We start from the raw sequence: 57,671 nt of genomic DNA, 5'->3' as shown, positions 1-57,671 counted from the left end.
TCCCGAGCTCTCCAAGAACGCTCCGTACGTCGGTCAGAGCAGCCGCAAGCTCCTGCTCCTCGGCGAGCGTCTCCAGCTCCAGAAACGTCCCGTGTACCTCGGGGACCCGAACCAGAGTGGCGAGCATCCGTCGGCCCCGGGCCTCGAAGTCGTAGTTCCTGCACCGCTTCTCGAAGGCAATCACCGGGATGTAGCCGAGGCCGCGAAGCATTGCGTGGACAGCCTCGGCGTCCTCGACGCGGGTCTCGTGCTCAGGCTTCGATCCGGAGTCCTCGTCCACCCGGGCGCCCTTGTACGTGAGGACCGTGCGGGTCTCCACCGCTCCGTGAACCGTGCGCACCCTCAGCTCTTCATCTCGGGCCTCCAGAGCGCCGTCGGGGGTGTCGTAGTAGGTGTCCTGATACACCTCGGCCCGGCCGGCGGCCCGCTCGTCCAGTCGCTTCAGGGTGTCCTCCGGCGCCTGTACGCGCGCCTTCAGCTCCGCCTCGATCATCCCGCCCCATCCCCCTTCACACCGTGCGCTCCGCGCTGCTGAGAACCGCCTCAAACATCCGCCGAAAGCCGCGGTACAGCGGCCCGTGCGGCGTCTCCATCACCTTGTAGGTAGCCGACTCGTGCCCTTCCCACCCCGCGTCGAACGTGCCGACGAACATGGTGGAGTCGGTCCGGATCAGCCGCCACGTGGGCAGCATGCCGTACCGGTACACCTCGATGTCGCAGACCTCGGAAAGCTCCCGGAGCCGCGCCTCGGCCAGCCGGACACCGGAGGCCAGCGATTCGGCTGACTCCCCGATCTCGGCGGCACGCTGCGCCAGAGCCGGCGCGTCCGGGTCCAGCAGGAGCACGCGGGCACACAGGCGCGTCTCACGGCGGCCGAGGTACGCGCGGAGCATGGAGTCGTTCAGGCCGATCAGGCCGAGGCCCCGCACCGCGAGGATGTCCAGCGTGGCGGCCGTGCGGGCCTGCTGCTGGATCTCGTCACGCGCAGAGGCCTGTGCGGAGTAGACGCGGACGACCTCGGGGAACGTGGCCAGATCGAAGGCGGCCCCGCCGGACCGCTTCTCTCGACTGGCCGCGAGGCCGAGCAGGTGCCGCGCATCGTCCGGCATGGTGAGGCCGTCGGCGATGCGCTCGTAGACGTCCAGCCGGGAGACCTCCCGCCGCCCGTTGATGATCTCGTTCACGCGTGCCTGGGTCATGCCGACCGCAGCCGCAATCTTGGCCTGGCTGGCACCGCTGTACTGCTGCACGTGCTTGAACACCGCGCCCATGTTGCGTGCGCGGAGGGCCTGGCGAACCTCGGCACGTTCCCACGCCCAGTCCGGAAGGCCGGTCGGTACGAGAGGGGTTGTCACGGTTGGCTCCCGTCATCCGCGAATGGGATGGGAAGTCATCCCATGGTGAGATTACCGTCCGGGTATCGAGCCGACACGCAGAGTCGCAGGATCCTGGCGGCATGACACAACGCGCCGTCGAAGGCCCCGTCCAGTGGTGTCACTGGCACGTCGGAACCTCCGAGACAGCCCGGCCGATCCGGTTCGCCGACCGTAGCTGCGGGGCCCCTGTCCTTCTGTACGCGTGCGCGCCGTGCCGCGAACAGCGTGGTCTGCAGATCTGGTGCGGGAATCCAGCTGGCCAGGAGTGGCGCGAGCAGCCCGCGGGGGCATCCCGGTGAGCGGGTGGCGGAGCCTGACCCAGATGGAGGGCGAGGCCGCGAACTTGCTCGTGACCGGTCTCGGCCTCGAGGTTCGGCCCTCGGTGGCCCATCCGGGGGGTGTGTGCCGTAGGACGACGTTGCCGTGCCCGGCCTGCCATCGGCAGGTGCCCATGGTTCGGCGCTTCGGGAGCACCTTGTCCCACTGCCCGGATTGCCGGTCCGGGTCGGGCTACAAGCACGACCCGGAGCGGTGCTGGGAACGGATCCGGTGAGCGCAGGCCGACTCTGCGCCCGCTGTGACCAGCCCATCCGCGGGGCCGCCGTCCAACTGGTCCGCGATTCAGCGTCCGCGGCCCGGCCGGACGACTGGGCTCATCCGTGGCCGTGCCCGCTGCCGGAGGGCAAGCAGCCTCCGGCCCCAATCCCGGTCCGGGCCCGGCGGAGGTACTGGTGACCGGGCAGTGGGAGCACGAGCTCGCGCAGCAGGTCGAGACGATCCTCACCACCGTGGACCCGCCGGCCGAGACCGTCGTGGCCGATCTGCTGTGGGCCATGGAGTACCACGGCGGCCGTGTCGCCTTCTACGTTCTGTGCTCGTTCGACGAGCAAGGACGCCGGACCGAACAGGCAGAGAACGCGCTCGCGAACTGGGAGGCCGTGAACTCCCTGCGCCTGGCCGAGCTGGCCGCCGGCCCCTGGGGCAAGGCGGTGTCCCTCGCCAGGGTGCTCCGCGACTTGCTACGGACTGAGCAGGCTCATGTGGACCGGCTGGACGCTGAGACACGGTCCACCCCTTGACTTCCCGCCCCTTGTGGGGGCGGGCCGAGCACGACACGACGACCGTCCCACCAGCAGACAGGAGATGTCATGACCGACAACGGCAAGCACGGCGGACCGCCCGAGGACAAGCCGTGGACGCCGCCGCCCGCCCCGCCGAGCCCCGACGGCAGTCGGCCGAGCAAGTCGACTTCGTGAACCGGGACACCTGTCGTACCGTCCTGGCCACCATGGGTCTGCTGCAATCCCCCTGGCTGACTCGAGCATTCGACACGGTGGACCGCGAGGCGTTCGTGCCCAGCGCGGTGTGGCTGCCTGTGCGGGATGCCGAGGGAATGTGGCGATTCATCGACCGGGACACCGATCCCGAGGCATGGGTGCGCGCCGTCTGGGACCCCCACCGGTCGGTGGTCACGCAGCTGGACGACGGAGCCACCCGACCCGAGGGCCCGGCTTCCGGTGATTTCACGTCCTCGGTCTCCGCCCTGGACGTGGTGATGCGCAAGCTCCAACACCTGGACCTCCACGAGGACCATCAGGTGTTGGAGATCGGGTACGCGTCCGGGTACCACACCGCCCTGCTGTGCGAGCGGGCCGGCAGCCGGCGGGTCACCGCGGTCGAGGTCGACGAGGGCCTCGCCGCGGCCGGGGCGAACCACCTCAAGGCATCCGGATACGCCCCATATCTGGTCTGCGGGGACGGGCTCCAGGGGGTAGCCGCGCGGGCGCCATTCGACCGGATCATCAGCACGGCCGCACTGCGCCACGTCCCGTTTGCGTGGATCGAGCAGGCAGCCCCGGACGCCGTGATCCTCACCCCGTTCGGGACCGCGTACAGCAACGCGGGCCTGCTCCGACTGGAGGTCGACGGCGCCCAGGCGCGGGGCCGGTTCGTCGGCGAGTCCGCTTACATGTGGATCCGAAGCGAGCGGCCGGCTCCAGTGCTGAAACTGCCGGAGGAGTGCGCCAGCAGGCCGTCACCGATCGACCCGGGACAGATCCTGGGGAGTACCCACCTCCAGGACTTCGCGATCGGTCTCCAGGTGGCGGACGTCTCGTACTCGCACCGCGGCGAGGGCAGGGAACGGCGGGTCCAGTTCGTGGACACCGCGGGCACCTCGGCCACGATCGTCCGGTACGGCGACTGGTGGGCAGGTGACGCGGTCCGATCCTGGGGGCCGCGTGATCTATGGGCGGAGGTGACGACCGCGTACACCTGGTACGAGACGCACGGCCGACCGGACATCACCCGTTTCGGGGTCACCGTGGCCCCTGACGGACAGCGCGTGTGGCTGGACGATCCGCGCCATGCCGTGGGTGCCTGATCGTCCGTTCGGACGCAGAAGGGGCGGGCTCAGGGGTGCCGCGGCATCCATTCGCGCAGGCGAGGCCCCAGGCCCGCCAGTGGCGGGGTCAGCGGGGAGGGCGTTGGGGGCGGGCTGCGCGGGCTACTGCGACGACTGCCTTTTCGAGGGCGTACTCGGGGTCGTCGCCCCCGCCCTTCACCCCCGCATCGGCCGCGGCGATTGCCCGGAGCGCCGCCGCTACGCCGTCCGCCGACCAGCCCCGCATCTGCTGCCGGACCCGGTCGATCTTCCACGGCGGCATGCCCAGGTCCCGCGCCAGGTCGCCCGGGCGGGCGCCGCGCGGGGCGGAGGCGAGTTTGCCGATCGCGCGGACCGCCTGGGCCAGCGCGCTGGTCACGAGCACCGGGGCCACCCCGGTGGACAGGGACCAGCGCAGCGCCTCCAGCGCCTCCGCGGCCCGGCCTTCGACCGCCCGGTCGGCGACCTCGAAGCTGGACGCTTCGGCGCGGCCGGTGTAGTAGCGGCCGACCACCGCCTCGTCGATGGTGCCCTCGACGTCCGCGCACAGCTGGGTCACCGCGCTGGCCAGCTCCCGCAGGTCACTGCCGATCGCGTCCACCAGGGTCTGGGAGGCCTCCGGTGTGGCCGAGCGGCCGAGGGCGCGGAACTCGCCGCGGACGAAGGCCAGGCGGTCGCCCGCCTTGGTCATCTTCGGGCAGGCGACCTCCCGGGCGCCCGCCTTCCTGGCCGCGTCCAGCAGCCCCTTGCCCTTCGCGCCGCCCGCGTGCAGCAGGACGAGGGTGATCTCCTCGACCGGTGCGTCGAGGTACGCCTTGACGTCCTTGATCGTGTCCGCGGACAGGTCCTGCGCATTGCGGACGACCACGACCTTGCGCTCGGCAAAGAGCGACGGACTGGTCAGTTCGGCGAGCGTGCCGGGCTGCAGCTGGTCGGGCATGAGGTCGCGGACGTCGGTGTCGGCGTCGGCGGCCCGGGCGGCCGTCACAACCTCCCGCACCGCGCGGTCGAGCAGCAGGTCCTCCTGCCCCACCGCGAGGGTGAGCGGGGCGAGCGGATCGTCGGTGGAATTCTTCCTGGTGGCCATCGGCTCCAGCATCCCATGGCGGACTGACACTCCCCCGCGTGCCCGAGAATGGTGCGGTGAATCTGCGACATGTACTGGTCCTGCCCGATCGCGACGCCGCCGAGGAGGTGGCCGAGGAGCTCGCCGCCCGCTTCGCCCTCACCGAGGAGCCGCAGTTGGTACGGGATGCACTCGCCGGGGAGGACGACGCCGAGGACGCCCAGTGGCTGGTGGTCGTCGAGGACCCGGACGGCCGCTACGACCCCCGGGCGCTGGACACCCTCGCCGACGAGCACGAGGGCTGGCTGGAGGCGCCCTAGGGGGTGTCCCCGGCCGGACCCTCTGGAGTCAGGCCTTGTGGACGATCTGGACGTCCAGTTCGACCTCGACGCTCGAGCCGATCGCCGCGATCCCGTGGGCCAGCACGGACTGCCAGTTCAGGGCGAAGTCCTCGCGGTTCAGTTCGGCGGTGGCCCGGCAGGCCGCGCGCGGCTCGCCCTCCAGTCCCGAGCCGAGGCCCAGGTACTGGGCGTCGAGGGTGACCGAGCGGCTGACACCGTGCAAGGTCAGGGCCCCCGCCACCGCCCAGCGGCTGCCGCTGCGGTGGATGAACCGCTCGCTGTAGAACTCCACGGTCGGATGCCGCGCCGCATCCAGGAAGTCCGAAGAGCGCAGGTGGTCGTCGCGGAACTTCAGACCGGTGTCGATGCTGGCGGCGTCGATGATCACGTGCATGGAGGAGTCCTCCATGCGGTCGGCGATCCGGACCGCCCCGGCGAAGGTGTTGAACCTGCCCCGGATCCGGGCCAGTCCGATGTGACGGGCCGTGAATCCGATGGCGGAATGCCCCGGGTCGAGCTCCCAGTGGCCCGGCTGTGGCAGCAGCGGCGGTTCGACCGTCTCCAGGACGATCTCCCCGGTGCCGGGCTGGGCGCCCTCGCCGACCAGGGTCGCACCGTGGAACGGCGCATACCCCTCGGCCGTCACGGACATCCGGTACTCGCCCTCCGGGACCGCCGCGGTGATTCCGCCGTACGGATCGGTCTCCCCGCTGACGATCCGCCGCCCGATCGGGTCGGTGACCTCGAACCGGGCCTGGCGGACCGGCTGGTGGACCGTGTCGAGGACACGACAGGAGAGCAGACCCGCCGTGGGTGGCAGGGTGAGTGTCGCGGATGTGGAGTGACCGGTGTCTCCGGCCGTCTCCAACCCCCGCCGGCGCCCGAACATGGTTGATGCACCCCCGTGCTGATTGAACGTAAGCCCCTCTGGCGAAGAGGCATTCGATCATGATGCAGGGTTCGGGGCAAACAGGATGTCCGCGGCGCGCCGGGGCTCGGCCGTGTCGGCGGCGGCCGGCCGGCACCGCCCGGAGCGCAGGCCCGGCCCCGGTGACGGCGACGGACCCGTCGGTATCGGTGCGCAGGACGGCCGCACCGCCCGCCCGCAGCCCGGCGACGGTGCCGGGGGACGGGTGCCCGTACCGGTTCTCCGCGCCGACCGGGACGATCGCGAGCCGGGGCCGGAGCCGGCCGTGCAGAGCGGGGTCCTGGTGGGCGGAGCCGTGGTGGGCGACCTTGAGGACATCGACCGGGCCCAGTTCCGGATGGTGTCTCAGCAGCTCCTGCTGGGCCGGGGGTTCGAGGTCCCCGAGGAGCAGCAGGCTCAGTCCTGCGGACCGGACCGACAGGACCACGCTCGCATCGTTGGGCCCCTCGGGCAGCGGACCGTCCGCGGGAGGCCACAGCACCTGCCAGGCCAGCGGTCCGGCGGTCCGCCGCTCCCCGGCGCGGGCGGGCAGTACAGGGATCCGCGCGGCCTCGGCCGTACGCCGGACCCATCGGGCCCGGGCCGGCGGCTCCTCCCGGGGCGTGGTCTGGATCAGGCCCACGGACCGGCCGCGCAGCACCCCGGGCAGGCCGCCCACATGGTCGGCGTGGAAGTGCGTCAGGAGCAGGAGCGGAATGCGGACCACGCCGAGCCGGCGCAGGCAGTGGTCCGCCGGCTCCGGGTCCGGGCCGGCGTCCACCACGACCGCCGTGCCCGGGCCGACGGCCAGCACCCCGGTGTCCCCCTGGCCCACCGCGCACTGGACGTAGCGCCAGCCGGGCGGCGGCCAGCCGGTGAGGACCCGGGTGAGCTGCGGGGGCCGCAGTACGGCGAGGAGCAGCAGGAGGGCGACCCCGGCGCAGGCCCAGCGGCGGCGGACGATCCGTGCCGCGAACAGGGCGAGGAGCAGGGTGATGGCGGCGAGGAGCAGCCCGCCCCGCCACCCGCCCGGCCAGGAAAGCTCTGCCCCGGGCAGCGCGGCTCCGGTCCGGGCCACCCAGGCGATCCAGCCGGCGGGCACCGCGGCACAGCGGGCGAGCAGTTCGGCGGCCGGCATCCACACCGGGGCCGCGCCGAGCGCCGCGAACCCGAGCACGGTGGCCGGGCCGGCCGCGAGCTCGGCCAGCAGGTTGCAGGGCACGGCGACCAGGCTCACCCGGGCGGCGAGGACGGCCACCACCGGCCCGCACACCGCCTGCGCGGCGGCGGCAGCCGCGAGCGCCTCCGCGAGCCGGGGCCGCAGCCCGCGCCGCTGCAGGGCCTCGCTCCACCTTGGAGCGAGGGTCAGCAGGGCTCCGGTGGCCAATACGGACAACAGGAAGCCATAGCTGCGGGACAGCCACGGGTCGTACAGCACCAGCAGCAGGACCGCCGCGGCGAGGGCCGGGATCAGGGATCTGCGGCGGCCGGTGGCGATGGCCAGCAAGGTGACCATCCCGCAGGCCGCGGCCCGCAGCACGCTCGGATCGGGGCGGCACACCACGACGAAGGCGAAGGTCAGGGCGGCACCGCAGAGGGCAGTGGACCGGAGGGACAGCCCGAGCCGGGGAGCCAGACCCCCGCGTTCGGTTTGCTGGGCCCTGGCCGGCGGGCCGATCAGCAGGAACAGCACCACGGTGAGGTTGGCGCCGGACACGGCCAGCAAATGCACCAGGTCGGTGGCGCGGAAGGCCTCCTCGAGGTCCGGCGGGACCCGGGAGGTGTCCCCCACCACCAGCCCGGGCAGGAGCGCCCGCGCGTCCGGAGGAAGGCCATCGGTGGCCTCCCGCAGCCCGGCCCGCAGCGCACCCGCCAGCCGTTGTGCCGGGTCCGGACCGCCGGCCCGCTCCGGCGGGCTCGCCCCGGGCACCCGCAGCACGGCCACCGGCCGCCCGCCGCCCCGGGCCGGGGCGAGCCGCGCGGACACCGTGATCCGGGTCGAGGGCAGCAGCCGGGTCCATTCCGGATGCCGGGCCAGGACGAGGACGGGGGTGGCCACCCGGGTGCTGCGCCCGTCCGGCCCGGTGACCTGGGTCAGTACGGCGTCCAGCAGCACCCCGGGTGGCCCGGTCCTGGTCCGCCGGGGGTCTGCGGTGACGGTCAGCTCCGCCTCGACCCGGGCGTGCGCGGCGGCCAGCCCGGGCACCGGGCCCGCCCGCGCCTCGGCCCGCGCCAGGCCGGCCACCCCGGCCCCGGCCGCGGCGCACAGCAGGGCGGCGGCAGCAGCGGTACCGACGGTCCAGCGCGGGCCAGGCCTGCGCCGGCCGGCCAGCACCAGTGCCCCCGCCCCGGCCGCGGCCAGTCCCACACAGGCGCCGGTCCAGCGGCCCGGCACTCCGAGCGCGAGTGCAGCCGCCGCCCAGGCGGCCCCGGCCGGCCCGACGAGCCGCAGATCCACCGGGTGGGCGCCGTCGGGGCGGTTCACGGCCGCACCAGGGGACGCAGGTCGGCGAACCGGCGCTCCCCGATCCCGTTGACCTTGCGGAGGTCCTCGACCGAGCGGAAACCGCCCCGGGCGGTGCGGAAGTCGACGATGTGGCGGGCGAGCACCGGACCAACGCCGGGCAGCGCGTCGAGCTGCTCGACGGTGGCGGTTCCGAGGCTGAGCGGAACACTGGCGGGGGCGGGCCCGCCAGGCGGCCCGGGCGGCGGGGCAGGGGCTCCGACCAGCACCTGCTCGCCGTCGGTGAGGACCCGGGCCTGGTTCAGCCCGGTGGTGTCCGTGCCCGGCCGCACTCCCCCGGCGGCGGCAAGCGCGTCCGCGACCCGGGACCCGGCGGGCAGCCGACGGACGCCGGGGTCGCGGACCTTCCCGCTGATGTCGACCACGATGCGGGGGCCGGCGGAGCCGGCGGGGCTGGCGGGCCCCGCCGGGCTGGAGGCGGGTGCGGGTGCGGTCACGGCGACCGGGGCGGTGACCTGAGCCGGTCGGGCGGACCAGTACTGCTGCGCGGCAAAACCGACGGCTGCCACCAGCACAACGGCCACGGCGGCCAGTGGACGCGGCTCCAGCCCGCATCGGGTCTGCAGCCAGACGGGCAACCGCTCCCGCACGGCGAGCCGCCGTAAGCCGGCCGGCGCCACCTCGGGTACCGGCGCCATGTCCCGGTCCGGGACCGGTGCCCGGTCCGGAACCGGCGCCCGGGCGGGAGCCAGCGCCTGGGCGGGAGCCGGTGCCCGTGTCCGGACCCGGGCCGGGGCCGGGGCCGGGGCCGGGGCTGTGCCTACCGCCGGGGCAGGGGCCGGGGCCGTGCTCACCGCCCGGGCCGGGGCTTCGTCCTGGGTGGGGGCCGGTGCTGGAGCCGGTACGCGTGCCCGGGCAGGGACGGCCGGGGCCAAGGCCGTGCTCACATCCCGGGCCGGGGCTTCGGCCTGGGTGGGGAGCAGGGATGCTGCGCGGCGGCGCACTGTTGCCGGGTCCACCGGGTGCCGCCCCCGGCGGCGACGGCGGTTGCGGATGCCGCGGTACCGGAAGCGGCTGTCGGAGGCTGCGGGGCGGCCGGGGCCGCTGCCGGAGCCTGTGGGGCGGGCCCCGGGTGCGGTCGTCGTGGGCGAGGGCGTGGGGGTCGGATGCGTCTGGGCTGTCATGGCACACGACGGTAGGAAAGAAGCCCGCTCGCCGTTCGGAGTGAGCGATTCCTGTGGATGGCCGGGCCGTTGTGTGCATCGCGGCCACCCGGGAGGGTGATCAGCGCGGTGAGACCACCGCGGCCAGCAGGCCCGGCCCGGTGTGTGCGCCGATCACCGCGCCGACCTCGCTGACGTGCAGCTCGGCCAGGCCGGGAACCCGTTCGCGCAGCCGCTCCGCCAGCTTCTCGGCGCGTTCCGGGGCGGCGAGATGGTGTACGGCGATGTCCACGGCGGCCGTGCCGGCCCGCTCGACGGCGAGCTCCTCCAGGCGCGCGATGGCCTTGGAGGCCGTACGCACCTTCTCCAGCATCTCGATCCGGCCGCCGTCCAGCTGGAGCAGGGGCTTCACCGCCAGCGCAGAGCCGAGGAGCGCCTGGGCGGCGCCGATCCGGCCGCCGCGGCGCAGGTAGTCGAGCGTGTCGACGTAGAAGAAGGCGGACATGCCGGCGGCGCGCTTCTCGGCCGCGGCCACGGCCTCGTCGGCCGAGCCGCCCACCTCGGTGGTCTCGGCGGCGGCGAGCGCGCAGAAGCCGAGGGCCATCGCGACCATGCCGGTGTCGACGACCCGGACCGGGACCGGCGAGGTCTGCGCGGCGACCACGGCAGCGTCATAGGTGCCGGAGAACTCGGCGGACAGGTGCAGGCTGACGATGCCGGTGGCGCCGGCGTCTGCGGCGGCCTGGTAGGCCCGGACGAACTCCTGCGGGCTGGGGCGCGAGGTGGTGACCGATCGGCGCTTCTGGAGGGCGACGGCCAGGCTGCGGGCGGAGATCTCGGTGCCCTCTTCCAGGGCCTCGTCACCGATGACCACGGTCAGGGGGACGGAGGTGATCCCGTGCCGCGCCAATGCCTGTTGCGGCAGGTAGGCCGTGGAATCGGTGATGATCGCGACATGGCGGGACATGAGGCGGAGGTTACCGCCAGCGGGGGTGCGGTGGCAGCTTGGGGCGGCGGAGCCGCCGCTCGCGGCCAGGCTTCTGCGCAGCCGCCGCCCGGATGGCGCCGCTCGCCGTCCTCGGCGGGCCGCTGGTTGCCGTGCTCCGGCGGGCCGCTGCGCCGACTGCTACCGGCGCGCGCGGGCCGCGGCGCGGCGGATCAGGTCGTCGTCTCCGGGCGCGGGCGGGGGGCCGGGGTGGCGGTCTTGTCCCACGGGTACGGCGCCGGCCGGGAGGACGGGTCCAGGGCGCGGCGCGGGTCCTTCGGCGCGGCGGCCGGAGCGGTCGGATCCGCGGCCTCGCTCGCAGCCGGGGCCTGAGCCTGGGAGGGGCCCGTGCCCGCAGCCTGGGCTGACCGGTTCGAGAAGTCCGACAGGTCCGCCAGCAGGTCGTCCATCGAGGGGCGGGACCAGTCCCGCAGCGCGTCCGACTCGAGCTTGATCTCGTCCGACAGGGCGCTCACCTCGTCCGCCGCGAACCGGCGCGCGCGGTCGCGCGCGGCCCAGCGCAGCGAGTTCGCCGCTTCGGTGATGCGGCCCGTACGCTCGCGCAGCTCGGGGAGGCGCTCCGACAGGCGGGCCTTGTCCGGCTCCGTCTCCAGGCGCTTCAGTTCCTCGTCCAGCTCCCGGCCGTGCACGCTCAGGCGCTCGAACAGAGCCAGTGATTCCTGAAGCGAGGCGTCGGTCCGGGCACCGTCCTGTAGCGCCTGCTGGGTCGCCCGCATGGAGGTGCGCAGGTCCAGGCGGAGCTGGGCCAGCGCGCCGGCCACGCCGATCTGGCCGAAGCTCTTCGCCTTCAGGGTGGTGTCCTCCACGGCCCGCCTGGCCTGGCTCACCGTCCGGTCCACGCCGCGCGCCGCCGCCCGCACCACCTTGACTGTGGCCCATGCGCCCAGCCCCAGGACGGTGAACAGCAGCAGCAGCGCAATCATGATCAACGCGCCCGCGTCCATGGCGAACCCTCTCCCCTGGTGGCTCCGGGCCTGCCGCCCGGTCCTTGCTTCCCCTCCCACCGTAAACGCCACGGGCAGGCCAGGGGTTCCAATCGAACCCCCAACCTGCCCGTACGGGATCCCCCTGAGGGGACTTTGTCATCTTCAGATGACGATGTTCACCAGCTTCGGCGCGCGCACGATCACCTTGCGGATCTCGGCACCGCCCAGAGCCGCGACCACGCCCTCGTCCGTGACCGCCAGCTGTTCCAGGTCCGCCTCCGAGATGGCCGGCGGCACCTCCAGGCGGGCCTTGACCTTGCCCTTGACCTGGACCACGCAGGTGACGGTCTCATCGACCACGTACGCCGGGTCCGCGACCGGGAAGTCCTGGTGCACCACCGAGTCGGTGTGGCCCAGCCGGTGCCACAGCTCCTCCGCGATGTGCGGGGCCAGCGGGGCCACCAGCTTGACCAGCTGCTCCGCGACCTCGCGGGACAGCGGCTCCCCGGCCTTGGTCAGGAAGTTGTTCAGTTCGGTGATCTTGGCGATGGCGGTGTTGAAGCGCAGGCCGGCCAGGTCCGCGCCGGCCCCGTCGATGGCCTTGTGCAGGGCGCGCAGGGTCGGCTCCGAGGGCTCGGTGCCGACGACCGTGACCTCGCCCGTCTCCTCGTCGACCACGTTCCGCCACAGCCGCTGCAGCAGGCGGTACTGGCCCACCACGGCCCGGGTGTCCCACGGACGCGAGACGTCCAGCGGACCCATCGCCATCTCGTACAGGCGCAGCGTGTCGGCGCCGTACTCCTCGCAGATCGTCTCCGGGGTGACGGCGTTCTTCAGGGACTTGCCCATCTTGCCCAGCTCGCGCTTGACCGGCTCGCCCTCGAAGAAGAACTTTCCGTCCCGCTCCTCGACCTCCGTCGCCGTCACCGGGAAGCCGCGCTCGTCGCGGTAGACGTACGCCTGGATCATGCCCTGGTTGAACAGCTTGTGGAACGGCTCCGCCGAGGAGACGTGGCCCAGGTCGAACAGCACCTTCGACCAGAAGCGGGCATACAGCAGGTGCAGCACCGCGTGCTCGGCGCCGCCCACGTACAGGTCGACTCCGCCGTGCGGGGCGCTGTCCCGCGGGCCCATCCAGTACTGCTCGATCTCCGGGTCGACCAGCGCGTCCGCGTTGTTCGGGTCCAGGTAGCGCATCTCGTACCAGCAGGAACCGGCCCAGTTGGGCATGGTGTTGGTCTCGCGCCGGTAGGAGCGGACGCCCCGGCCGTCGCCCAGGTCCAGCTCGACGTTGACCCAGTCGGACTTTCGCGACAGCGGGGTCTCCGGCTGGGAGTCGGCGTCGTCCGGCTCGAAGGTGCGCGGCGAGTAGTCCTCGACCTCGGGCAGTTCCAGCGGCAGCATCGACTCGGGCAGGGAGTGTGCGACGCCGTCCTCGTCGTAGACGATCGGGAAGGGCTCGCCCCAGTAGCGCTGGCGGCTGAACAGCCAGTCGCGCAGGCGGAAGTTGACGGTGCCCTCGCCGATGCCGCGCCCGGTCAGCCAGTCGGTGATGGCGGCCTTGGCCTCCACCACGCCCAGCCCGTCCAGGGAGATGCCCTCGCCGGCCGAGTTGATCAGCGTGGCGTCGTACGAGACGAAGGCCTCGTCCCACTCGGCCGGGTCGGTGCCGCGGCCGTCCGTGGGCTCGACCACGCAGCGGATCGGCAGCTCGAAGGCGCGGGCGAACTCGAAGTCGCGGCTGTCGTGCGCCGGGACGGCCATGATCGCGCCGGTGCCGTAGCCCATCAGCACGTAGTCGGCGATGAAGACCGGGACCTTCTCGCCGCTGACCGGGTTGATCGCGTACTCGCCGGTGAAGACGCCGGTCTTGTCCTTGGCCTCGGCCTGCCGCTCCACGTCCGACTTGGACGCGGCCTGCTTGCGGTACGCGGCCACCGCCTCGGCGGGGGTGGCGTAGCCGCCGGTCCACACATCGTGGGTGCCCTCGGGCCAGGCGGCCGGGATGAACTTCTCGACCAGCGGGTGCTCGGGCGCCAGCACCATGTAGGTGGCGCCGAACAGGGTGTCCGGGCGGGTGGTGAAGACGGTGATGGCCTCGTCGCCCAGCGCGAAGTCCACGCGGGCGCCCTCGGAGCGGCCGATCCAGTTCCGCTGCTGCAGCTTGATGGCCTCGGGCCAGTCCAGCGCGTCCAGGTCGTCGATCAGGCGGTCCGCGTAGGCGGTGATCCGCATGTTCCACTGGCTCAGCCGGGACTTGAAGACGGGGAAGTTGCCGCGCTCGGACCGGCCGTCGGCGGTGACCTCCTCGTTGGCCAGTACGGTGCCCAGCCCGGGGCACCAGTTCACCGGCGCGTCGGAAGAGTACGCCAGCCGGTACTCGTTCAGTACGTCGGCCCGCTCGCCGGCGGTCAGCTCCGCCCACGCCCGGCCGCCGGGAACCTCACGGGTGCCGTCCTCGAAGGCGGCGATCAGCTCGGCGATCGGGCGGGCCTTGGCCGCGTCGGCGTCGTACCAGGAGTTGTAGATCTGCAGGAAGATCCACTGGGTCCACTTGTAGTAGTCCGGGTCGATCGTGGCGAAGGACCGGCGCTTGTCGTGGCCCAGGCCCAGCCGGCGCAGCTGGACCTTCATGTTCTCGATGTTCGCCTCGGTGGACACGCGCGGGTGCGTGCCGGTCTGCACGGCGTACTGCTCGGCCGGCAGGCCGAAGGCGTCGAAGCCCAGGGTGTGCAGGACGTTGTGGCCGGTCATCCGCTGGTGGCGGGCGTACACATCGGTGGCGATGTAGCCGAGCGGGTGGCCCACGTGCAGTCCGGCACCGGACGGGTACGGGAACATGTCCATGATGAACTTCTTGGGCCGCGCGACCACGGCCGGGTCGCCCGCCAGGTCACCGGTCGGGTTGGGCGCCTCGTAGGTGCCCTCCGCGTCCCATACGTCCTGCCAGCGTGCCTCGATGTCGGCGGCCATGGCAGCCGTGTAACGGTGCCCCTCGGCCGCCTCGGGGGCCGGGGTGTTCGTCTCGCTCATGATTTCTGAAGCTCCATCGATCGTCTCTGCCGTCTCTGCCTGCCCAAACGAAAAAACCCCTCGCACAGGAGGGGACGCCGCGCCGATGCCGACCTGACTCTCCGCAGGTCGGGACTGATCAGCGCGGCTCGGTAAGCAGAAGGCGTACGGCACGCATGGCGTCAGGGTACCGCAGGGCTCGCGGCGCCTGCTCGGACGACCGCACAACGAGAAGCGGGCCACCCGATCCGGGTGACCCGCTTCTCTTCTGTGGAGCTAAGGAGAATTGAACTCCTGACCTCCTGCATGCCATGCAGGCGCTCTACCAACTGAGCTATAGCCCCTTGCTTCTCTGCCGCCGGGCCCCTGCTCGGTTTCCCTTGCCGGTTCCCCCTGGCGACATCGAGAACATTACACGGTCATGGCCCAGGTCCAAAAATCGGTTTCGGTCGTGTCTGATTTGGGCAAACCTGGGCGGACTGTCACGCTCTCGCGAACTGGTAGAAGCGCTTCAGCGTGCAGTGTTCATCGAGCAGCCGGCCGTAGATCGGCTCCCCCTCCAGCTCGCGGTACCTCTCGATGGGGTCGCCTTTGATGATCAGCGCCCGCGCGCATTCCTCGCACCAGTACTGGTAGTCGGGGTTGACCGGTTCCATGTCCCGCACGATCGGCGTGCCGTTGTTGCACCAGTCGCACCGCCGCCGGTGTGATCCCATCCGTCAGCGACTCCCTCCCGTTCAGAGCCGTCCGGGCCGTCGTCTCCCCCTCCGGCCGTCCGATTCTGCCATGCCGGTACGCGGTACGCGGCAGGTCAGCAGGGACAAACGCAAGGATCCCGCCCCCTTGTTGGGGACGGGATCCTGATTGTGGAGCTAAGGAGAATTGAACTCCTGACCTCCTGCATGCCATGCAGGCGCTCTACCAACTGAGCTATAGCCCCGCTCTCCGCTGCGCTTCCCGCTGTTTCCTGCGGTCTTCGCTGCGAACAAGAAGAACTCTAGCCGGTGACCAGCCGGAAAGTGAAATCGGCTCAGTCGCCGTCTCAGTCGCCGTCTCAGTCGTCGTCGCCGAGCACCGGTTCCGGCAGGGTTCCGGCGTTGTGCTCCAGCAGCCGCCAGCCGCGCGCGCCCTCGCCCAGCACGGACCAGCAGCAGTTGGAGAGGCCGCCGAGGCCCTCCCAGTAGGACGAGTCCAGGCCCAGCAGCCGGCCGATGGTGGTGCGGATGGTGCCGCCGTGGCTGACCACGACCAGGGTGCCGTTCTCGCCGAGGCGGTCGGCGTGCCCGAGCACCACCGGGGCCGCTCGGTCGGCGACCTCGGTCTCCAGTTCGCCGCCACCGCGGCGCACCGGCTCGCCGCGCTTCCACGCCGCGTACTGCTCGCCGTACTTGGCGAGGATCTCGTCGTGCGTCAGGCCCTGCCACTCGCCCGCATAGGTTTCACGCAGTGCCTCGTCGTGCTCGACGGACAGCCCGGTGACGGCGGCCAGCTCGGCGGCCGTGGCCGCCGCCCGCTTCAGATCGGAGGCCACGATGGCGTCCGGCTTCAGCGAGGCGAGCAGCCGGGCGGCGCGGCGCGCCTGCGCCACACCGGTCTCGGTCAGCTCGATGTCCGTGGAACCCTGGAATCGGCGCTCCAGGTTCCAGGAGGTCTGGCCGTGGCGCCACAGGACGATCCTGCGGCCGGGCTTGATGCTCGTTGTAGGGGCCGGGCCGGCCGTTCCGGTCGTGCTCAGAACAGATCACCGTCCAGGTCCTCGTCGCCCTGCGCCGCGCGCAGCTTGGCGTGCTCCTCGGCCTTGCCCTTGGTCAGCTTGGCGTCCTCGGGCAGCTCGATCTCGGGGCAGTCCTTCCACAGACGCTCCAGCGCGTAGAAGACGCGCTCCTCGCTGTGCTGCACGTGGACGACGATGTCGACGTAGTCGAGCAGGATCCAGCGGGCGTCGCGGTCGCCCTCCCGGCGCACCGGCTTGGCGCCGAGCTCCTTGAGCAGGCGCTCCTCGATCTCGTCGACGATCGACTTGACCTGGCGGTCGTTGGGCGCCGAAGCGAGCAGGAAGGCGTCGGTGATCGACAGCACGTCGCTGACGTCGTACGCGATGATGTCGTGCGCGAGCCGGTCGGCCGCCGCCTGGGCGGCGGCGGTGATGAGCTCGATGGAGCGGTCCGTGGCGGTCACTGGCCATGCTTTCGGGTCGAGGGCAGATCCTTACAAGGGTCTCATGGGCTGCGGACGCCGCCCACGCCATTGCCGTCGGCGCACGTCAGGACAGGTCAGGGAGCCTTGTAGTCCTTGCCCAGGGTCACCACGACGTCCGCGTTGACGGCGCCGCCCTCCGCGCCGGCCTTCTTGACCAGCGTCTCCGGCAGGCCCAGCGTCTTGGCGACCTCGACGGCCTTGGGGCGCTGTGCCTCGTCCGCGTAGGTGATCTGGGTGGCGGTCTGGGTCTGGCCGGCCTTGCCGCCGTCGACGAACGTGTAGCCGCCGTTGACGAGCGCCGCCTTGGCGGCGAGCGGGGCCTTGTCGTTGCCGGTGGCGTTGCGCAGGCCGACCCGCGGGGCCGCGGTCGCGCCCTGGGAGGCGGTCAGGGTGCCGCCGAGGACCTCCTTGACGACGGCCTGGCCGGCCTCGTCGGAGAGGGTGCCGTCGGGCTTCACCTGGAGGACGTCGGTGCGGTACGCGCCGGTCTTGGCGTGCTCGGCAAGTTTGGCCAGCGAACCGCCCAGGGCCTGCTCGGTGAGCGAGGGGTCGAGGATCTGGCCGAGGGACTCGACGGTGAGGACGGCGGCCTTCCCGTCGCCCGGCATCTTGCGCAGGGTGGCCAGGAGGACCTTGCCGAACCGCTCCAGCTGCTTGGTCTCCGGCTCGCCCTGGGCGCGGTGGGTGGCGTACGCGACCGCCATCGCGCCGTTCAGGCTCTGCTTCTGGCCCTGGGCCACGGCGGGGGTCTTGGCGTTGCCGTCGGCGGGGACGGCGGTGTCGGTGTCGACCTCGATGCCGCCGACAGCCTGGACGAGGTTCTCCAGGTACGGGGTGTCCAGCCGCCAGGTGCCGCCGATCTTGGTGCCCAGCATGGCGTCGAGGGCCTCGCGGGTGCCGCCCAGGCCGTCTTCCGCGACGGAGGTGCCGAGGTTGACCGAGGTGCCGTCGTCCTTGGGAACGTTCAGCGCGTTCGGGAGCAGGACGGTGGCGCCCTTCTTGGCGGTGACGTTGTCCACCAGCAGGGCGGTGGCGGTGCCGCCCTTCTTGGTGTTGTGCAGGTGGACGACGATCACGTCGCGCTTCTGCGGGCCGCTCTGGGCGGCGGCTTCCTTGCCGGCCTCCGGGCCGCCCAGGAAGGGCAGCCGGTCCGTGTACCAGAGGTAGCCGAGGCCGGCGGCGACGAACAGGGCGAGGACGACGATCAGGGCCACGATCCGGTTGCGGCCTCGTCGGCGGGCCTCTTCACGGCGCTCGGTGCGGCTCTCGGTGAACTTGAGCCAGTCGATGACGTCCTCGGAGTCCTCGTCGGGCTGGTCGAGGAAGGAGAACTGCTCGGTGCGGTAGTCGGGGGTCCGGCGCTGTTCCGGCACCGATGCGGCTTCCGGGACGGGGTCGGCGGCGGGCTCCGGGGCGGCCTCCGGCGCGGGGGCCGGGGCCTGCTGCGGGATCCACTGCTGCTGGGTCTGCTGGGTCTCGTACCCGTAGTACTGCTGCTGGGGCTGCCCGTACGCGTCATAGCCGTACGCCTGCTGCTGTTGCTGCTGTTGCTGCTGCTCGTAGGCGTGCGGGTACTGACCGTACGGCTGCGCGGGTGGCGCGGGCCGGTCGGCGGGCACCTGGGCGTACACCGGCTGCCCGTACTGGTCGTAGCCGATGAACTGCGGTTGCTGTCGATCGTTCACCGCGGTGCCCCTCTCATGCGGAACCTCAGGCTCCGCGGTACAGCTCTCGCTTGTCGATGTACCGCACCACACCGTCCGGCACCAGGTACCAGACCGGATCCCCCTGGGCCACGCGCACGCGGCAGTCGGTGGAGGAGATCGCCAGCGCCGGAACCTCCACCAGGGACACCCCGCCCTCGGGCAGGCCGTCGTCGGTGAGCAGGTGTCCGGGCCGGGTGACGCCGATGAAGTGGGCGAGCGCGAACAGCTCCTCGGCATTGCGCCAGGTGAGGATCTGCGCCAGGGCGTCGGCCCCCGTGATGAAGAACAGGTCCGCATCGTCGTTGAGACGCCGCAGATCACGCAAGGTGTCGATGGTGTACGTGGGGCCGCCGCGGTCGATGTCGATGCGGCTCACCGAGAACTGCGGGTTGGAGGCCGTCGCGATGACCGTCATCAGGTAGCGGTCCTCGGCGGGGGAAACCGCCCGCTGGGACTTCTGCCACGGCTGACCCGTCGGTACGAAGATCACCTCGTCGAGGTGGAAAAGGGCGGCGACCTCGCTGGCGGCCACCAGGTGTCCGTGGTGGATCGGGTCGAATGTCCCGCCCATCACGCCGAGCCGGCGCTTGACCGGGCCGGTAGGCATCTCCTGCTCTCCCATGAGCGCAGACCATACCGGCCCGGGACCGCCCTGCTGCTGCCGCGGTACGACTAGCGGTCGCGGTTGAGACGCGTGGTCACCCAGAGCATCAGCATCAGCACGACGAAGGCGCCGCCGCCGGTGAGGTAGGGGTTCAGGCTGTCATGGTTGCCGCCGTGCTTCTCGGCCTCCTCCGAGGCGAGGAGAACCAGGCTCTGGGCGGTGGTGGAGAGGCTCATCAGGCAGGTACCTATCGGGTCGGGGAGCGGGCGGAGACTTCGCTCACATCGTATGCGGGTGCCTGGGGCACGCTCACGCCGACTCAGGCGTTGGAGAGGATAGACGCATGGCAAGGCAGTCCGATCAAGGGGGAGGGCGCGATGACTGACACGCGATTCGAGAAGGTGCCGGCGCGAGACCGCAGGAGGTTCCCGGACATCTCCTCGCGGGCATATGAGCATCCGGCGGACCGGTCGGCGCTGGTGGCGCTGCGCAAGCTGAGCGGCTTCGACACCGTGTTCAAGGCCCTGAGCGGGCTGCTGCCGGAGCGCAGCCTGCGGCTGCTGTTCCTGTCCGACACGGTGCGGGTGGGCGACACCCAGTTCCCCCATCTGAACGCGATGCTGCGGGACGCCTGTTACATCCTGGACCTGGAGAAGGTCCCGCAGATGTATGTGCAGCAGGACCCGAAGCCGAATGCCATGTGCATCGGCCTGGACGAGCCGATCATCGTGGTGACCACCGGTCTCGTCGAGCTGCTCGACGAGGAGGAGATGCGGGCGGTCGTGGGCCACGAGGTGGGTCACGCGCTGTCGGGTCACTCGGTGTACCGGACGATCCTGCTCTTTCTGACGAACCTGGCGATGAAGGTCGCGTGGATTCCGCTGGGCAATGTGGCGGTCATGGCGATCGTCACCGGGCTGCGCGAGTGGTTCCGCAAGTCCGAGCTGTCGGCGGACCGGGCCGGGCTGCTGGTGGGCCAGGATCTGCAGGCCTCGATGCGCGGCTTGATGAAGATCGCCGGCGGCAACCACCTGCACGAGATGAATGTGGACGCGTTCCTCGCGCAGGCCGAGGAGTACGAGGCCGGCGGCGACCTGCGCGACTCGGTGCTCAAGATCCTCAACATGCTGCCGCGGACGCACCCCTTCACCACGGTCCGGGCGGCCGAGCTGAAGAAGTGGGCGGAGAGCCGCGACTACCAGCGGATCATGGACGGCCACTACCCGCGCCGCGAGGAGGACAAGGACACCTCGGTGACGGACTCCTTCCGGCAGTCCGCCACGCACTACGCGGACTCGGTGCGCACCAGCAAGGATCCGCTGATGAAGCTGGTCGGCGACCTGGCCGGCGGGGCGGGCGACCTGGCCGGTTCGCTGCGCGACCGGTTCACGGGCGGCGGCTCGGGCGGTACGTCTGGCTCGGGCGCCGGCGGCAAGGACGTGTAGGTGCCGTAGGTGCAGTGGCGGACCGGGTCGCGCCGCCGACGGCGGCCGGTCCGGTCCGGTCCGGTCCGGTCCGGTCCGGACGGGTGCTCAGAATTTGAAGAGCACTCCGCGCCAGGTCCAGCCCGCCGCGAGGACCGTGTTCCGCAGCGGATCCTTCATGTCCCGGGTGTCGAAGCGGAAGGTTTCGACCTTGCGCCGGCTGCCGTCGGCCCCGCGCTCGATCTTCCAGGTCCGGTACACCGAGCTCGCCGGACCGCGGGAGTACTGCGTGCCGGAGTGGTCGCTGTGGGAGGAACCGACCTCCCACCGCTCGTCGACGGTGCGCACCTCGCGGTCCGCGGCGACGAGGCGCATCCGGGTCTTGAGGGTCACGCCCAGCTGCGGGATCCGGCACTCCGCCACCAGGTCGGCCTTTTCCTTGGGCGTGCCGTTGCGCACCACGAACGGCAGTCCCGGCCCGTTGAGCGCGAGCAGGGCGGCCCTGACCTCCAGGGTGGGCAGCGGTGCAACGGCACGGTCGGGGTAGCGGGTGCCGATGTACCTGTCCCAGCGACGGCCCATGGCCGGCCCCCTCCCCCGTCTTCGGGCGCACCCCGCGCCCGAAACCCCGGGAAGTCTGCCAGAGCCTAGGATCCGGGGGTGTTCGGGGTTGCCGGGGCGGGGGCGGTCGCGGGCGGGGACGGGTCGCCGGCTGTGGCCAGTACGCCGCACAGCCCGGCCGCGCGGCGCGCATCACTGCCGGCGTGGGGGTCGGTGGCCGCCGGGCCGACCGTGGTGGCCTTGGCCCCGGCGAGCAGCGGTGTGAAGCTCCTGGCCGGGTCGGCCGCGCAGTCCTGCGGTCCGGCCATCACATAGGCCGACAGCAGTTCGGCCCGCCGGGCCACCAGGTCGTCGCGGTCGAAGCGCAGTCGCAGCTCGCGCCGGACGGTGAACAGGGAGGCCTGGTCAGCGTCGGCTCGCGGGCCGGCGGCGGCCGGCCGGACGGCGTACACGAAGACGTGGTCGGAGATGACCTCCAGCACGTCCGGGGCCACCTCCGCGAAGTCCAGGGTGCCGTGCACCCGGATCCGGGAGTCGGCCACCAGGGCGGTGGCCGGGTCGAAGCGGACCAGCCAGCCGGTGGCGGCGTGCCGGCCGTCGCTGCGCGGGGAGCTCATGCTGCGGTCGAACTGGTCCAGCTGGTCGGGGTCGAGCAGCAGGCGCACCTGCCGGAAGGCGGTGCCGTCCAGCACGTCGGGCTCCAGCGAGGACCGCACCAGGTAGTCCTTGGCCACCGACAGCGCGGTGACCACCTGGGTGTCCGTGAAGTGCGCGGTGCGGTGCACCGCCGGGAGGGTGATCCCCGCCGCGCCGACCCGGTACTGGTCGGCCGGGCTCTTCGCGTACAGGTCGGCGGGCCGGCCGCCGGGCACCGTGTCGGCGGGGGCGAGAGGCACCACCGTGCTCGCCATCGGTTCGATGGTCCGGCCGGACGGGGTCACATACGGATTCCGCATGCCCATGTAGACGGCCGCGGCAAAGGCCAGGGCGACGAGCAGCACCAGGAGCATGCCCTGGCGGGCGCCGCGGCCGGGGGTGCCGGTGCCGCGGCCCGCGCCGGAGGACCACAGGGAGCGGCTGCGCACGGCGCGGGCGTGCTCGCCCATGCGTTCGTCGGCGGAGAATTCCTGGAGCCGGGCAGCCCGGATGAAGTCCTCGTCGAACACCACCGATCGGTATTCGTCCGACCGGTACTCTTCCTCGCCACCGCCGATTCCGTCGGGGGTGCCGTCAGGTGGATCTCCTGGCACGGCCATGCGCATCTCCCTGCTCCGGGAGGGGGTCGTACCTTCAGGGTTGGCGGCCGGCAGGGTACGTAAACGCGCCATCGCCACTGACTTCCGTCAGCGGGGTCCTGGCAGGGGGCGGAGCCTGGCCGGAGTCGCCCGAGGCGCCGCGGTAGACGGCGATGAAGGCGAGGGCGACCATGCCGATGCCCATCACCACGGCGAGCACCCAGGCGACCGGCCGCAGCCAGCGGGACCGGCCCCGGTAGGGGCGCAGGGCGCCGCCGTACGCACCGTACGGGCCGTAGCCATAGCCGTACCCGTATCCGTGTCCGGAGGTGCCGTCGTAGCCCTCGTCCGGGAGGTCGTCGGGTCCGTCGGGCCAGCCGTACGGGTACCCCTCGAAGGGGTCCTCGTCGGTCGGGCGGCCACCCGCGACGGCGCGGGCCGCTTCGGCCTCGCGCAGCCGCTCCGCGGCGCTCGGTTCATGGATCTCGGCGCTCCGGACGAAGGCCTCGTCGAACACCACGGAGGCGAAGTCATAATCCGCGCCTCCGCGGTCGTCGTCGGGCTCCCCGTGATCCGGGAACGGCTTGCCCCCCACGTCGTCCGGCACGGAGCCAGCGTAGACCTGGGCGGCTGTTTTGGGCAGGGGATGGGCCGGAATTTCGGCCACGCGGAGTCGGGCGGGCGACTACCGTACGTGACCGTCGCCGGTGACGATGTACTTGGTCGAGGTGAGCTCGGGAAGGCCCATCGGGCCCCGGGCGTGCAGCTTCTGGGTGGAGATGCCGATCTCCGCGCCGAAGCCGAACTGGCCACCGTCGGTGAACCGGGTGGAGGCATTCACGGCGACCGTGGTCGAGTCGACCAGCTGGGTGAAACGGCGGGCGGCGGCCTGGGAGGTGGTGACGATCGCCTCGGTGTGGCCGGAGGTCCAGCGGCGGATGTGGGCGACGGCCTCGTCGAGGGAGCCGACCACGGCGGCGGCGATGTCGTAGGACAGGTACTCGGCGGCCCAGTCCTCGTCGGTCGCGGGCAGCGCCGTGACCTTGGTGTCCTCGGCGGCGGCGAGGACGGCGGCGTCGCCGTGGACGGTCACCCCGGCGTCGGCGAGGGCGTCCAGGGCGAGCGGCAGGAAGGCGGCGGCGATGTCGCGGTGCACCAGGAGGGTCTCGGCGGCGTTGCAGACGGAGGGGCGCTGGGCCTTGGAGTTGACGAGGATCTGCACGGCCATGTCGAGGTCGGCCTGGGCGTCGACGTACACGTGGCAGTTTCCGGTGCCGGTCTCGATGACCGGGACCGTGGACTCCTCGACCACGGTCTTGATGAGGGAGGCGCCGCCGCGCGGGATGAGCACGTCGACGAGGCCCCGGGCGCGCATCAGCTCGCGGACGGAGTCGCGGGACTCGCCGGGGACGAGCTGGATGGCATCGGCGGGGATGCCGGTGCTCTGCACGGCGTCGCGCAGGATGGCGACGAGGGCGGTGTTCGAGGCGTACGCGGAGGAGCTGCCGCGGAGGAGGACGGCGTTGCCGGACTTCAGGCAGAGGGCGGCGGCGTCGACGGTGACATTGGGGCGGGCCTCGTAGATGATGCCGACGACGCCGAGCGGGACGCGGATCTGGCGGAGGTCGATGCCGTTGGGGAGGGTGGACCCGCGGACGACCTCGCCGACCGGGTCGGGCAGGGCGGCGACGTCCCGGACGTCGGCGGCGATGGCGCTCACCCGGTCGGGGGTGAGGGTGAGCCGGTCGATGACGGTCTCGCTGGTGCCGGCGGCGCGGGCCTTCGCGATGTCCTGGGCGTTGGCCTCGACGATCTCGGCGGTACGGGCCTCCAGCGCGTCCGCGATGGCCAGCAGGGCGGTGTCCTTGGCGGACCGCGGGAGCGGGGCGATGGCCGCGGCGGCGGTGCGGGCGGCTTGCGCGGTGGCGATCACGGGGGAGGCGTCGTTGAGCGAGGTCATGCCATCCAGGGTAGTGCCGGGTGGGCAGCGGCTTGGCGGGGTTCCGACCCGCGAGACGGCCCCCACCGCCGTGTGGGCAATCGTGCCGCAGGGCGGCACGGGTGGGCACACGGCACACCGGCCCGCACCGGCCGCGCAGCGTGCACCCCGGCTGTACCCGGCCCGGCGGAGCCCCGGCTCCGCTTCGGGTGCACGCTGCGCGACACGGCGCGGGCCGTCGTTCCGGTGTGCCCACCCGTTCCGCCCTGCGGAACGCCTGCCCACCCCGGCGGGGGGTCAGTAGGGGTGGACGCCTACCGGGTGGGCTGGGGGTGGGCCGTAGCCTTCTGCTACGCGTTGGTGGTAGGTCGCGCGGTCGATGACCTCCAGGCCGACGATCTCCCAGGGCGGCAGCTTCGCCGAGGAGCGGTGTTCGCCCCAGAGCCGGAGGGCGACGGCCGCCGCATCGTGGAGGTCGCGGGCCTCCTCCCAGTAGCGGATCTCCGCGTGGTCGTCGGCGTACCGGCTGGTGAGGAGGAAGGGGTGGTCGTGGGCCAACTGCTCCAGCCCGCGCCGGACCTCGGCCAGCGGCACCGGCTTGCCGGAGACGCTGAGGGTGACGTGCCACAGGCGGGACGCGTCCGGGTCGTGTTCCTCACCGCCGCCGCCCGCGACGCTGGTCAGCGCTCGTCTCACCAGTCGCCCTCCTCTGCCCTGCGTGTCTGCCCGCCTCCCACAGTTGACCAGTCCCCGGCCCCCTGCGCGGCGGTTTTGCCGAACCTCAGCCCTGCAGCAGAACCAGATCGTCCCGGTGGACGACCTCCCGTTCGTACTCGGGTCCGAGCTCCCGTGCGAGCTCGCGGGTGGAGCGTCCCAGCAGCTGCGGGAGCTCCTTCGCATCGAAGTTGACCAGGCCGCGGGCGATCGGCCGGCCGTCGGCGGAGCGGAGTTCCACCGGGTCGCCGGCCGTGAAGTCGCCCTCGACGGCGGCGATGCCCGCGGGCAGCAGGGAGCTGCCGCGTTCGGTGACCGCGCGGACCGCGCCCTCGTCGAGGACCAGGTGGCCCTGCGGGGTGGAGGCGTGCTGGAGCCACAGGAGGCGGTCGGCGGAGCGGCGGCCGGTGGCGTGGAAGAGGGTGCCCGTCTCGCGTCCGGCCAGGGCGTCGGCGGCCTGGCTGGCGGAGGTCAGGACGACCGGGACGCCCGCGGCGGCGGCGATCCTGGCGGCCTCGACCTTGGTGACCATGCCGCCGGTTCCGACGCCGGCCTTGCCGGCGCTGCCGATGGAGACGTGCGCGATGTCCTCGGGGCCCCGCACCTCGTCGATGCGGGTGGTGCCGGGCTGGGCGGGGTCGCCGTCGTAGAGGCCGTCCACGTCCGAGAGGAGGACGAGGAGGTCGGCGCGGACGAGGTGGGCGACCAGGGCGGCGAGGCGGTCGTTGTCGCCGAAGCGGATCTCGTCCGTGGCGACGGTGTCGTTCTCGTTGACGACCGGGAGGGCGCCCATCGCCAGGAGCTGGTCCAGGGTGCGGTACGCGTTGCGGTAGTGGGCGCGGCGGCTGGTGTCGTCCGTGGTGAGCAGGACCTGGCCGACGCGGATCCCGTACCGGGCGAAGGAGGCCGTGTAGCGGGCGACCAGCAGGCCCTGGCCGACGCTCGCGGCGGCCTGCTGGCGGGCCAGGTCCTTGGGGCGGCGGCGCAGGCCGAGCGGGGCGAGTCCGGCGGCGATGGCGCCGCTGGAGACCAGCACGATCTCCTTCTCGCCGCCGCTGCGCGCCTTGGCCAGGACGTCCACCAGCGCGTCGACGCGGTCGGCGTCGAGACCGCCGGCCGCGGTGGTGAGGGAGGAGGATCCGACCTTGACCACGATCCTGCGGGCATCCACCACGTGCTGCCTTGCCCCTGACACGTCCATCCCCTTGCCCAGTCGTCCCGCTTCGCGTTGTCCGGTGCTCAATCTACGGGGTGGGGCCGGAAGGCTGCCCGCCGGTTTCAGACCGTGGACGTGCTGCGGTTCTGCTCCTCCGTCTCCGGGGCGCCCGCGCGGGCTCCGGGGACCAGGATCTTGCGGGAGAGCAGGAAGGTGAACGGGATCGCGACCACCGCGGCGACCAGCGGGGCGATCTTGGTGTTCATGTCGGCCCAGGTCACCAGGGCGTACAGGCCCACCGACTGGATGACGTAGTTGGTGACATTGGTCAGCGGGAAGAGCAGGAACTTCTTCCAGGTGGGCCGGGTGCGGTAGGTGAAGTAGGTGTTCATGAAGAACGACCCGATCATCGACAGCACGAAGGCGAGGGTGTAGGCGGCGAAGTACGGCATCCACGGGTGCAGGAGCAGGTAGATGCCGAAGAAGGTGCCCGTGTTGACGCCGCCGACCAAGCCGAAGCGGATGATCTGCCCCAGCTGGTCCTTCACCTGGCTCACTTCTCGTCCAGGTCGACGCCGTGCGATTCCTTCACCAGGAAGTGCGGGCGGCGCTTGGTCTCGTAGTAGATACGGCCGATGTACTCGCCGATCAGGCCGAGCATGCTCATCTGGACGCCGCCCAGGCCGACGATGATCGCGACCAGGGTGACGTAACCGGGGGTGGTGACTCCGGTGGTGAGCGCCTGGATGATGATCCACAGGGTGTAGAGGGCGCCCACGGCGGTCAGCGCGGCGCCCATCCAGATGGCCAGCCGCAGCGGACGGTTGTTGAAGGAGATCAGCCCGTCCATGGCGTAATTCAGCAGGGCGCCGAACCTCCACTTGGTCTCGCCGGCCTCGCGCTGCGCGTTCTGGTAGTCGAACGTGATCGTGTCGAAACCGATCCAGGAGAACAGGCCCTTGGAGAACCGGTTGTACTCCTGGAGCGAGAGCAGGGCGTCGACCGCCGGGCGGGAGAGCAGCCGGAAGTCGCCGACGCCGTCGGTGAGCTCGACATCGACCCACCGGTTGACCGCGCGGTAGTACAGGCTGCTCAGGGCTGAGCGGACCTTCTTGTCGCCCTCGCGGTTGCGGCGGGCGATGATCTGGTCGTGGCCGAGCGCGTAGAGGTCCAGCATCTTGCCGATCAGCTCCGGCGGGTGCTGGAGGTCGGCATCCATGATCACCACGGCGTCGCCGGTGGCCTCGCGCAGGCCGGCGAGCATGCCGGCCTCCTTGCCGAAGTTGCGGCTGAAGGAGACGTACCGGGTCTGCTCCGGATTCACCTCGGCGAGCTTGCGGAGCTTCGAGAGGGTGCCGTCGCGGCTGCCGTCGTCGACGTAACAGACCTCGTACTCGACGGGGAGGGAGTCCAGAACCTTGCGGATCTCGAGGTCGAAGCTGTCGATGACCGCTTCTTCGTTGTAGCAAGGAACGACTACGGACAGCTTCGTCATGAACACTTCCTGCTGGGCCGGATCGGCATGCCCTAGAAGTATGCACGCCCGCAGGTCGGCTGCCGGAGTCGAGGGGAACTCAGGGTAGTTTTGACGGGTTGAGCGGAACGGAACAAATAGGGATCGAGGTGCACGTGCCTGACGTCTCCGTGGTCGTCATCGTCTACAACGACGCAGAGCGTCTGCCGACAGCCGTCCAGTCGGTGCTCGACCAGACCCTGCACGGGGTCGAGGTCGTCATCGTCGACGACTGCAGCAAGGACCGGTCGTTCGAGGTGGCACAGGCCCTCGAAGCGGCGCATCCGGGGCGGGTGCGCGCCTTCCGGCTGCCCGAGAACAGCGGTGGCTGCGGAGCGCCCCGCAATCACGGCATCCAGCAGGCCACCGGCACCTATGTCATGTTCCTGGACAGTGACGACGTGCTGGAGCGCAACGCCTGCCGGAACATGCTGGAGGCCGCCGAGCGGACCGGTTCCGACCTCGTCTCGGGCATGTGCGTGCGCGTCCACCTCGACAACCGGTGGCGCAAGACCACCGAGTGGTACCCGTGGATCTACGCCCGCACCCGGACCCTGGAATCCATCACCGAGTACCCCGACCTGCTGGTCTACGACACCCTCTCCACGAACAAGTGCTACCGGCGCGCGTTCCTGCTGGAGCAGGGCCTGGAGTTCCCGGTCGGCATCCACTACGAGGACCTGCTGTTCTCGGCGCAGGCGTACGTCGCGGCCCGCCGGATCACCCTGATCCCGAACCACGTCTACTTCTGGAACGTGATCGAGAAGGCCGCCGCCAAGTCGATCAGCAACCGGCGCCACGAGATCGCGAACTTCGTGCACCGGATGGAGATCCACCGCCGGGTCGACGAGCTGCTCGCCGCCCACGGGCACGACGAGATCAAGTCGGCCAAGGACGCCAAGTTCCTCAAGCACGACCTGGTGCTGCACCTGCGTGACCTGCACCTGGTGGACGACGACTACCGGCAGGAGTTCGCCCGGCTGGCCAACGGCTACCTGGCGGGCATCGACCCGGCCGCGTACGACCACGTCAACCACCTCCAGGCGATCTGCGCCTACCTGCTCGGCAAGGAGGACTGGGAGAACCTGATCCCGGCCGCCGAGTCGATGACCAACAAGGGACGGCTCACCTCCCCGCTCGCGAAGCGCGACGGGCGCATCTACTGGTGCGACCGGCACGTCGACGACCCGGCGGACTCCGAGGCCCGCCGGATACTGGACGTCACCGGGCAGGGCTTCCACACCGCCCCGCTCGGCTCGCTCGCCCTGGGCAACCGGCTGACCTCGTACCAGGACGACGGACGCGGCACGGTCACGATGTCCGGCGCGGTGGTGAACCCGCTGCGGCGGATCGCGGCGGACGCGCCGCTCAAGGCGGAGCTGGAGTTCCGGGCCCGCCGTCAGATCGGCGTGAAGTCGTTCAGCTTCCCGGTGGAAACGATCAAGCACGCCGGTGACACGATCGAGTGGACCGTACGGGCCGACATCGGCAAGACCGTCCGGCCGCTCGGCATCATCGACGCCGTGTGGGACGTCCGCCTGAAGCTGACGGCCGGCGGCGACCGGATCTCCACCCGGGTCGCGGTCGGCGGGGTCGACCTGGAGCAGGCAGCGGCCCTGCGGGTCCGCCCGCGGCTGACCCGGCTGGTCTCCGACCGCTTCGAGCCGGAGATCACCAAGAAGGGCAACCTCTCCTACGTGCTCACCGCCGAGGGCGCGGCAGCCGTCCGCACCTCGGCGCTGATCAACAACGCGATGCACGGCAAGGCCGCCGGCCTGGTCAAGCGGAGCCTGAAGAAGGCCCTGAAGACCAAGCGGAACATCGGCTCGGGCGAGCAGAAGGTGCAGGCCTACCACGAGGTCTTCTCGAAGCTGCCGATCAAAAAGGGCCTGGTCGTCTTCGAGAGCCACATGGGCAAGCAGTTCAGCGACAGCCCCAAGGCGATCTACGAGGAAATGGTCCGCCAGGGCGTCGACTTCGAAGCCGTCTGGTCCTACGCGGGCGCCAAGCCCACCGGCTTCCCCAAGGAGGCCACCCTGGTCAGGCGGTGGAGCTGGCAGTACCTGCGGGCGCTGGCCCAGGCCGAGTTCTGGATCGACAACCAGGGCTTCCCGCTGGCGCTGGCCAAGCGCCCGGGGACCACGTACATCCAGACCTGGCACGGCTCGGCGCTCAAGCGGATGGGCTTCCACGAGCCGCGCACCAAGGCGCTCGGCCAGGACGCGCAGGCCAAGTTCCAGAAGGCCGTCGACCGCTTCGACCACTTCCTGATCCGGTCCGAGCACGACCGGCGCACCCTCGCCAAGGGCTTCCGGCTCCGCGAGGAGGTGCTGCTGCCCACCGGGTATCCGCGCAACGACGCCCTGGTGGCGGCCTACCGCGAGGAGGCGGACAGCGGCGAGCGGGTCCGCGGGCCGCTCGCGGCCGAGCTGGGCATCGCCCCGGAGAAGAAGGTGCTGCTGTACGCGCCGACCTTCCGGGCGGCGGCGGACGGTTCGGTGGAGGGCTTCGAGTTCCCCTTCGACGTGAAGGAGTTCGCCGACAAGCTGGGTGACCGTTTCACCCTGCTGGTGCGCACCCACTACCTCAACAGCGTCTCGCTGCCGCCGTCGGTGGCGGGCCGGGTGATCGACGTGTCCAAGCACCACGACATCACCCCGCTGCTGGCCCTGGCGGACGGTCTGATCACCGACTACTCGTCCGTGATGTTCGACTACGCGGTCCTGGACCGGCCGATGCTGTTCTTCGCGTACGACTACGAGGCGTACTCCAGCGACATCCGCGGCACCTACTTCGACCTGAAGGAGAAGGCGCCCGGCCCGGTCGTGGCCACGGCGGACGAACTCCTGCAGGCGGTCGCCGCCTTCGAGGAGGCCGACGCCAAGTACGCCGAGGCGCGGCAGCGCTTCCTCGCCGAGTTCGGCGAGCACGACCGCGGGGACGCGGCTGCACAGATCGTCGAGAAGTTCTTCCAGGGGAGCGGCAAGTGAGCAGCCGTGACATCTTTTTCGTCTCCAACAGCGTCGACGAGATCGGCGGTGTGACCACCTGGTCGCACCAGATGGCCCGGCTGCTCGCCGACCGCGGCCACCGGGTGCACGTCATCGGCATCGCGCCGGTGGAGGAGCCCCTCCGCCAGCCCTTCCCCGCCGACCTGCCGTATGAGACGACCTGTCTGTACGACGTACGGCCGCCCTCGCCGCGCGCGCTGCGCGGCCTCAAGGGGAAGCTGAACGCGCCCGAGCGGCGCCGCCAGTCGGCCCGCCGGGCCGGGATGCGCGAGCAGGCCGAGAAGCTGAACGCGCTGTTCCGGGCGGCCGGGCCGGGTGCCGTGGTGATCTGCACCCAGGTCTGGGCGATGGAGTGGGTGGCGCTCGCCGACACCAAGGGGCTCACCCTCATCGGGATGAGCCACGAGTCGTACGAGGCCAGCCACAAGTCCTCGCGGGCGGCCCGAGTCCGGCGCCACTACAAGGACGTGGACCGGCTGCTGGTGCTCACCCCGGAGGACGCGGACCTGTGGATCCGCTCCGGGATGGAGAACGTGGGCTCCATGCCGAACCCGCTGCCCTTCATGCCCGAGGCGCCCGCCCCGCGCGAGGCGAAGGTGGTGGCCTCGGTCGGCCGCCTCGCCTTCGAGAAGGGCGTGGACCTGCTGCTGGACGCCTGGTCGGAGGCTGCTCCGCAGCACCCGGACTGGACCCTGCGGATCTACGGCGCGGGCGCGGAGGAGGCCACCCTGCGCGCGTACTGCACCTCGCTGGGCCTGGACGACTCGGTGGAGTGGATGGGCAGCACCGGCGATGTGCTCGGGGCGCTGCAGGAGGCCTCGGTGTTCGCGCAGGCCTCCCGGGCCGAGGGCTTCCCGATCACCCTGCTGGAGGCGATGGCGGCGGGCGTGCCTCCGGTGGCCTTCGACTGCGCGCCGGGCGTCCGCGAGATCGTGTCGCACGGCGAGGACGGGCTGCTGGCCCGGCTGGGCAACACCATGGAGCTGGCCGGGCACCTGGACCGGCTGATGTCCGACCGGGCCTACCGGGACCGGCTCGGTGACACCGCCTTCCGTGAGGTGCAGCGCTACTCCAGCGCCGACATCACGGACCGGTGGGAAGAGCTGTTCGCCTTCCTCCAGCGCTGACCGCCGGCGCTGACCGCCACCGCGTCGCACCGCAACGAAGCCGCCCGCCCCGGAATCACCGGGGCGGGCGGCTTCATGCGTTGCTGGAGGTCAGCGCTCCTTGTGGGCCGCGGACTTGTTGGCCTGCCAGCCCGCCCAGGCCGAGGTGATCATCTCGCGGACGTCGTGGCGGGCCTTCCAGCCCAGCTCGGCGGCGATCCGGTCGGCCGAGGCCACCACCTTGGCCGGGTCACCGGGCCGGCGCGGGGTGACCACCGGGGCGTGGCTGTGCCCGGTGTTCTCGTTGAGGAGGTCGACCATCTCGCGGACGGAGACGCCCTCGCCGCGGCCGATGTTCACGGTGAGGTCCTTGTACTCGCCGGCCTCGGCCCACTCGGCCAGCTTGCGTGCGGCCACCACATGGGCGTCGGCGAGGTCCTCGACGTGGATGTAGTCGCGGATGCAGGTGCCGTCCGGGGTCGGGTAGTCGTCGCCGAAGATCCGGGCGCCCTCGCCCTGGTCGAACCGCTCGAAGACCATCGGGACCAGGTTGAACACCCCGGTGTCGGCGAGCTCCGGCGCGGCGGCACCGGCCACGTTGAAGTAGCGCAGGCAGGCGGTGGCGATGCCGTGCGCCTTGCCGGCCGCCCGGACCAGCCACTCGCCGGCCAGCTTGGTCTCGCCGTACGGGCTCAGCGGGGCGCAGGGGGTGTTCTCGGTGACCGAGTCCACGTCCGGCATGCCGTACACGGAGGCCGAGGAGGAGAACAGGAAGTTGCGGATGCCGGCCGCGGCCACCGCGCCCAGCAGAACCTGCAGGCCCTCCACGTTCTCGTGGTAGTAGTACATCGGCTTCTCGACGGACTCGCCGACCTGCTTCTTGCCCGCCAGGTGCACCACGCCGGTGATCTTGTGCTTGCGGATGACCTCGTCCAGCGCCAGCCGGTCCAGGACCGTGCCGATCACCAGCGGCACGCCCTCCGGGACCCGGTCCTCGTTCCCCGTGGACAGGTCGTCGAAGACGACCACCTTCTCCCCCGCGAGCAGCATCGCGCGGACCACGTGCGAGCCGATGTATCCGGCGCCACCGGTGATCAGAAACGTCATGGGGTCTCCCGAGTCCTGTCCGTTGTCTAGCGTGCCCCGCGGCCCGTGCGGGACCGGCTGAGGCGGTTGCGTACGAGGTTGGCCGCCCCGTCGGCGCCGGGCGCCAGCCGCAGCGCGAGCGATCCGGCGGCCGTCCGGTACGGCTGCGCCAGCAGAACACCGTACCGGCTGCTGGGCAGCGCCCGCCTCCGCAGCAGGTCACCGAGGGGGCGCAGGGAGGTGAGCAGGGAGCTCCCGTCGGCACACTCCACGCCCACCCGCAGGTCCCAGGCCTGCATGCCGCGCAGCCCCAGGCGGCGGCCGGTGACGGCCAGCGCGGCCGGTTTGAAGGGCAGTTCGGCGATCCAGGTGCCTTCGCCGGCCTCGCCGTCTCGTTCCGGGCGCAGTTCCACCGGGTGGCCGCTGACCGCATCGCCGCCCCCGCGGGGCAGGAAGTGCAGCTGCGCGGTGCGCGGGCCGGCCGCGGCGAGCCGCCCGTACAGGTCGTGGACGCGGACGGCGAGGGCACCGGAGCCGGCCGGTCCGGCGTCCACGGTGACCGGCAGCTCGGCCAACGGCAGCCCGGCCAGCCCGTCGAGCCGGGCCTCGGGCAGCTCGGCGCTCCACACCGGGGTGCCGTCGGGCCCGGTGGCGTACGGGGGCAGCAGACGGGGCGGTTCGGCAGCGAACCGGGTGAGGCGTTCGACATCGGCGGGCGGGGCCGGGGCGGCGCGCAGCACCCGGACGATCCAACGGGCCTTGGCGGCGGCGGCCTCGACGGCGGCCTCGTCGAAGCTGTCGAGGTACGCGCGGGTCAGCTGCCACCAGGCGGCCCGGTACTCGGGGTCCTTGCCGAGCTCCCGGAGGTACATCCGCAGGTCGTACTCGAGGAACTTCACGGCGCAGGCCCGCCCGAGCTCCTCGGAGGAGGCGCCGAGGATCTCGGCGGCCCGGCGGTGGGCCTCGATACGGGAGCGCCAGTTCCCGACGTCCTTGCGGTCCAGGGAGATGGACACCTGGGCGGCACTGCGCCGCACATGCCAGACGTAGACCAGGTCCTCGATCACGGCGATGCGGGGGGCGGCGGCCAGCACCCGGGCGGTGAAGACGAAGTCCTCGTAGACGAACCGGCCGTCGGGGAACCGGATGCCGTGCTCGTCGAGGAAGTCCCGGCGGTAGAGCTTGTTGACGCAGAGGGTGTCGCGGACCAGCTCGGGGCGGTCCGCGGGCCGCTCGATCACCTCGCCCGCCGGGCCCGGGGCGTGCAGCCCGGGCATCCAGGGAACGTCGTTGCCCTGCGGCAGCTCGCGGCGCACGCAGGAGCCGACGGTGACCGGTGCCCGGTGGCGTTCGGCGGCGCGCAGCAGGGCCTCGGCCGCGCCCGGCGGCAGGACGTCGTCACTGTCGAGGAAGAGGACGTACGAGCCGGTGGCGGCGGCGATGCCGTCGTTGCGGGGGGTGCCGCAGCCACCGCTGTTCTCCGTCCGGTGGATCACCTTCAGGAGCGGGTGGGCGGCGGCCAGCCCGTCCAGAACCTCGGCGGTGCGGTCGGCGGACGCGTCGTTCACCGCGATGACCTCACCGACCGCCGGGCCCTGGGCGAGTGCCGAACGGACGGCCTCGCCCACGAGCCCGGCGTCGTTGTACGCGATCACCACGACGGAAACGGTGGGAGTGTTGCTGCTCACCGGCCCGATCCTACGGGGTGGCCGCACACCTCCTAGAAGGGGCGGAACTCGTCGTACTCGCGCTGGGCGGCGTCGCCGCGCTGCGCTTCCTTCTCCTTGCGGCGCTGGGTGGCCGGGCGCGGGGCGTCCAGGCGGTGGTCCTCGCCACGGCGGCCGAGCATCTCGGCGCCGGCCATCACGGTCGGCTCCCAGTCGAAGACGACCGCGTTCTCGTCGGGGCCGATGGCAACGCCGTCGCCGGCCCGGGCGCCGGCCTTCATCAGCGCGTCCTCGACGCCGAGGCGGTTGAGTCGGTCGGCGAGGTAGCCCACGGCCTCGTCGTTGTTGAAGTCGGTCTGGCGGACCCAGCGCTCCGGCTTCTCGCCGCGCACGCGGTAGAGGTCCTCCGCCTCCTCGTAGGCGACGGTGAACCCGGTGTCGTCCACGGCCTTCGGACGGATGACGATGCGGGTCGCCTCCTCCTTGGGCTTGCGGGCGCGCGCCTTGGCGACGATCTCGGCGAGGGCGAAGGACAGCTCCTTCAGGCCGGTGCGGGCCACGGCCGACACCTCGAAGACCTTGTAGCCGCGCTCCTCCAGCTCCGGGCGGATCATCTCGGCGAGGTCCTGGCCGTCGGGGATGTCGACCTTGTTGAGGACGACCAGGCGCGGGCGCTTCTCCAGGCCGCCGCCGTACAGCTTGAGCTCCTCCTCGATGACGTCGAGGTCGGAGACCGGGTCGCGGTCGGACTCCAGGGTGGCGGTGTCCAGGACGTGCACCAGCACCGAGCAGCGCTCGACGTGCCGCAGGAACTCCAGGCCCAGGCCACGGCCCTGGCTGGCGCCGGGGATCAGGCCGGGGACGTCGGCGATGGTGTAGACGGTCGAGCCGGCGGTGACCACGCCCAGGTTCGGTACCAGGGTCGTGAAGGGGTAGTCGGCGATCTTCGGCTTGGCGGCGGAGAGCACCGAGATCAGCGAGGACTTGCCGGCGCTCGGGTAGCCGACCAGCGCCACGTCGGCGACGGTCTTGAGCTCCAGGACGATGTCCCCGGCCTTGCCGGGCTCGCCGAGCAGGGCGAAGCCGGGCGCCTTGCGGCGGGCCGAGGCCAGCGCGGCGTTGCCGAGGCCGCCACGACCGCCGTCGGCGGCGACGTAGGTGGTGCCCTCGCCGACCAGGTCGGCCAGGATGTTGCCCTCCTTGTCGAGGACCACGGTGCCGTCGGGGACGGTCAGGATCAGGTCCTGGCCGTCCTTGCCGGAGCGGTTGCCGCCCTCGCCCGGCTTGCCGTTGGTGGCCTTCCGGTGCGGGCTGTGGTGGTACTCCAGCAGGGTGGTGATCGACTGGTCGACGACCAGGATCACGTCTCCGCCACGGCCGCCGTTGCCGCCGTCGGGGCCGCCGAGCGGCTTGAACTTCTCCCGGTGAACGGAGGCGCAGCCGTGGCCTCCGTTACCCGCGGCGACGTGCAGCTCGACGCGGTCCACGAAGGTGGTCATGGTTGTTCCTCCAGATATGTACGGAATAGTCCTGGGCGCTACAGCCTGTGTAACGCGCCGAGGGCGGACCCGCTTCCCGGCATCGCCGGGAAGACTGAGATCCGCCCTCGGTAAGTTGCGAACGCCTTGATCTAAAAGATCAGGCGGCCGGAACGATGTTCACGACCTTGCGGCCACGGTGGGTGCCGAACTGCACCGCACCGGGAAGCAGGGCGAACAGGGTGTCGTCGCCACCACGGCCGACGCCGGCGCCCGGGTGGAAGTGGGTGCCACGCTGGCGGACGAGGATCTCACCAGCGGAAACGACCTGACCGCCGAAGCGCTTCACGCCGAGCCGCTGGGCATTGGAGTCGCGACCGTTCCGGGTGGACGATGCGCCCTTCTTGTGTGCCATTGCTCAGTCCCTCTTACTTCGCAGCCGTCGGAATGCCGGTGACCTTGATCGCCGTGTACTGCTGGCGGTGACCCTGGCGACGGCGGTAGCCGGTCTTGTTCTTGTAGCGCAGGATGTCGATCTTGGCGCCCTTGTGGTGGTCCACGACCTCGGCCGTGACCTTGATCCCGGCCAGGACCCACGGGTCGCTGGTCACGGCGTCGCCGTCGACAACGAGCAGGGTCGAGAGCTCGACCGTGTCGCCAACCTTGGCAGTGGAAATCTTGTCAACCTCAACGATGTCGCCGACAGCAACCTTGTGCTGCCGACCACCGCTGCGCACGATGGCGTACACGCGGATCTCTCTCTCGCTCGATTCGGGAACCCCTGAAGCCAGCCGACCCCCGCCGAAATACGAGGCGGCCTCCCCCGCGCCGCGAAGCCCGGGAGGTGAGGTGCTCAGGAGCTGGCGCGCACATAGACACGCCGACGTGCAAGGTTACGCGCCAGAGGTTTACGAGGTCAAACCGGCCCCTGCGGACCCCCGTGACGGGGATGGACGAGGATGCGGGAACGGCTCCGCCCGGCACCGAAGGGGTGCCGGGCGGAGCCGAACCGGACGGGGTGGATCAGGCTTCGTCGGTGGAGGCCGAGACGGACGGGAGCGTCTGCTCCGCCGCCGCGGTCTTCTTCGTCGCCGCCTTCTTCACGGTCTTCTTGGCCGTCGTCGTCTTCTTCGCAGCCGCCGTCTTCTTGGTGGCGGCCGTCTTCTTGGCGGCCGTCGCCTTCTTCGCCGGGGCCTTCTTGGCGGCCGTCTTGCGGGCCGCCGTCTTCTTGACCGGAGCCGCCTCCTCGGCGGCCGGGGCCTCCGGCTCGGCGGCGGCCGGGGTGGCCTCCGGAACCTCCGGAGCCGTCACGACCACGACCGCAGCCTCGGCACCCGCCGGAGAACCGGCCGGAGCGGTGGCCTTACGGGTCGCCCGGCGCCGCGGACGGGCCGGAGCGGCCTCCACGACCGGCTCGGGCTCGGCCTCGGCCTGGACGGGGGCCGGGGCCTCCACCACGGGCTCGGGCTCGGGCGCCACGACCGGCTCGGCGGCCGGGGCCTCCACCACGGTCTCGACCGGCTTCGGCGAGCCCGCCGGAGCCGTGGCCTTACGGGTCGCCCGGCGCCGGGTCCGGGCCGGAGCGGCCTCCACGACCGGCTCGGCCACGGCCTCCACAGCGGCCTCGGCGACGACCTCGGCGGCCGGCTCCAGCACGGTGTCCGCGGGCTCGGTCACCGGCTCGGCCTCCACGACCGGCTCGACGACCGGCTCCGGGGCCACAGCCGGGGCCGGCGCAGCGGCGGCAGCACCGCGCGGGGCGCCCGCCGGGGCGGTCGCCTTACGGGTGGCCCGGCGACGGCTGCGACGGCCGGACAGACCGGCCGCAGCCTCCGCCTCGGCCGGGCTGCTGTACAGCTCCTCGTCCGGCACGAACGAGGGCTCCGGCAGCGCCCGCGGCTCGGCGATCTCCGCCTCGACCTCGGCGGCCGTCTCCACGGCCTCCGCAGTCGCCGACTCCACGATCTCGACTTCGGCCTCGACCGCGTGGTCGTGCTCGAGCTCGTGACCACGGCCGCCGCGCTTCTTCGCACGCTTGCCGTTGCCCCCGCCACCGATCACGGCCGGCTGCTCCATGTGCACGATCACACCGCGCCCGTTGCAGTGGACACAGGTCTCGGAGAAGGACTCCAGCAGGCCCTGGCCCACCCGCTTGCGGGTCATCTGGACCAGGCCCAGCGAGGTGACCTCGGCGACCTGGTGCTTCGTACGGTCCCGGCCCAGGCACTCCAGCATGCGCCGCAGCACCAGGTCGCGGTTGGACTCCAGCACCATGTCGATGAAGTCGATGACCACGATGCCGCCGAGGTCGCGCAGCCGCAGCTGGCGCACGATCTCCTCGGCCGCCTCCAGGTTGTTCCGGGTGACGGTCTCCTCGAGGTTTCCGCCCTGACCGGTGAACTTGCCGGTGTTGACGTCGATGACGATCATCGCCTCGGTCTTGTCGATCACCAGGGAGCCGCCCGAGGGCAGCCACACCTTGCGGTCGAGCGCCTTGGCGAGCTGCTCGTCGATCCGGTACGTCGCGAAGACATCGACCTCGGAGGTCCAGCGGGACAGCCGGTCGGCCAGGTCCGGGGCGACGTGGTTCACGTAGCCGTGGATGGTCTCCCAGGCAGTGTCACCGCTGACGATGACCTTCGAGAAGTCCTCGTTGAAGATGTCGCGCACGACGCGGACGGTCATGTCCGGCTCGCCGTACAGCAGGCTCGGCGAAGAGGTCGAGATCTGCTTCGACTTCTTCTGGATGTCCTCCCACTGGGCCTGCAGACGCTCGACGTCGCGGCGCAGCTCGTCCTCGCTCGCGCCCTCGGCGGCGGTGCGCACGATGACGCCCGCGTCCTCGGGGACGATCTTCTTGAGGATGGTCTTCAGGCGGGCGCGCTCGGTGTCGGGCAGCTTGCGGCTGATGCCGGTCATCGAGCCCTCGGGCACGTAGACCAGGTAGCGGCCGGGCAGCGAGACCTGGCTGGTGAGGCGGGCGCCCTTGTGGCCGATCGGGTCCTTGGTGACCTGCACCAGGACCGACTGGCCGGACTTGAGGGCGGACTCGATGCGGCGCGGCCCGTTGGCCATGCCGAGCGCCTCGAAGTTGACCTCACCGGCGTACAGGACCGCGTTGCGGCCCTTGCCGATGTCGATGAAGGCGGCCTCCATGGACGGCAGCACGTTCTGGACCTTGCCCAGGTAAACGTTGCCGACGTACGAGGTGGCCTCTTCCTTGTTGACGTAGTGCTCGACGAGCACGTTGTCCTCGAGGACGCCGATCTGGGTGCGGTCGCCGTTCTGGCGGACGACCATCACGCGCTCGACGGCCTCGCGGCGGGCCAGGAACTCGGCCTCGGTGATGATCGGGACGCGGCGGCGGCCCTGCTCGCGGCCCTCGCGGCGGCGCTGCTTCTTCGCCTCCAAGCGGGTGGAGCCCTTGATGGACTGCACCTCGTCGGAAGACTCGGCCTTCTCCCGGGCCGGGCGCGGCTCGCGGACCTTGACGACCGTACGGACGCCGTCCTCCTCGCCCGCCTCGGCCTCGGGGCCGGTGTCGCCGGAGCGACGGCGGCGCCGACGACGGCGACGGCTGGAGCTGGAGCCGAGGCCGGCGGAGCCCTCCTCGGACTCCTCGGCTTCCTCGGCGGACTCCTCGAACTCCTCCTCGGACTCCTCGCCCTCTTCCTCGGCGGACTCGTCGAGCTCGGCGGCCTCGCCCCGGCGGCGGCGACGGCCACCGCGGCGACGGCGGCGGGACGGGCGCTCGCCCGACTCGTCGGTCTCCTCTTCCTCGAGCTCGGCGGCCTCGGCCTCGACCTCGGCCTCGACGGCTTCGGCGGCGGGCGCCTCCTCGACGACCGGCTCGGGCGCGACGGCACCGCCACGGCGGCGACGGCGGCGGCCGGCGGGCTGCTCGGCCGGGGCCTGGACCTCGGCGACGGCCTCGGCCTCGACGGCTTCCTCGGCGAGCTCCTCCTCGGCCTCCTCCGCCTCGACCCGCGCGGCGGCGGCAGCCGCGGCGGCGGTCTCCGGGGTCTGGAACATCGGCTCGGCGAAGACCGGCGCCTGGAACACGGCGACGGCGGGACGCACGGCACGGCGGGCAGCGCGCGGCGCGGGGGCCTCGGCCTCCGGCTGGGCGGCGGCGGCCGGCTCGGCCTGCTGGGCGGCGGGGGCGGTGCCGCGGGTGGCGCGGCGGCGGCCACGGCCCTTGGGCGCGTCGATGGCGTCGGCGACGGTCACGGTCGCCTTGGCGGCTTCCTTGGTCGCCTTCGGCTCCTGCGGCTCCTCGGCGACCGGGGCGGTCTCGACGGCGGGAGCGGTCTCGGCGGCGGGCGCCGTCACCGCACGGGTGGCACGACGACGGGTACGCGCCGGAGCAGCAGCCGGAGCGGGCTCGGCAACCGGCTCGACGACGGGCTCAGCGGCCACAGCAGCCTCGGCCTCGGCAACCGGAGCGGTCGCAGCACGGGTGGCACGACGACGCGTACGCGCCGGAGCAGCAGCCGGAGCCTCCTCGACGGCAGCAGCCGGAGCAGCCTCGGCGACCGGGGCAGTCTCGACGGCGGGAGCGGTCTCGGCGGCAGGCGCCGTCACCGAACGGGTGGCACGACGACGGGTACGCGCCGGAGCAGCAGCCGGAGCCGGCTCGGCGACGGGCTCGGCAACCACAGCAGCCTCGGCCTCAGCCTCGGCAACCGGAGCAGTCGCAGCACGGGTGGCACGACGACGCGTACGCGCCGGAGCAGCAGCCGGAGCCTCCTCGACGGCAGCAGCCGGAGCCGGAGCGGCCTCGACGACCGGAGCGGTCTCGGCGGCGGCCGTGGCTCCCGGCGGGCCGGCCGGCCGGGACGCCGCGCGGCGGCGCCGACGCGGCGGCAGGTTGTCGCTGGGGCTGTCGGCTCCGGCGGCGGGGTTTTCGTTCATTTCGTTGTTGAGCATGCGGGCGGTTCTCCCGTCACGCTCCCGGGCGCCGCGGCTGACATCCGGTCCGGCTCGGCTCCGTGCAATGTGCTCGGAACCGGCCTCCGGGGCGCGTTCGCCTCACGGGAGCTGTAGGTTCATGGCCGCCGGTTCCGTACCCGATGTGTGTACGGCCTGGCGGAAGTCTTCAGGTCAGTGCGCGGCCCGACCCAGGTGGCTCCCGAGTGCCAGGGCTGCGCGACAACGCGTCCTTACGCGGCGGGACCTTCCGACGCCTTCGCGGCGGCGGCTACGGCGGCCGTGGGTGGGGCGGCCGTGACAGCCTCGCGGTCGGGCGCGAGCGGGTCGGTCACCGTGCCGGACTCCTCGTCGAAGAGCCCCTGCGCCAGCCTGGTCACCGCTGCGGGGACCGGCGGCGCCAGGTCGGCCACAGCTCGGAGACCGGACAGGACGTCGTCGGGTCGGACGGCAGGTGTCACGTGCCGAACAACCAGCCGCAGTATCGCACAGGCATTGTCCTGCGGCCTATCAGCCGGGGCAGCCGGGGCGGGATGCGTCTCGATGCTGGCCACGGCCCCGCGGGTGTCGAAGGTCCGCAGGCCGTTCTTCGTCCGGCGCTGGACCTCCACGGTCTCGGCCTCGAGGAAGGCGGCCACGGCCCGCTCGGCGTCGGCACGCTCCACGCCGTCCAGTCGCAGCTCCCACACGGAGGCGGTGAGCCGGTCGGCGAGGCCCGAGGTACGGGCTTCGACGGCGTCGGTGATGTCGAGCCCGGCGGGCAGCGACTCGTCGAGCAGCTCGCGGAGCTTCTCGGGGTCGCGGTGCGCGGTGAGGGCGATCTCCAGGTATTCGGCCTCGCTGCCGGTGCCGGTGGGCGCGGCGTTTGCGTACGAGACCTTCGGGTGGGGGGTGAAGCCGGCCGAGTACGCCATCGGCACCTCGGCGCGGCGCAGGGCCCGCTCGAAGGCACGCTGGAAGTCTCGGTGGCTGGTGAACCGGAGGCGGCCGCGCTTGGTGTAGCGCAGTCGGATGCGCTGCACCGCCGGTGCGGGCGGCGGGCCTTCGGGCTGTCGCTTGCCCAGTGGTTCTTCTCCTTGTGCGGGGCGCGAGCGCTCAGGCTCCGCCCTGTGACGTCTTTCGAAGCGGGGGCGGCTCCTGGGCCGCGCCTACGGCTGTCGTACTACCCAGAGTACGCGCCCGTGACCTCGCCGGTTCCGCCTGGTTGCGGCCGGCCGCTACCCGAACAGGGCGATACGCACTTCCCGGGCAGCCGCGCGGACGGCCCGCCAGGCATCGCGCAGCACATGGCCGAGCGGGGTGAGCACGTACTTGTAGACCTTGACGGCCACCCAGCCGATCAGCACCCAGCCGAGGACCCTCAGAATCTGCCCGGCGATCCGCCAGGCCCAGGCGATCAGATGCCCGAGGGGCGTGAGGACGTACCGGTACAGGGGCCCGAACAGGTACTCCACCAGCACCCCGGCCAGCCACACGGCGGCGTGCCCGAGGGGCCGCAACACCCATCGCCAGAGCAACCGCCCCACGGGAGCGAGGAAGTACGCGTAAAGGAACTGCCCGACGGGCGCGAGGAGATACCGCCACAGGAACCGGCAGGGCCAGACGACGAAGATCCGCAGAACCCACCCGAGCACCCACCCGACGACCCGGACCACCGGCTCCAGCACATAGGCAACCAGCGGCGCCAGCAGATACCGCCCGACCAGCCGGCACACCCAGGCGAAGAACTCCCAGACGGCCCGGACGGGCAGTACGACGAGGACGGCCACGACCTTGGCCACCCCACCAAGACAGCCCCCGGCCGGCGCCGGAGGCTGTGCGTTGTGCATGTTCATGCCCGTCAGGACATTCAGTCGATGCTTCCGGGTTCCGCGAGCCAGCGGGTTCGGACATCGATGACACCGGCGATGTTCTCGAAGTCCCGGTCGTAGTGCAGGACCGTCATCCGATGAGCACGTGCGGTAACTGCGATGAAGAGATCCGGCGCCCCCACCGAGCGGTGACGCCCGAGGTCGGTCAGCGCTTCCTGCACCCGCAGCACTTGGGCCCAGCCGTCCCCAGGGACAGGGACCCAAGCGTAGAGACCGCGGAGCTGCTCCTGGATCTGCTTGTATTCCTGAGCTGACCGGGCGGAGTAGAGCATCTCGAACTCCGTCACCTCGCACACGGACACGTGCCCGTTGCGCAGTACATCGAGCCATGACGGACGGACCGCCGGCCGCAGGATGCGGGCGGCGGCCGACTTGTCGATCAGGAACCGTTCGGACTGGACCACGCTCAGCGCCACGCTTCCTTCTCGAAGTCCGGCTCGAGGATCGCGTCGAACGCACCCTCCTCGGTGAGCCGCGTCAGCTCTTCAAGGGCCGTTTCCCTTGTGACCCGTGCTCCTATTTCCGCCAAGGCGGCATTCACGGTGTCCTTCTTGGTCTTCGTCCCCAGCGCCCGCGCGGCAAGGGCGAGCGCTTCCTCATCGAGATCGATAACGGTCTTCGCCATGGACATCCACCTCCATCAGAAAACTATATCCGCCGCCCCTCACCGCAGAAACATTTCACCAACCCTCGAACACATATGCCCCCGCCGGGAGAACCCGGCGGGGGCATATCGACCAAGGGGGGCGAGTGCTACTTGACCACGCTCAGTGGCAGCAGCTTCTTGCCCGTGGGTCCGATCTGGATGTGGGTGTCCATCTGCGGACAGACGCCGCAGTCGAAGCACGGGGTCCAGCGGCAGTCCTCGACCTCGGTTTCGTCCAGGGCGTCCTGCCAGTCCTCCCAGAGCCAGTCCTTGTCCAGGCCGGAGTCCAGGTGGTCCCAGGGCAGGACTTCCTCGTAGGTGCGCTCGCGGGTGGTGTACCAGGCCACGTCCACGCCGTACTCGGGGAGGGCCTTCTCCGCCGCCTGCATCCAGCGGTCGTAGGAGAAGTGCTCGCGCCAGCCGTCGAAGCGGCCACCCGACTCGTAGACCGCGCGGATGACGTCGCCGACCCGGCGGTCGCCGCGGGAGAGGAGGCCCTCGACGATGCCCGGCTTGCCGTCGTGGTAGCGGAAGCCGATGGAGCGGCCGTACTTCTTGTCGCCGCGGATCTTGTCCCGGAGCTTCTCCAGGCGGGCGTCCGTCTCCTCCGCCGACAGCTGCGGGGCCCACTGGAACGGGGTGTGCGGCTTGGGCACGAAACCGCCGATGGAGACCGTGCAGCGGATGTCGTTCTGGCCGGAGACCTCGCGGCCCTTGGCGATCACGTTGACCGCCATGTCACCGATCTGGAGGACGTCCTCGTCGGTCTCGGTGGGCAGGCCGCACATGAAGTACAGCTTCACCTGGCGCCAGCCGTTGCCGTACGCCGTGGCGACGGTCCGGATCAGGTCCTCCTCCGAGACCATCTTGTTGATGACCTTGCGCATGCGCTCGGAGCCGCCCTCGGGGGCGAAGGTGAGGCCGGACCGGCGGCCGTTGCGGGTCAGCTCGTTGGCCAGGTCGACGTTGAAGGCGTCCACCCGGGTGGAGGGGAGGGAGAGGCCGATCTTGTCGTCCGTGTAGCGGTCCGCGAGGCCCTTGGCGATCTCACCGATCTCGGTGTGGTCCGCGGAGGAGAGCGAGAGGAGGCCGACCTCCTCGAAGCCCGTCGCCTTGAGGCCCTTCTCCACCATTTCGCCGATGCCGGTGATGCTTCGCTCCCGCACGGGGCGCGTGATCATGCCGGCCTGGCAGAAACGGCAGCCGCGGGTGCAGCCGCGGAAGATCTCCACCGACATCCGCTCGTGGACGGTCTCGGCGAGGGGGACCAGGGGCTGCTTGGGGTACGGCCACTCGTCGAGGTCCATGACGGTGTGCTTGGACACGCGCCACGGCACGCCGGAGCGGTTCGGGACGACGCGGCCGATGCGGCCGTCGGCCAGGTACTCGACGTCGTAGAAGCCGGGGACGTAGATGTTGCCGGTCTTGGCCAGCCGGAGGAGGACCTCCTCGCGGCCACCCGGGCGGCCCTCGGCCTTCCAGCCGCGGATGATCTCGGTCATGTCCAGCACGGCCTGCTCGCCGTCGCCGATGACCGCCGCGTCGATGAAGGCGGCGATCGGCTCGGGGTTGAAGGCGGCGTGGCCGCCGGCGAGCACGATCGGGTGGTCGACCGTACGGTCCTTGGACTCCAGCGGGATGCCGGCCAGGTCCAGGGCCGTGAGCATGTTGGTGTAGCCCAGCTCCGTGGAGAAGGACAGGCCGAACACGTCGAAGGCGGAGACCGGGCGGTGCGAGTCCACGGTGAACTGGGGCACGCCGTGCTCGCGCATCAGCGCTTCCAGGTCCGGCCACACGCTGTAGGTGCGCTCGGCGAGCACGCCTTCGCGCTCGTTCAGCACCTCGTAAAGGATCATGACGCCCTGGTTGGGCAGACCGACCTCGTACGCGTCCGGGTACATGAGCGCCCAGCGGACGTCACAGCTCTCCCAGGGCTTGACGGTGGAGTTGAGCTCACCGCCGACGTACTGGATGGGCTTCTGCACATGCGGGAGCAACGCTTCGAGCTGTGGGAAGACCGACTCGGACATCACGCGACTTTCCTGAAGCTGGCAGGGGGGCGACTCTCCAGAGTACCCGAGGCGGTCACCAGCCACTTGCCGCTGCAACCGCCTCCTCCCACACCTCCGGCAGCTCCCGTTCGCGCCGCTCGGCCAGGGCCTCCTCGCGGGCGTAGAGCACGCCCCAGGTGAAGGAGGGCTCGCCGGCCCCGTGGGCCTGGGCGGCCAGGTCGCGCAGCGCGGTGCGGGCGACGACGCTGTCCTGGTGGTCGCCGAGCAGGGTCTGGACCGCCTTGGCGCGCTTGGCCAGCCGCCGGGCGGGGCTGCCGAGGGCCGGGGTGGCGGCCTCCGCCGCGTAGCGGGTGCGTTTGGCGGCCTTGCGGGCGTCGTGCAGGGCGTGGTCCCGCTCCTCCCCCGCCTCGAGGGACAGGGCGTGGTCGACCCGGGCGGCGAGCCGGCCGTGGTCCCGCAGGACGGCCTTGGGCAGCACCTTCGCGGCCGGTTCCGAGGCGGCCGGGAGCAGCGGCGGGTCGGCGAGCAGGCGGTCCAGGGTGTTCAGCAGGGCGAGGTGGCGGGGGTGGTCGAGGACGGCCAGGGCGCGGCGGCGGGAGCCGGAGCGGCGGGCGGTGTTCCAGCGGCGGAGGCGGCCTTTGGCGGGGCCGGAGAGCAGGGTGCGGGGCAGTTCGCCGAGGGCGGTCTGGATGCGGTCGAAGAGGACTTCCTGGTCCCGGTCGACGCCGAGTTCGGCGCCGAGCCAGCGGAGGTCTTCGGCGAGCGGGTCGGTGGTCTCGCGGTCCAGGACCTTGCGGTAGGTCGTGAAGGCGCTGCGCAGGCGGCGGGCGGCGACCCGCATCTGGTGGACGGAGTCGGGCTGGTTGCGGCGTACGGCCGGGTCCTGGGCGATCAGGGCCTCGACCTGTTCCCGTACGTACGCCAGGACGGCGGCGCCCGCGGTGTCGTCGGCGGGGCCGGGGGCGGGCCGGGCGGGCGGCTCGGTGCCGGTCTCGGCGAGGGCGCGGGCGAGTTTGGAGGGGGCGTCGGAGACCTTGAGCCCGGCCTTCCTGAACTTTTTCTCGACGGCGTCGAGCAGGGCGGGGTCGACGCCGTCGGCGAGTTCCACCTCGACCTCGGTCCAGGAGGCGGCGGTGTCCTCGCGTTCGGCGGTGACGGCGTCGGTGCTGAGTTCGGCGAGCAGGGTTCCGTCGGCGTCGACGAGGTGGCTGATCTTGCGCGAGGACACCAGCCGGACCTGGGGTTGCAGGGGGGCGTCGCGGACCCGGGAGCGGACCAGGGCGGCGAGGGGGCCGGGCACGGTGTCGCCGAGGGGGGCTCTGACCTCGTCGCGGACGCCGGGGGCGACGGGGAGTTTGAGGTGCCAGCCGGCGTCCTCGCCGCCGGTGCGGCGGCGCAGGGTCAGGCCGTCGGCGGCGAGCCGCTGGTCGGGGGTGTCGTAGTAGACGGCGTCGAGGTCGGCTGTGCCCCGGTCGAGGACGGCGGCGATGCCGGCCGTTCCGGTCAGGTCCGGCACGCCACGCTGTTCCGCCTTGGCCTTCGTGAACTCGAATTTCCGCTCGATTTCGCGCTTTGTGTCCGCCATAGACCGAACTTAGTCCTGAACGGAGGCCGACGGGCAGGTTACAAGCAGATTCAGACCCGATCAGGCCGACAACGGCCGTTGCACCCGGATCGACTGGAGCAGTCCGACCGCCACCCACACCGCGAACATCGAGGAGCCTCCGTAGGACACGAACGGCAGCGGTAGGCCCGCCACCGGCATGATCCCGAGGTTCATCCCCACGTTCTCGAAGGACTGGAAGGCGAACCAGGCGATGATGCCGGCCGCCACGATCGTCCCGTACAGCTCGGTGGTCTCCCGGGCGATCACGCAGGCCCGCCAGAGCACCACCCCGAGCAGGCCGAGGATGAGGATGCCGCCGACGAAGCCGAGCTCCTCCCCCGCCACCGTGAACACGAAGTCGGTCTGCTGCTCCGGCACGAACTGCCCGGTGGTCTGCGGTCCCTTGAACAGGCCGGAGCCCAGCAGCCCGCCGCCGCCGATCGCGATCCGCGCCTGGTTGGTGTTGTAGCCGGCGCCCGAGGGGTCGAGCTCGGGGTTGGCGAAGGCGGCGAAGCGGTTGATCTGGTACTCGTCGAGTACGCCCAGCTGCCAGACCAGGATCGCGCCGGCCGCCCCGGAGGCGATCAGCCCGAGCACCCAGCGGTTGGAGGCGCCTGAGGCCAGCAGCACCCCCAGCACGATCACCACCATCACCATCACCGACCCCAGGTCGGGCATCAGCATCACGATGCCCATGGGCGCGGCGGCCAGGCACAGCGCCTTGACCACGGTCCGGTGCTCGGGATGCGCCAGGTCGCCGGCGTCCACCCGGGCCGCCAGCAGCATCGCCATCACCAGGATGATCGTGACCTTCACGAACTCCGAGGGCTGGAGCGAGAAGCCGCCGCCGATGACGATCCAGGCGTGGGCGCCGTTGATGGTGGCGCCGAGCGGGGTGAGCACCGCCGCGACCAGGATCAGCGAGAGTCCGTACAGCACCGGCACCGCACCGCGCAGGTTGCGGTGGCCGAGGCAGACCGTCCCGATCATCAGCACCAGGCCGATGCCGGTGTTGAGCAGGTGGCGCCAGAGGAAGTACTGCGGGTCGCCCTGGTTGAGGGTGTCCCGGTGACGGGTCGCGGACCACACCAGCAGGGCGCCGATCAGCGACAGCGCCAGCGCCGACAGCAGTATCGGCCAGTCGAGCCGGCGCAGGACCGAGTCGCGGGCGGTCAGCCGGGCGAGCGGGCCCTTCTGGGGCGCGTACCGGGATACGGAGAACTTGTTGGCGGTCTGCATCATCATCTCAGTCATGCCGCAAGGGGGGCGGGCCGGCGAGCGCGGGGGGCGCCGGCTCCTCCGGGGACGGGGGCACGTACGGCTTGATCTCGGGGGCCACGATGGTGCCGTCGGGCTGGACGGTGGGCAGCTTCGCCTCCGGCTTGGGCAGCAGGGCCTTGCCGAGGTCCTGCTTGCCGGACATGGTGAGGCCGTACATCGCGTTGTAGATGTTGCGCACCGCGGGGCCCGAGGCGCCGGAGCCGGTGCCCGCCTGGGAGATCGTCATCACGATGGTGAAGTCGTCGGTGTAGGTCGCCAGCCACGACGTGGTCTGCTTGCCGTAGACCTGGGCGGTGCCGGTCTTGGCCCGCATCGGGATCTTGTCCTGCGGCCAGCCGCCGAACCGCCAGGCGGCGGTGCCGCCGGGCTCGACCACGGAGCGCAGCCCCTTGTCGAGGTCCTTGACGGTCTTGGCGTCGACCGGCAGCTTCCCGTGGGGCTTGGGCTCGATCATCCTGGTCTTGCCGTCGGGGCTGATCACGGCCTTGCCGACGGTGGGGTTGTAGAGGGTGCCGCCGTTGCTGATGGCGGCGTAGGCGGTGGCCATCTGGATGGGGGTGACGAGGACGTCGCCCTGGCCGATGGCGAAGTTGATGCTGTCGTACGCCTTCAGCTGGTTGCCTTCGAGGCAGCTCTCATAGGCGATCTGCTCGACATAGGTGCCGCCCTTCTTGCCCTGCTTGCACCAGGAGTCCTTGTTGGCCTTCCAGAAGCTCTGCTTCCACTGGCGGTCGGGGATGCGGCCGGTGACCTCGTTCGGCAGGTCGATTCCGGTTTCGGAGCCGAGGCCGAACTCGCGGGCGGTCCGGTAGAACCAGTCGTGGGCGTCCTTCTTGGGCTCGAGGCCGCCGTCGCGCTGCCATTCCTTGTGGCCGAGGGCGTAGAAGACGGTGTTGCAGGAGAACTTGAGGGCGTCGCCCAGGGAGATGGGGCCGTGCCCCTTGGACTCGAAGTTCGCGAAGCTCCGGCCGCCCATGTTGTAGGAAGCGCTGCAGTTGTACTTGTCGTCGAAGGCGTAGCCGGCCCGTACGGCCGCGCTCGCCGACACCACCTTGAAGATGGAGCCGGCCGGGGCCTGGCCCTGGATGGCCCGGTTGAGCAGCGGGTAGTTGGACTTCTGGCTGGTGAGCCTGGCGTAGTCGGCACCGGAGATGCCGCCGACCCAGGCGTTGGGGTCGTAGTCGGGCTGGGAGGCCATCGCGACCACGCGGCCGGTCTTGGTCTCCATGACAACCACGGCGCCCGCGTCGGCCTCGTACTTGCGGCCGGTGATCTTGTCGGTCTCCTTGCGGACGGTCTTCATCGCCTGGTGGAGCTCGTACTCGGCGACGGCCTGGACCCGCGCGTCGATGCTGGTGATGAGGGTGGACCCGGCCACGCCCGGGTCGGACTTCGTCTCACCCATGACCCGGCCGAGGTTGTCGACCTCGTACGAGGTCACCTGGGCCTTGCCGCGCAGCTCCTTGTCGTATATCCGCTCGATTCCGGAGCGGCCGACCTGGTCGGAGCGCAGGTGCGGCGAGTCGGTTTCCTTGGCCTTCTGGATCTCGTCGTCGGTGACCGGCGAGAGGTAGCCGAGCACCTGGGCGGTGCGGCCCCCGCCGGGCGCCGGGTAGCGGCGTACGGCGGTGGGTTCGGCGGTGATGCCGGGGAAGTCCTCGGGGCGCTCGCGGATCTGCAGGGCCTGCTGGGTGGTGGCTTCGAGGGTGACCGGGATCGGCTGGTACGGGGAGCCGTTCCAGCAGGGCTTGGGGGTCTGGGAGTCGCAGAGCCGGACCTTGTCCATGACCTCCTTCGGCTCCATGTCCAGGACTCCGGCGAGGCGGGTCAGGACGGCCTTGCCGCGGTCCTTTATCCGCATCAGCTCGGTGCGGGACGCGGAGACGACCAGGCGGGTCTCGTTGTCGGCGATCGCGACTCCGCGGGCGTCCAGGATGGAGCCGCGAACGGCGGGCTGGACCACCCGCTGGACGTGGTTGTTCTTGGCCGCGTCGGCGTACTCGTGGCCGTTGCGGATCTGCAGGTACCAGAGCCGGCCGCCCAGTGTGAGCAGCAGCGAGAAGACCAGTACCTGGATGATGACGAGCCGGATCTGCACCCGGGGGGTGCGGCCGGTCTCCGGAATGTTCGTCATGCGTCGTGCTCCCCCGTCACAGCTTTTTGACGCTCTTCACGCTCTTCATGCTCTTGACGCTCTTCATGCCCTTGATGCCCTTGACGCCCTTTATCCGGACGGCCCGGTTGGCGCGGGCGCGGGCGGTCTTCAGCCGCAGGCCGCCGCGCTGGCTGCCGATGCGCAGACCGGTGCCGCCGGACAGCCAGCCGGAGGAGACGTCGGTGCCCTGCGGCGGGCCGCCGTTGGCCTCCACGGCCATCGGGTCGTTCTCGGCACGGCGGGCCAGCGCCATGATGAACGGCACCGTGAAGGGCGCCAGCAGCAGGTCGTAGAGGACCGCGCTGAACAGCAGGCCGCCGAGTCCGACATGGCGTTCCGCGGTGTCGCCGACCAGGACGCCCACCCCCACGTAGAGCAGGATGGAGCCGACGGCGGCGGCCAGCACGGTGAGCATCGGGCCCCAGGCGGACCGGAAGCGGCCGTTGTCGGGGCGGGCGAGGCCCACCAGGTAGCCGATGACGCACAGCACCAAGGCGTAGCGCCCGGCGGCGTGGTCGGCGGGCGGGGCCAGGTCGGCGAGGAGTCCGGCGCCGAAGCCGAGCAGGGCGCCGCTCATCGGCCCGTACACCAGGGACAGCGCGACCACGGTGAGCAGCAGCAGGTCGGGGACGGCGCCGGGCAGTTGGAGCCGTCCGAGGATGGTGACCTGGATGACGAGGGCGACCACGATCAGGGTGGACGAGAGCAGGATCCGGTTGAAGCGCATGGCGGTCAGCTCCTACTCGTCGGCGGCGTCGGCCGGCTTGCCGGACATGCGGGGGGAAGGGGTGACCGTGACGGTGACCGTCGGAATCGGCTTCGGGGGCTCCGGCTTGGGCGGCAGGACGGCGTCGCGCGGGTCCTCGCGGGGCGGCACCACGACCACGCCGACGATGTCGAGGCGGGAGAAGCCGACGAAGGGACGGACGTGGACGGTCCGGGTGAGACCGCCGCCGGACGGGTCGACGCGGACCACCTCGCCGAGCGGGACGCCGGGCACGAAGGGCCTGTTGGCGCGGGAGCCGAAGGTCACCAGGCGGTCGCCCGGGCTGACCTTGGCCTTGCCGTTGAGCATCTGGACGGACAGCGGGCGGTCCCCCTGGCCGGTGGCGAAGCCGAGTTCGCCGGTCTTCTCCAGGCGGGTGCCGACGGTGAAGTCGGGGTCGTTGGCGAGGAGCACGGTGGCCGTGTCGGGGCCGACGGTGGTGACCCGGCCGACGAGTCCGTCGCCGTTGAGGACGGTCATGTCGCGCTGGATGCCGTCCTTGCTGCCGGCGTCGATGGTGACGGTCCAGGAGAAGCCCTGGGCCGACCCTATGGCGATGACCTCGGCACCCTTGATGCCGTACTGGCCGGCGCCGGCCCGCTTGAGCATGTCGTCGAGTTCGCGGATCCGGCTGCGGTTGCGGTCCTCGCTGCCGAGCTTGGCCTTGAGGGCCGCGTTCTCGCGTTCCAGCACGCTGATCCGATTGTGCCGCTCCCCGGAGTCCCGTACCGCCCCTATGGCGTTGGCGACCGGGTCGACTGCGGTCGCGACTCCCTTTTCCACCGGGCCCAGGACCGCGGCGGCGGCCTGCCGGGCACCGTCGACCGGTGACTCCTCGCCTGCCCGGATGTCCACCGTGATCAGCGCGAACGCGATGGCGACCAGCAGTACCAGGAGCAGCCGGCTCTCTCGTGTGTCCCTCACGTGCGGCGGCCGTGCCTTCCTCATCGATTCTTCAGTTGCCTGTATATCAACGATCCGCCGCACGGGAGCGGCAGCACCCGTACGGCGGATCCTTGTATTCCGCATGTCCCCTGGAGGAGGGGAAACGTTTACCGCCGCGACCTCATCGCCGGGGCTGGGCGTCCAGGACCTGCTGGAGTGCCTCGAACTCCTCGACGCACTTGCCGGAGCCGAGGGCCACCGAGTCGAGGGGGTCCTCGGCGATGTGGATGGGCATGCCGGTCTCCCGGCGCAGCCGCTCGTCGAGGCCGCGGAGCAGCGCGCCGCCGCCGGTGAGGACGATGCCGCGGTCCATGATGTCGCCGGACAGCTCCGGGGGGCACTTGTCGAGGGTGGTCTTCACCGCGTCGACGATGGCGTTGACCGGCTCCTCGATGGCCTTGCGGACCTCGGCGGCGGAGATGACGACCGTCTTGGGCAGTCCGGAGACCAGGTCCCGGCCGCGGATTTCGGTGTGTTCGTCCTTGTCGAGGTCGTAGGCCGACCCGATGGTGATCTTGATCTGCTCGGCGGTGCGCTCGCCGAGGAGGAGGGAGTACTCCTTCTTGATGTGCTGGATGATCGCGTTGTCGAGCTCGTCGCCGGCCACCCGGATGGACTGCGCCGTGACGATTCCGCCGAGGGAGATGACGGCCACCTCCGTGGTGCCGCCGCCGATGTCCACGACCATGTTGCCGGTCGCCTCGTGCACGGGCAGGCCGGAACCGATGGCGGCGGCCATGGGCTCCTCGATGATGTGCACCTGACGGGCGCCGGCCTGGGTGGACGCCTCGATGACGGCGCGGCGCTCGACTCCGGTGATACCGGAGGGGACGCAGACCACGACGCGCGGGCGGGCCAGGTAGCGGCGCTTGTGGATCTTGAGGATGAAGTACCGGAGCATCCGCTCGGTGATCTCGAAGTCGGCGATCACGCCGTCCTTGAGGGGCCGTACGGCGACGATGTTGCCGGGCGTCCGGCCGATCATCTTCTTCGCCTCGGACCCGACCGCGAGAATTCCGCCGGTGTTCGTGTTGATGGCGACCACGGAAGGCTCGTTGAGGACGATCCCCCGGCCCCTCACGTACACCAGCGTGTTGGCGGTCCCGAGGTCGACAGCCATGTCACGGCCGATGAACGACATTGAGTTCCCCTTGTTCCCCATGAGGAGCGTCTGGCCTTCCAGTTGAAAGCGGCTGCTGTCAGGTCGGCGAGGTGGGTGTGTGGGTGGAGGCCCCATCGTAGTGCCGCACGTGAGGACATTGCGCGACGGGACTCCGGCGGCGCCGCCGGAACGGTTGCCCGCCCCCTGGAGGGGTGCGTTCAGGACCAGGCCGGCATGGCGCCGAGGTGGCGCCCTGCGGCACCGGAGTTCCGCAGGGACATCTTCACCTGCCGCGCGGAACACCGCACCCGGACACCTCTCGCGGGTCCGGCCTGATCCTGAAGGCACTCCTCTAGTGGTGACGTCGTGTCCTGCCCATGCGTTCCCGGTGGGGCCCGGGAATACCGAAGGGCGACCGAAATTACTTCGGTCGCCCCAGGTCGTGAGCGCTATTCGGCTGATGTTGCGTCAGAGAGGAATGGGCGCTCGGAGCACGGGTCAGAACGCGGTTCAGAACGCGGTTCAGAGCGCCGGGAAGAACAGCTTCAGCTCGCGCTCGGCGGACTCCTCGGAGTCGGACGCGTGGATGAGGTTCTCGCGCACGATGGTCCCGAAGTCCCCGCGGATCGAACCGGGGGCCGCGGCGATCGGGTCGGTCGGACCGGCGAGCTGGCGCACGCCCTCGATGGCGCGCTCGCCCTCGACGACGAGGACGACGACGGGGCCGCTGGCCATGAAGCCCATCAGCGGCTCGTAGAAGACCTTGCCCTTGTGCTCGCCGTAGTGGGCCTCCAGGGTCTCCTGGTCCAGGCTGCGCAGCTCCATCGCGGGAATGGTCCAGCCGGCCTTGCGCTCGATGCGGCCGATGATCTCGCCGATCAGCCCCCTCCTGACCGCGTCAGGCTTGAGGATGACGAGCGTGCGCTGGGACATGTTGCGACTCCTTGCGGCAAACGGGTGCGGTGCTACGAGGCTACAGGGGGCCAAAGTGGCCGGTGCTCAGGCCCCGCTCAGGCTTCGGGCTGGGTGGGCTGGGCGGCGGCGGCCTGGGCGGCCCACCGGGCCTTGATGGCGTCCACCCGCTGGCCGTAGTGCAGCGAGCACCACCACAGCACCGCGAAAAGCGCACCCAGGAAGAACATGGAGGGGACCACGAAGCCGCTCAGGATCAGGCCGATCTGCAGCGCCCAGCCGACCTGCACGGCCCCACGGCGCGACAGCATCCCGCAGAGCAGCACGGACAGCAGCATCACGACGCCGCAGACTGTCCAGACCTGCACCTGGGTGAGGTCCGGGTTCTTCATGGCCACCAGGCCCGCGAAGCCCACGACGAAGAACTCGCCGATCAGCGTCGAGGCGCACAGGGTACGCACAGGTCAGCCCCTCTTCAGTAGCAGGCGGGCCTCGCCCACCGTGATCACGGAGCCGGTCACCAGGACCCCGGCCCCTCCGTACTCGGCCTCTTCCTCCGCAAGGGTGATGGCCGCTTCCAGCGCATCGTCCAGCCGCGGTTCCACCTGCACCCGGTCGGCGCCGAAGACCTCCACCGCGACGGCGGCCAGCTCGTCCGCGTCCAGCGCGCGGTGGCTGGTGTTCGAGGTGATCACGACCTCCGCGAAGATCGGCTCGAAGGCCTCCAGGACACCCCGGACGTCCTTGCCCTCGCTGGTGCCGACCACGCCGACCAGCCGGCTGAACCCGAAGGACTCGGTGATCGCCTCGGCGGTGACCGCCGCGCCGGCCGGGTTGTGCGCCGCGTCCAGGACGACGGTCGGGCTGCGCCGCACCACTTCCATGCGGCCGGGCGAGGTGACCGTCGCGAACGCCTTGCGGACCGTGTCCACGTCCAGCGTCCGCGCGTGCTCCGCGCCGATCCCGAAGAAGGCCTCGACCGCGGCCAGGGCCACCGCCGCGTTCTGCGCCATGTGCGCGCCGTAGAGGGGGAGGAAGATGCCCTCGTACTCGCCGCCCAGGCCGCGCAGCGTCAGCTGCTGCCCGCCGACCGCGACCTCGCGCGAGACCACGCCGAACTCCATGCCCGCGCGGGCCACCGTCGCATCCACCTCGACGGCCTTCTTCAGCAGCACCTGGGCCGCGTCCACCGGCTGCTGCGCCAGGATCACGGTGGCGTCCTGCTTGATGATGCCGCCCTTCTCCGCCGCGATCTCGCCGGGCGTGGAGCCCAGCCGGTCGGTGTGGTCCAGGCTGATCGGGGTGACCACCGCGACCGACGCGTCGATCACATTGGTGGCGTCCCAGGTGCCGCCCATGCCGACCTCGACCACCGCCGCGTCCACCGGCGCGTCCGCGAAGGCCGCATACGCCATGCCGGTGAGCACCTCGAAGAAGGAGAGCCGGTAGTCCTCGGAGGCGTCGACCATCTCCACGTACGGCTGGATGTCCCGGTACGTCTCCACGAACCGCTCGGCGCTGATCGGCGCCCCGTCCAGGCTGATCCGCTCGGTGACGGACTGGACGTGCGGGCTGGTGTAGCGGCCGGTGCGCAGCTCGAAGGCGTTCAGCAGGGCCTCGATCATGCGGGAGGTGCTGGTCTTGCCGTTGGTGCCGGTGACATGGATGGAGGGATACGCGCGCTGGGGTTCGCCGAGGACGTCCATCAGGGCGGAGATGCGCGTGACGGACGGCTCCAGCTTGGTCTCGCCCCAGCGGGTCGAGAGCTCCTGCTCGACCTCGAGGAGCGCCTGGGCGACCTCGGGGTCGAGGGGCCGGGACGGCACCGGGTCGCCCTGCGGCGGACCGGCCTGGGCGCGCAGGGTGCGGCTGCCGGCCTCGATCACCGCCAGGTCGGGGTCACGGTCGGTCTCCTCCGCGACGAACTCGTCGAACTCGTCGAACTTGTCGTCGGACTCGTCGGAGATCTCGGACCGGCGGTCACTGGGCTCGGGCTGCTGCTCACTCACAGCCCCAGTCTACGGACGGGGCGGGCGGGACTTCCGGCCCGGCCGTTTCGGGACCTTCGGCCGGAATCGCGGCTTGATCGTTATGCAAACCTTGCGGGCAGGAGATTGGGGAACAAATGCCGCAGGCCAGCACCAACAAGACAGCGTCCAGCCGCGATATCGGGATAGACCTGGGGACCGCGAACACCCTGGTCTATGCGCGGGGGCACGGAATCGTCCTCAATGAGCCGTCCGTGGTCGCGGTCAAGGCGGACACGGGCGCGGCACTGGCCGTGGGCAACGAGGCGAAGGCGACCATCGGCCGCACCCCCGGGTCCATCACCGCGATCCGCCCGCTGAAGGACGGGGTGATCTGCGATTACGAGGCCGCGGAGGAAATGATCCGGCACTTCGTCCGGAAGGCGGTCCCGGGGCGGCGGCTGCGCACCCGGATGGTGGTGTGCGTGCCGTCCGGGGTGACGGGTGTGGAGCGGCGGGCCATCGTCCATGCCGCGACCCGGGCCGGCGCGAAGAGTGTGCACCTGATCGAGGAGCCGATGGCGGCGGCCATCGGGGCGGGGCTGCCGGTGGCGGAGCCGCGGGGGTCGATGGTGGTGGACATCGGCGGGGGCACCACGGAGGTCGCGGTGATCTCGCTGGGCGGGATCGTCACCTCGCAGTCGCTGCGGGCGGGCGGGGACCGGTTGGACGCGGCGATCACGGAGTACGTGCGGAAGGAGCACGGGCTGCTGATCGGCGAGCGCAGCGCGGAGGACGCGAAGGTGGCCATCGGCTCGGCCTGGCCGGTGCCGGACCGGCCCGAGCTGGAGGGCCGGACGGTGGTGGTGCGGGGGCGGGAGAAGGTCGGCGGAATGCCGAGGACCTTGGAACTGACCGCGGCGGAGGTGCGGGCGGCGCTGGACGAGCCGATCGAGGCGATTATCGCGGCGGTGCGGACCACGCTGGAGGACTGCCCGCCGGAGCTCTCGGGCGACGTGATGGAGCACGGCATCGTCCTGACGGGCGGCGGGGCGCTGCTGCCGGGCCTGGACCTGCGGATGGCTTCGGCAACCGGAATCCCGGTCTTCGTGGCGGACGCGCCGCTGGACTGCGTCGCCTTGGGCTCGGGCCGCCGGGTGGAGGAACTGGACACGCTGTAGCCCGTGGCCGGGCCTGGGTCCGGGTCCGGGTCGCGTGCGTCCCGGGTCCCGCCGGCGGGCGCGGCCCGGGCCCCGGGGGGAGCGGGCGGCTGCCGCAGCCCCCGGAGCCCGGGCGCCGAGGGGCTCGGGGCGCAGCCCCCGGGGAGCGGGCGCCGGGCGGAGCCCCGGCCCCCGACCGGGGCTCCGCTGCGCGGGCCCTCCCCCACCCCCCCCCCTCCCCCAACCCGGGCCGGCGGGCCCCGCCCCCCCCCCGGG

At 71.4% G+C, this 57,671-nt stretch carries 49 protein-coding genes, 2 tRNA genes and 1 pseudogene (1 of these 52 running past the window's edge); 7 read left to right on the top strand and 45 right to left on the bottom strand.

The window, feature by feature from the left end; translation table 11 throughout:
• A protein-coding gene (gene cyaB / locus ABT123_RS10565) for a class IV adenylate cyclase (protein ID WP_351311837.1) crosses the window boundary here: on the bottom strand, positions 1-493 show its 5' portion. The gene continues 62 nt to the left of window position 1, outside the view; the window shows 493 of its 555 coding nt (coding positions 1-493); it begins with the start codon at positions 491-493; the stop codon falls past the left edge of the window.
• 16 nt (positions 494-509) lie between these two features.
• Positions 510-1,355, bottom strand: coding sequence for a helix-turn-helix domain-containing protein (locus ABT123_RS10560; RefSeq protein WP_351311835.1), 846 nt, complete (start codon positions 1,353-1,355; stop codon positions 510-512).
• Positions 1,356-2,107: 752 nt separating this feature from the next.
• Here ABT123_RS10560 and ABT123_RS10555 point away from each other — a divergent pair.
• Together ABT123_RS10555 and ABT123_RS10550 are read left to right on the top strand one after the other, a co-directional pair.
• Complete coding sequence (locus tag ABT123_RS10555) at positions 2,108-2,455, top strand: hypothetical protein (RefSeq protein ID WP_351311833.1); 348 nt, start codon at positions 2,108-2,110, stop codon at positions 2,453-2,455.
• Positions 2,456-2,568: 113 nt separating this feature from the next.
• Positions 2,569-3,759: a protein-L-isoaspartate O-methyltransferase family protein gene (locus ABT123_RS10550; protein ID WP_351311831.1), complete on the top strand. Its 1,191-nt coding sequence runs from the start codon at positions 2,569-2,571 to the stop codon at positions 3,757-3,759.
• 88 nt (positions 3,760-3,847) lie between these two features.
• Here the strand turns inward: ABT123_RS10550 and holA are convergent, their stop codons facing one another.
• Positions 3,848-4,846 carry a DNA polymerase III subunit delta gene (gene holA / locus ABT123_RS10545; protein WP_351311829.1) on the bottom strand — a complete coding sequence of 333 codons (999 nt, stop codon included), beginning with the start codon at positions 4,844-4,846 and terminating at the stop codon, positions 3,848-3,850.
• A gap of 56 nt (positions 4,847-4,902) precedes the next feature.
• On the opposite strand from holA, the gene ABT123_RS10540 reads away from it, so the two are divergent.
• Positions 4,903-5,145, top strand: coding sequence for a hypothetical protein (locus tag ABT123_RS10540; protein WP_351311827.1), 243 nt, complete (start codon positions 4,903-4,905; stop codon positions 5,143-5,145).
• A 28-nt stretch (positions 5,146-5,173) separates the two neighbouring features.
• On the opposite strand, the gene ABT123_RS10535 is transcribed toward ABT123_RS10540, so the two are convergent.
• The 14 genes and pseudogenes from ABT123_RS10535 to ABT123_RS10470 form a co-directional block, all read right to left on the bottom strand.
• A complete protein-coding gene (locus ABT123_RS10535; RefSeq protein WP_351311825.1) occupies positions 5,174-6,055 on the bottom strand; it encodes a YceI family protein in 882 nt (293 codons plus the stop codon).
• 124 nt (positions 6,056-6,179) lie between these two features.
• Positions 6,180-8,558: pseudogene (locus ABT123_RS10530) on the bottom strand (ComEC/Rec2 family competence protein); the annotation flags it as partial.
• Positions 8,555-9,235, bottom strand: coding sequence for a ComEA family DNA-binding protein (locus ABT123_RS10525; protein WP_502970925.1), 681 nt, complete (start codon positions 9,233-9,235; stop codon positions 8,555-8,557). The pseudogene ABT123_RS10530 and the gene ABT123_RS10525, both read right to left, overlap by 4 nt.
• 586 nt (positions 9,236-9,821) lie before the next feature.
• Entirely contained in the window at positions 9,822-10,667 is an 846-nt protein-coding gene (locus tag ABT123_RS10520; RefSeq protein ID WP_351311823.1) for a DegV family protein, read from the bottom strand.
• A 191-nt stretch (positions 10,668-10,858) separates the two neighbouring features.
• Positions 10,859-11,650 (bottom strand): hypothetical protein, encoded by a 792-nt coding sequence (locus tag ABT123_RS10515; RefSeq protein WP_351311821.1) that lies wholly within the window; start codon positions 11,648-11,650, stop codon positions 10,859-10,861.
• Positions 11,651-11,794: 144 nt separating this feature from the next.
• On the bottom strand, positions 11,795-14,665 hold the full coding sequence (leuS, locus tag ABT123_RS10510) for a leucine--tRNA ligase (protein WP_351311818.1): 2,871 nt from the start codon (positions 14,663-14,665) through the stop codon (positions 11,795-11,797).
• 250 nt (positions 14,666-14,915) lie between these two features.
• Positions 14,916-14,988, bottom strand: a tRNA-Ala gene (locus ABT123_RS10505).
• Between the two features lie 138 nt (positions 14,989-15,126).
• Positions 15,127-15,360, bottom strand: coding sequence for a hypothetical protein (locus ABT123_RS10500; RefSeq protein WP_351311816.1), 234 nt, complete (start codon positions 15,358-15,360; stop codon positions 15,127-15,129).
• 151 nt (positions 15,361-15,511) lie between these two features.
• Positions 15,512-15,584 (bottom strand) — tRNA-Ala (locus tag ABT123_RS10495).
• A gap of 114 nt (positions 15,585-15,698) precedes the next feature.
• Positions 15,699-16,337 carry a histidine phosphatase family protein gene (locus ABT123_RS10490; protein WP_351312104.1) on the bottom strand — a complete coding sequence of 213 codons (639 nt, stop codon included), beginning with the start codon at positions 16,335-16,337 and terminating at the stop codon, positions 15,699-15,701.
• Between the two features lie 38 nt (positions 16,338-16,375).
• Positions 16,376-16,822 carry a ribosome silencing factor gene (rsfS, locus tag ABT123_RS10485; protein WP_351311814.1) on the bottom strand — a complete coding sequence of 149 codons (447 nt, stop codon included), beginning with the start codon at positions 16,820-16,822 and terminating at the stop codon, positions 16,376-16,378.
• Positions 16,823-16,917: 95 nt separating this feature from the next.
• Positions 16,918-18,528: an LCP family protein gene (locus ABT123_RS10480; protein ID WP_351311812.1), complete on the bottom strand. Its 1,611-nt coding sequence runs from the start codon at positions 18,526-18,528 to the stop codon at positions 16,918-16,920.
• 25 nt (positions 18,529-18,553) lie between these two features.
• Positions 18,554-19,171, bottom strand: coding sequence for a nicotinate-nucleotide adenylyltransferase (gene nadD, locus ABT123_RS10475; RefSeq protein WP_351311810.1), 618 nt, complete (start codon positions 19,169-19,171; stop codon positions 18,554-18,556).
• A gap of 50 nt (positions 19,172-19,221) precedes the next feature.
• Positions 19,222-19,389: a hypothetical protein gene (locus ABT123_RS10470; RefSeq protein WP_190344621.1), complete on the bottom strand. Its 168-nt coding sequence runs from the start codon at positions 19,387-19,389 to the stop codon at positions 19,222-19,224.
• 141 nt (positions 19,390-19,530) lie between these two features.
• On the opposite strand from ABT123_RS10470, the gene ABT123_RS10465 reads away from it, so the two are divergent.
• On the top strand, positions 19,531-20,598 hold the full coding sequence (locus ABT123_RS10465; RefSeq protein WP_351311808.1) for a M48 family metallopeptidase: 1,068 nt from the start codon (positions 19,531-19,533) through the stop codon (positions 20,596-20,598).
• An 87-nt stretch (positions 20,599-20,685) separates the two neighbouring features.
• Here the strand turns inward: ABT123_RS10465 and ABT123_RS10460 are convergent, their stop codons facing one another.
• The 8 genes from ABT123_RS10460 to ABT123_RS10425 form a co-directional block, all read right to left on the bottom strand.
• Positions 20,686-21,159, bottom strand: a complete 474-nt coding sequence (locus ABT123_RS10460; RefSeq protein WP_351311806.1) for a hypothetical protein — start codon at positions 21,157-21,159, stop codon at positions 20,686-20,688.
• A gap of 65 nt (positions 21,160-21,224) precedes the next feature.
• Positions 21,225-22,394, bottom strand: coding sequence for an SCO2583 family membrane protein (locus ABT123_RS10455; protein ID WP_351311804.1), 1,170 nt, complete (start codon positions 22,392-22,394; stop codon positions 21,225-21,227).
• 34 nt (positions 22,395-22,428) lie between these two features.
• Positions 22,429-22,980, bottom strand: a complete 552-nt coding sequence (locus tag ABT123_RS10450) for an SCO2584 family spore wall biosynthesis protein (RefSeq protein WP_351311802.1) — start codon at positions 22,978-22,980, stop codon at positions 22,429-22,431.
• A gap of 78 nt (positions 22,981-23,058) precedes the next feature.
• Positions 23,059-24,333 (bottom strand): glutamate-5-semialdehyde dehydrogenase, encoded by a 1,275-nt coding sequence (locus ABT123_RS10445; protein ID WP_351311800.1) that lies wholly within the window; start codon positions 24,331-24,333, stop codon positions 23,059-23,061.
• A gap of 276 nt (positions 24,334-24,609) precedes the next feature.
• Entirely contained in the window at positions 24,610-25,011 is a 402-nt protein-coding gene (locus tag ABT123_RS10440; RefSeq protein WP_502970932.1) for a DUF8830 family protein, read from the bottom strand.
• An 82-nt stretch (positions 25,012-25,093) separates the two neighbouring features.
• The gene (gene proB / locus ABT123_RS10435) at positions 25,094-26,227 is read right to left on the bottom strand and encodes a glutamate 5-kinase (RefSeq protein ID WP_351311796.1); all 1,134 of its coding nucleotides are present in this window, start codon (positions 26,225-26,227) and stop codon (positions 25,094-25,096) included.
• Between the two features lie 77 nt (positions 26,228-26,304).
• Positions 26,305-26,739 carry a GtrA family protein gene (locus ABT123_RS10430; RefSeq protein WP_351311794.1) on the bottom strand — a complete coding sequence of 145 codons (435 nt, stop codon included), beginning with the start codon at positions 26,737-26,739 and terminating at the stop codon, positions 26,305-26,307.
• Positions 26,736-27,677, bottom strand: coding sequence for a glycosyltransferase family 2 protein (locus tag ABT123_RS10425; RefSeq protein WP_351311793.1), 942 nt, complete (start codon positions 27,675-27,677; stop codon positions 26,736-26,738). Before ABT123_RS10425 ends, ABT123_RS10430 begins: the two co-directional genes overlap by 4 nt.
• 128 nt (positions 27,678-27,805) lie before the next feature.
• Between ABT123_RS10425 and ABT123_RS10420 the strand changes: the two genes are divergently transcribed.
• Both ABT123_RS10420 and ABT123_RS10415 read left to right on the top strand, forming a co-directional pair.
• On the top strand, positions 27,806-30,685 hold the full coding sequence (locus tag ABT123_RS10420) for a bifunctional glycosyltransferase/CDP-glycerol:glycerophosphate glycerophosphotransferase (RefSeq protein ID WP_351312102.1): 2,880 nt from the start codon (positions 27,806-27,808) through the stop codon (positions 30,683-30,685).
• Positions 30,682-31,833 (top strand): glycosyltransferase, encoded by a 1,152-nt coding sequence (locus tag ABT123_RS10415; protein ID WP_351311791.1) that lies wholly within the window; start codon positions 30,682-30,684, stop codon positions 31,831-31,833. The genes ABT123_RS10420 and ABT123_RS10415 overlap by 4 nt, the downstream gene beginning before the upstream one ends.
• A 90-nt stretch (positions 31,834-31,923) precedes the next feature.
• Here ABT123_RS10415 and galE read toward each other — a convergent pair whose 3' ends face one another.
• The 20 genes from galE to folC form a co-directional block, all read right to left on the bottom strand.
• Entirely contained in the window at positions 31,924-32,919 is a 996-nt protein-coding gene (gene galE, locus ABT123_RS10410) for a UDP-glucose 4-epimerase GalE (RefSeq protein WP_351311789.1), read from the bottom strand.
• 26 nt (positions 32,920-32,945) lie between these two features.
• Positions 32,946-34,586, bottom strand: a complete 1,641-nt coding sequence (locus tag ABT123_RS10405) for a glycosyltransferase family 2 protein (RefSeq protein ID WP_351311787.1) — start codon at positions 34,584-34,586, stop codon at positions 32,946-32,948.
• A 32-nt stretch (positions 34,587-34,618) separates the two neighbouring features.
• Complete coding sequence (gene obgE / locus ABT123_RS10400; protein WP_351311785.1) at positions 34,619-36,064, bottom strand: GTPase ObgE; 1,446 nt, start codon at positions 36,062-36,064, stop codon at positions 34,619-34,621.
• Positions 36,065-36,203: 139 nt separating this feature from the next.
• On the bottom strand, positions 36,204-36,458 hold the full coding sequence (gene rpmA, locus ABT123_RS10395) for a 50S ribosomal protein L27 (RefSeq protein ID WP_007264038.1): 255 nt from the start codon (positions 36,456-36,458) through the stop codon (positions 36,204-36,206).
• Positions 36,459-36,471: 13 nt separating this feature from the next.
• A complete protein-coding gene (rplU, locus tag ABT123_RS10390) occupies positions 36,472-36,792 on the bottom strand; it encodes a 50S ribosomal protein L21 (protein WP_114036861.1) in 321 nt (106 codons plus the stop codon).
• 274 nt (positions 36,793-37,066) lie between these two features.
• A complete protein-coding gene (locus ABT123_RS10385) occupies positions 37,067-40,972 on the bottom strand; it encodes an Rne/Rng family ribonuclease (protein WP_351311782.1) in 3,906 nt (1,301 codons plus the stop codon).
• Positions 40,973-41,205: 233 nt separating this feature from the next.
• The gene (locus ABT123_RS10380) at positions 41,206-41,994 is read right to left on the bottom strand and encodes a TIGR03936 family radical SAM-associated protein (RefSeq protein WP_351311780.1); all 789 of its coding nucleotides are present in this window, start codon (positions 41,992-41,994) and stop codon (positions 41,206-41,208) included.
• 195 nt (positions 41,995-42,189) lie between these two features.
• Positions 42,190-42,807, bottom strand: coding sequence for a hypothetical protein (locus ABT123_RS10375; RefSeq protein WP_351311779.1), 618 nt, complete (start codon positions 42,805-42,807; stop codon positions 42,190-42,192).
• A 14-nt stretch (positions 42,808-42,821) separates the two neighbouring features.
• On the bottom strand, positions 42,822-43,259 hold the full coding sequence (locus ABT123_RS10370) for a PIN domain nuclease (protein WP_351311777.1): 438 nt from the start codon (positions 43,257-43,259) through the stop codon (positions 42,822-42,824).
• Positions 43,250-43,468 carry a type II toxin-antitoxin system VapB family antitoxin gene (locus ABT123_RS10365; protein ID WP_351311775.1) on the bottom strand — a complete coding sequence of 73 codons (219 nt, stop codon included), beginning with the start codon at positions 43,466-43,468 and terminating at the stop codon, positions 43,250-43,252. Before ABT123_RS10365 ends, ABT123_RS10370 begins: the two co-directional genes overlap by 10 nt.
• Positions 43,469-43,596: 128 nt before the next feature.
• On the bottom strand, positions 43,597-45,522 hold the full coding sequence (locus tag ABT123_RS10360) for a TIGR03960 family B12-binding radical SAM protein (RefSeq protein WP_351311774.1): 1,926 nt from the start codon (positions 45,520-45,522) through the stop codon (positions 43,597-43,599).
• Positions 45,523-45,574: 52 nt separating this feature from the next.
• A complete protein-coding gene (locus ABT123_RS10355) occupies positions 45,575-47,086 on the bottom strand; it encodes a CYTH and CHAD domain-containing protein (RefSeq protein ID WP_351311772.1) in 1,512 nt (503 codons plus the stop codon).
• 60 nt (positions 47,087-47,146) lie between these two features.
• Complete coding sequence (rodA, locus tag ABT123_RS10350; RefSeq protein ID WP_351312100.1) at positions 47,147-48,346, bottom strand: rod shape-determining protein RodA; 1,200 nt, start codon at positions 48,344-48,346, stop codon at positions 47,147-47,149.
• Between the two features lie 7 nt (positions 48,347-48,353).
• Positions 48,354-50,522, bottom strand: a complete 2,169-nt coding sequence (gene mrdA / locus ABT123_RS10345; protein ID WP_351311770.1) for a penicillin-binding protein 2 — start codon at positions 50,520-50,522, stop codon at positions 48,354-48,356.
• 16 nt (positions 50,523-50,538) lie between these two features.
• Complete coding sequence (gene mreD / locus ABT123_RS10340) at positions 50,539-51,270, bottom strand: rod shape-determining protein MreD (protein ID WP_351311768.1); 732 nt, start codon at positions 51,268-51,270, stop codon at positions 50,539-50,541.
• A gap of 12 nt (positions 51,271-51,282) precedes the next feature.
• The gene (gene mreC, locus ABT123_RS10335; protein ID WP_351311766.1) at positions 51,283-52,233 is read right to left on the bottom strand and encodes a rod shape-determining protein MreC; all 951 of its coding nucleotides are present in this window, start codon (positions 52,231-52,233) and stop codon (positions 51,283-51,285) included.
• Between the two features lie 142 nt (positions 52,234-52,375).
• Positions 52,376-53,395, bottom strand: a complete 1,020-nt coding sequence (locus ABT123_RS10330; protein WP_125647420.1) for a rod shape-determining protein — start codon at positions 53,393-53,395, stop codon at positions 52,376-52,378.
• A gap of 483 nt (positions 53,396-53,878) precedes the next feature.
• Positions 53,879-54,289, bottom strand: a complete 411-nt coding sequence (gene ndk, locus ABT123_RS10325; protein ID WP_351311764.1) for a nucleoside-diphosphate kinase — start codon at positions 54,287-54,289, stop codon at positions 53,879-53,881.
• Positions 54,290-54,366: 77 nt separating this feature from the next.
• On the bottom strand, positions 54,367-54,729 hold the full coding sequence (locus ABT123_RS10320) for a DUF4233 domain-containing protein (RefSeq protein WP_351311762.1): 363 nt from the start codon (positions 54,727-54,729) through the stop codon (positions 54,367-54,369).
• 3 nt (positions 54,730-54,732) lie between these two features.
• Complete coding sequence (gene folC, locus ABT123_RS10315) at positions 54,733-56,277, bottom strand: bifunctional tetrahydrofolate synthase/dihydrofolate synthase (protein ID WP_502970924.1); 1,545 nt, start codon at positions 56,275-56,277, stop codon at positions 54,733-54,735.
• A 116-nt stretch (positions 56,278-56,393) separates the two neighbouring features.
• Between folC and ABT123_RS10310 the strand changes: the two genes are divergently transcribed.
• On the top strand, positions 56,394-57,416 hold the full coding sequence (locus ABT123_RS10310; RefSeq protein ID WP_351311760.1) for a rod shape-determining protein: 1,023 nt from the start codon (positions 56,394-56,396) through the stop codon (positions 57,414-57,416).
• Positions 57,417-57,671: the final 255 nt, after the last annotated feature.

It is taken from the genome of Streptomyces sp. NPDC002054 (assembly GCF_040296685.1).
Taxonomy (GTDB): domain Bacteria; phylum Actinomycetota; class Actinomycetes; order Streptomycetales; family Streptomycetaceae; genus Streptomyces.
Note: the sequence above shows the minus strand (reverse complement) of the source record. Positions and strands in the feature narration are given on the sequence as shown.

What these genes read in the sequence shown, in the direction of transcription:
- holA (WP_351311829.1), bottom strand. Translation starts at nt 4,846, where the DNA reads ATGGCCACCAGGAAGAATTCCACCGACGATCCGCTCGCCCCGCTCACC.
- ABT123_RS10535 (WP_351311825.1), bottom strand. Translation starts at nt 6,055, where the DNA reads ATGTTCGGGCGCCGGCGGGGGTTGGAGACGGCCGGAGACACCGGTCAC.
- ABT123_RS10525 (WP_502970925.1), bottom strand. Translation starts at nt 9,235, where the DNA reads ATGGCGCCGGTACCCGAGGTGGCGCCGGCCGGCTTACGGCGGCTCGCC.
- ABT123_RS10520 (WP_351311823.1), bottom strand. Translation starts at nt 10,667, where the DNA reads ATGTCCCGCCATGTCGCGATCATCACCGATTCCACGGCCTACCTGCCG.
- ABT123_RS10515 (WP_351311821.1), bottom strand. Translation starts at nt 11,650, where the DNA reads ATGGACGCGGGCGCGTTGATCATGATTGCGCTGCTGCTGCTGTTCACC.
- leuS (WP_351311818.1), bottom strand. Translation starts at nt 14,665, where the DNA reads ATGAGCGAGACGAACACCCCGGCCCCCGAGGCGGCCGAGGGGCACCGT.
- ABT123_RS10500 (WP_351311816.1), bottom strand. Translation starts at nt 15,360, where the DNA reads ATGGGATCACACCGGCGGCGGTGCGACTGGTGCAACAACGGCACGCCG.
- nadD (WP_351311810.1), bottom strand. Translation starts at nt 19,171, where the DNA reads ATGGGAGAGCAGGAGATGCCTACCGGCCCGGTCAAGCGCCGGCTCGGC.
- ABT123_RS10470 (WP_190344621.1), bottom strand. Translation starts at nt 19,389, where the DNA reads ATGAGCCTCTCCACCACCGCCCAGAGCCTGGTTCTCCTCGCCTCGGAG.
- ABT123_RS10465 (WP_351311808.1), top strand. Translation starts at nt 19,531, where the DNA reads ATGACTGACACGCGATTCGAGAAGGTGCCGGCGCGAGACCGCAGGAGG.
- ABT123_RS10460 (WP_351311806.1), bottom strand. Translation starts at nt 21,159, where the DNA reads ATGGGCCGTCGCTGGGACAGGTACATCGGCACCCGCTACCCCGACCGT.
- ABT123_RS10455 (WP_351311804.1), bottom strand. Translation starts at nt 22,394, where the DNA reads ATGGCCGTGCCAGGAGATCCACCTGACGGCACCCCCGACGGAATCGGC.
- ABT123_RS10445 (WP_351311800.1), bottom strand. Translation starts at nt 24,333, where the DNA reads ATGACCTCGCTCAACGACGCCTCCCCCGTGATCGCCACCGCGCAAGCC.
- proB (WP_351311796.1), bottom strand. Translation starts at nt 26,227, where the DNA reads ATGGACGTGTCAGGGGCAAGGCAGCACGTGGTGGATGCCCGCAGGATC.
- ABT123_RS10425 (WP_351311793.1), bottom strand. Translation starts at nt 27,677, where the DNA reads ATGACGAAGCTGTCCGTAGTCGTTCCTTGCTACAACGAAGAAGCGGTC.
- galE (WP_351311789.1), bottom strand. Translation starts at nt 32,919, where the DNA reads ATGACGTTTCTGATCACCGGTGGCGCCGGATACATCGGCTCGCACGTG.
- obgE (WP_351311785.1), bottom strand. Translation starts at nt 36,064, where the DNA reads ATGACCACCTTCGTGGACCGCGTCGAGCTGCACGTCGCCGCGGGTAAC.
- rpmA (WP_007264038.1), bottom strand. Translation starts at nt 36,458, where the DNA reads ATGGCACACAAGAAGGGCGCATCGTCCACCCGGAACGGTCGCGACTCC.
- ABT123_RS10385 (WP_351311782.1), bottom strand. Translation starts at nt 40,972, where the DNA reads ATGCTCAACAACGAAATGAACGAAAACCCCGCCGCCGGAGCCGACAGC.
- ABT123_RS10375 (WP_351311779.1), bottom strand. Translation starts at nt 42,807, where the DNA reads ATGAACATGCACAACGCACAGCCTCCGGCGCCGGCCGGGGGCTGTCTT.
- ABT123_RS10365 (WP_351311775.1), bottom strand. Translation starts at nt 43,468, where the DNA reads ATGGCGAAGACCGTTATCGATCTCGATGAGGAAGCGCTCGCCCTTGCC.
- ABT123_RS10355 (WP_351311772.1), bottom strand. Translation starts at nt 47,086, where the DNA reads ATGGCGGACACAAAGCGCGAAATCGAGCGGAAATTCGAGTTCACGAAG.
- rodA (WP_351312100.1), bottom strand. Translation starts at nt 48,346, where the DNA reads ATGCAGACCGCCAACAAGTTCTCCGTATCCCGGTACGCGCCCCAGAAG.
- mrdA (WP_351311770.1), bottom strand. Translation starts at nt 50,522, where the DNA reads ATGACGAACATTCCGGAGACCGGCCGCACCCCCCGGGTGCAGATCCGG.
- mreD (WP_351311768.1), bottom strand. Translation starts at nt 51,270, where the DNA reads ATGCGCTTCAACCGGATCCTGCTCTCGTCCACCCTGATCGTGGTCGCC.
- ABT123_RS10330 (WP_125647420.1), bottom strand. Translation starts at nt 53,395, where the DNA reads ATGTCGTTCATCGGCCGTGACATGGCTGTCGACCTCGGGACCGCCAAC.
- ndk (WP_351311764.1), bottom strand. Translation starts at nt 54,289, where the DNA reads ATGTCCCAGCGCACGCTCGTCATCCTCAAGCCTGACGCGGTCAGGAGG.
- ABT123_RS10310 (WP_351311760.1), top strand. Translation starts at nt 56,394, where the DNA reads ATGCCGCAGGCCAGCACCAACAAGACAGCGTCCAGCCGCGATATCGGG.